The following is a 57671-nucleotide window of genomic DNA, read 5'->3' as shown; positions in this document are numbered from 1 at the left end:
AGGCCAGCAATCACTACAAAAAAGGCCTCTCCCTACTGGTTGTTATATGAGGATGTAAAAATGCTCAGTCAAATACAACGCTTTGGCGGCGCTATGTTTACCCCGGTACTGCTGTTCCCGTTCGCCGGTATCGTCGTGGGTATCGCCATCATGCTGCGCAACCCGCTTTTTGTTGGCGAAGCGCTGACCGATCCCAACAGTTTATTCGCGCAAATCGTTCATATTATTGAAGAGGGCGGCTGGACGGTTTTCCGTAATATGCCGCTGATTTTTGCCGTCGGCTTGCCGATTGGCCTGGCTAAACAGGCGCAAGGCCGAGCTTGTCTGGCGGTGCTGGTCAGCTTCCTGACATGGAACTATTTCATTAATGCCATGGGCATGACCTGGGGGCATTTCTTCGGCGTGGACTTCAGCGTAGACCCGACGGCAGGCAGCGGTCTGACGATGATGGCCGGAATAAAAACGCTCGATACCAGCATTATCGGCGCCATTATGATTTCGGGCATCGTCACCGCGCTGCACAACCGCTATTTCGATAAGCCGTTGCCCGTGTTCCTCGGTATTTTTCAGGGCACGTCGTTTGTGGTGATTATTGCGTTCCTGGTGATGATTCCCTGCGCCTGGCTGACGCTGCTCGGCTGGCCAAAAGTGCAGATGGGCATTGAATCCCTACAGGCTTTCCTGCGTTCAGCGGGCGCGCTGGGCGTGTGGGTCTACACCTTCCTCGAACGTATTCTGATCCCGACAGGGCTGCACCACTTCGTCTATGGCCCCTTCATTTTTGGCCCTGCGGCGGTAGAAGGTGGCATTCAGGTTTACTGGGCGCAACATATGCAGGCGTTCAGCCAGAGCACGGAATCGCTGAAGACGTTATTCCCGGAAGGCGGTTTTGCCCTGCACGGTAACTCAAAAATCTTTGGCTCCGTCGGGATTGCGCTGGCGCTCTATTACACCGCATCGCCAGAAAACCGGGTGAAGGTCGCTGGTTTACTGATCCCCGCCACGTTAACCGCTGTACTGGTGGGCATCACGGAACCGCTGGAATTCACTTTCCTGTTTATCTCTCCGCTGCTGTTTGCCGTACACGCGGTGCTGGCGGCCTCAATGGCGACGGTGATGTATATCTGCGGCGTGGTAGGAAATATGGGCGGCGGACTGCTGGATCAGTTCTTACCGCAAAACTGGATCCCGATGTTCCACAACCATGCCGGAATGATGTTTACCCAGATAGGCATTGGGCTGGCATTCACCGCCCTCTATTTTGTGGTTTTCCGCACCCTGATCCTGCGCTTCAATCTGAAAACGCCGGGTCGTGAAGAGAGTGAAATCAGACTCTACAGCAAAGCGGATTACAAGGCCGCGCGTGGACAGACAACGGCGCCCGCGCCGGACGCAAAACTTGGGCAGGCAGCCGGATTCCTCCAGGCGCTGGGCGGCGCGGGCAATATCGAAAGCATTAATAACTGCGCCACGCGCTTACGTATCGCGCTCCACGATATGGCGCAGACCCAGAGTGATGACGTCTTTAAAGCGCTGGGCGCGCACGGCGTGGTTCGCCGTGGCAATGGCATCCAGGTGATTGTCGGCCTGCATGTGCCCCAGGTGCGTGACCAGCTTGAAACGCTAATGAAATCCCCCTTATCGACCGAACAAATCCCCATGACGGAGGCAGTATCATGAAAAAATTCTCAGTGGTTATCGCAGGCGGCGGCAGCACATTTACGCCGGGCATCGTATTGATGTTGCTGGCAAACCAGGACCGTTTTCCGCTTCGCGCGCTGAAATTCTATGACAACGACGGCGCTCGCCAGGAAGTGATTGCCGAAGCGTGCAAAATCATCCTTAAAGAGCAGGCGCCGGAGATTGAGTTTAGTTACACCACCGATCCCGAAGCAGCGTTTACCGATGTTGATTTCGTGATGGCGCATATCCGCGTGGGCAAATACCCGATGCGGGAAAAAGACGAAAAAATCCCGCTGCGCCACGGCGTATTAGGCCAGGAAACCTGTGGTCCGGGCGGGATTGCGTATGGGATGCGTTCTATTGGCGGCGTGCTGGAGCTGGTGGATTACATGGAGAAATACTCCCCGAACGCGTGGATGCTGAACTACTCCAACCCGGCGGCGATAGTGGCTGAGGCGACGCGACGTCTGCGCCCGAACGCCAAAATCCTCAATATCTGTGATATGCCGATCGGCATTGAAGGGCGGATGGCGCAGATTGTCGGCCTGCAAGATCGTAAGCAAATGCGCGTGCGTTATTACGGGCTGAACCACTTTGGCTGGTGGACGTCGATTGAGGACTTGCAGGGTAACGACCTGATGCCGAAACTGCGGGAATATGTCGCGAAACACGGTTATGTTCCGCCATCTAACGATCCGCATACTGAAGCGAGCTGGAATGATACGTTCGCCAAAGCGAAGGATGTGCAGGCGCTGGACCCGGACACCATGCCGAATACCTATCTGAAATACTATCTGTTCCCGGACTATGTGGTGCAGCACTCGAACCCGGCGCGCACGCGTGCTAATGAGGTGATGGATCACCGTGAAAAACAGGTATTTGGCTCCTGCCGCGCCATTATTGAAGCGGGCCACTCCTCCGCTGGCGAGCTGGAAATTGATGAACACGCGTCTTATATCGTCGATCTGGCAACGGCAATCGCCTTTAATACGCAGGAACGGATGCTGCTGATTGTGCCAAACAACGGGGCGATTCATAACTTTGATGATGAAGCGATGGTGGAGATCCCTTGCCTGGTGGGGCATAACGGGCCGGAACCTCTGACGGTTGGCGATATTCCGCAGTTCCAGAAAGGGCTGATGAGCCAGCAGGTGGCCGTCGAGAAACTGGTGGTCGATGCCTGGGAGCATCGCTCCTATCAGCGTCTGTGGCAGGCGATTACGCTCTCCAAAACCGTGCCGAGCGCGTCTGTCGCCAAAGCGATTCTTGATGATCTGATTGAAGCCAACAAAGAATACTGGCCTGAACTGCACTAATCTTGTTGACCGGCATCCAGCGGGTGCCGGTCAGGATGTTTCAACACCGCCGACGGCGCGTAGCCAAATTTATGCTTAAATGCTTTGCTGAAATGAAATGAGTCAAAGAAGTTGAGCATATCCGCTACCTGACCCACCGAATTCCCTTCCTGTTTTAACAGCGATAATGCCAGTTCCAGTCGGGCGTCCAGATAATATTCTTTCGGTGTTTTCCCGGTATAGCGTAAAAACAGACGACGCAGCCAGGCTTCGCTACAGGGGATCGTGGCCGCCATATCCGCCACGCTCCAGCGGCGTTGCAGGCTGGCATGTAACGCTGCAATTAACTTTTCAACCTGTATGCGTTGTGGGTCTTTTTTCCCGTTTGAGTCAATAAGACAAATCCACTGATAAATAATTTTCGTGAGAAACGCGACGGCGAGATTATTTTTAATCGGTTCCGGGCTGGTAATTAATTGTGAAACTTCGGCCAGTTCCTGATTATAAACGTCACCATTATAAATAACGCTTTGTTGTCGGATAGGAATATCCATAATACTGGTTGGGGTAAACTCCATCCAGTATTGCTCCCACAATAAACCTTCGCAATGGTAAGACTGTATATCGGTGGGTTTTAAAAAGATAATGCAGTTGCCGTTTAATGTAATTTGCTCGCCGTCTTTCAGCAGGATTTTCCCGCACCCCTGTACGGTATAGACCGCGACCCACGAATTGGCAATTAGCGGCTTTTTCTTATCTCGCGGCCATATAACACGGTAATTTTCGTCAGCGTAGGTATGCCACAGCGAGATCAATGAAATTCCGCTGGAGATCACATTTTCATTAATCAGCAGGGGAATATTGTACGTAGTTTCGTTTTTTACATGCGAACTTAGCAAGTTTCCATTCATTTTATTTTCTCGCCGGAGAATGATGCCCACAACCTGAACATAACAGAAAGTGAATGCTTCAGGGAGGCGATGTTTGTAATTAAGAAATCTGACTGCCTGACCCGGCACGCTTTACCTCGTGTTGACCCTACCGCTGCCGGGACATAATGAAAAACAAGGGCTATGAGATGAATACGCTACAAATTTTGAGCTTTGTTGGTTTTACGCTACTGGTGGCGGTTATCACCTGGTGGAAGTTACGAAAAGCGGATACCGGTTCGCAGCAGGGATATTTTCTGGCGGGACGTTCGTTAAAAGCGCCGGTTATTGCCGCCTCACTGATGTTAACTAACCTCTCAACGGAACAACTGGTGGGATTAACCGGCCAGGCTTACCGCAGCGGTATGTCGGTAATGGCATGGGAAGTCATCTCCGCAATTCCGCTTATTTTTCTGGCGCTGATCTTTCTGCCACGCTATCTGCAACGCGGCATTGCAACGATCCCGGATTTTATTGAAGAACGCTATGACAAAACTACCCGCATCATTATTGATTGCTGTTTTTTGATTGCGACGGGAATCTGTTTTTTACCCATCATTCTGTATTCCGGCGCGCTTGCCTTTAACAGCATGTTTCATGTCACTGAAACCTTTGGTATTTCACAACATACGGCGATCTGGCTGATGGCTGTCGTGCTGGGGATTAGCGGCATCCTGTATGCTGTCGTCGGCGGGATGCGGGCGATTGCCATTGCCGATGTGATTAACGGTATCGGCCTGGTGATTGGCGGCCTGATGGTGCCGCTGTTTGGTCTGATGGCGATGGGGAAAGGCAGTCTGAGCGAAGGTATTACGCGCTTAACCCAGGATCACAGCCTGATGCTGAACTCGATTGGCGGCAGCAACGACCCGGTGCCGATTGGCGCGGCGTTGACCGGGCTTATCCTGGTCAATACGTTCTACTGGTGCACCAACCAGGGGATCGTTCAGCGTACGCTGGCATCAAAAAGTTTATCGGAAGGGCAAAAAGGGGCGCTGCTTACGGCGGTGTTGAAGATGCTGGATCCGCTGATTCTGGTGCTGCCGGGCGTTATCGCTTTTCATCTCTTTCAGGATCTACCAAAAGCAGACATGGCCTACCCGGCGCTGGTGAACAAAGTGATGCCGCTGCCGCTGATTGGCTTTTTTAGCGCGGTGCTGTTTGGCGCGATTATCAGCGCATTCTGCGGTTTTTTGAACAGTGCTTCGACCCTGTTTAGCCTCGGTATCTATCGCCGACTGATTAATGAACAGGCCAGCCCCGATAAACTGGTCACTGTTGGTCGTCGCTTTGGCTTTATTGTGGCCGTGATCTCCGTGCTGGTGGCGCCGTGGATCGCCTATGCGCCGCAAGGGCTCTACAGTTGGATGAAACAGCTCAACGGGATTTATAACGTGCCGTTGGTGACCATTGTTATTATGGGCTTCTTCTTCCCACGTATTCCGGCGCTGGCCGCGAAGGTCGCAATGGGACTCGGTATTGTCAGTTACATCACCATCAACTACCTGGTGAAATTTGATTTTCATTTCCTCTATGTGCTGGCCTGCACCTTCTGTATCAACGTCGTGGTGATGCTGCTCATTGGCGTGATTAAGCCGCGTGCAACGCCGTTTAAATTTCATGATGCGTTTGCGGTTGACATGAAACCGTGGAAAAACGTGAAGATCGCCGCTGTTGGCGTCCTGTTCGCGATGATTGGCGTCTATTCTGGTCTGGCGCAGTTCGGTGGCTATCAGACCCGGTGGCTGACCATTCTCAGCTACGCCATCACCGCTGCGGTGGTTGTTTACCTGATTTACAGCTCATGGCAGACGCGCCATTCCGCGCCTGTGGTTTATGTTTCTGACGCTAAGGATAAAGCATGACCCGTCCGAATTTTCTGTTCATTATGACCGATACACAGGCGACCAATATGGTGGGCTGCTATAGCGGTAAGCCGCTGAACACGCAGCATATTGACAGTCTGGCCGCTGAAGGGATTCGCTTTAACTCCGCGTATACCTGCTCGCCGGTGTGTACGCCAGCCCGCGCGGGGCTTTTTACCGGTATTTATGCCAATCAGTCCGGCCCGTGGACGAACAACGTCGCGCCGGGGAAGAACATCTCCACGATGGGGCGTTATTTTAAAGATGCAGGCTATCACACCTGTTATATCGGCAAATGGCACCTCGACGGGCACGATTACTTTGGCACCGGCGAGTGCCCGCCTGAGTGGGATGCCGACTACTGGTATGACGGCGCGAACTACCTTTCTGAACTGACGGAGAATGAAATCAGCCTGTGGCGTAACGGACTGAACAGTATTGAGGATTTGCAGACCAATAATATTGATGAGACCTTTACCTGGGCGTATCGCATCAGCAACCGGGCGGTTGATTTTCTCCATCAGCCAGCGAGAGATGACGAACCGTTCCTGATGGTGGTCTCTTATGATGAGCCGCATCATCCGTTTACCTGTCCGGTTGAGTATCTGGAGAAGTATCAGGATTTTTATTATGACCTGGGCGCGAAGGCGCAGGATTCGCTGAGCAATAAACCTGAGCACCATCGGCTATGGGCGCAGGCGATGCCGTCCCCGGTGGGCGATGATGGCTGTTATCATCATCCGCTCTACTTTGCCTGCAATGACTTTGTTGACGATCAGATTGGGCGGGTGATCAATGCGTTAACCCCGGAACAACGTGAGAATACCTGGGTGATTTATACCTCCGATCACGGTGAAATGATGGGGGCGCACAAACTCATCAGCAAAGGGGCGGCAATGTATGATGACATTACCCGCATCCCGCTGATTATGCGCCCGCCGCAGGGAGCGCCGCAGCAGATCGATACGCCGGTCAGCCATATTGACCTGCTGCCTACGATGATGGCGCTGGCGGGGATTGATAAGCCCGATATTCTTCCGGGTGAAAACATCCTGGCCGTTGAAGCGCCGCGCGGGGTGATGGTGGAGTTCAACCGCTATGAGATCGAGCATGACAGCTTTGGCGGCTTTATTCCGGTGCGCTGCTGGGTGACGGATAACTGGAAGCTGGTGCTGAACCTGTTTACCAGCGATGAGCTGTACGACAGGCGTAATGACCCGGATGAACTGCATAATCTGATTGCTGCGCCGGAATTTGCCGGTGTTCGCAGTCAGATGCACGACGCGCTGCTGGATTACATGGATAAAATCCGCGACCCGTTCCGTACGTATCAGTGGAGCCTGCGTCCGTGGCGTAAAGATGCCCGGCCGCGCTGGATGGGGGCATTCCGCCCACGCCCGCAAGACGGTTATTCTCCGGTGGTACGTGATTACGATACCGGTTTGCCCACGCAAGGCGTGAAAGTAGAAGAGAAAAAGCAGAAGTTTTGATGCGTTATGCCCGGTGGCGCTACAAAAACGCAACACCGTAGGCCGGATAAGGCGTTTACGCCTCCATCCGGCAATAATGATGCCCGGTGGCGCTGCGCTTACCGGGCCTACAAAAGCGTAATACCGTAGGCCGGATAAGGCATTTACGCCGCCATCCGGCAATAATAATGCCCGGTGGCGCTGCGCTTACCGGGCCTACAAAAGCGCAACACCGTAGGCCGGATAAGGCGTTTACGCCGCCATCCGGCAATAATAATGCCTGGTGGCGCTGCGCTTACCGGGCCTACAAAAGCGCAATACCGTGGGCCGGATAAGGCGTTTACGCCGCCATCCGGCAATAATTTAAAGGAGCCGTCATGAAGATTTCCCGCCTCGGAGAAGCGCCGGATTACCGCTTCTCGCTGGCAAATGAGCGTACCTTTCTGGCGTGGATTCGCACCGCGCTGGGGTTTCTGGCGTCGGGCGTCGGGCTTGATCAACTCGCACCGGACTTCGCCACGCCGGTGATTCGCGAACTGCTGGCGCTGCTGCTGTGTCTCTTTGCGGGCGGCCTGGCGATTTATGGCTATCTGCGCTGGCTACGCAACGAAAAAGCGATGCGTCTGAAAGAAGACCTGCCGTACACCCATAGCCTGATGATAATCAGCCTGATGCTGATGATTGTTGCGGTGATTGTCATGGCGCTGGTGCTGTATGCCGGATAGCCGCAAAGCCCGCCGTCAGGTTGATCCCGGTCTACAGCCGGAGCGCACGTCGCTGGCCTGGTTTCGTACCCTGTTAGGCTATGGCGCATTGATGGCGCTGGCGCTGAAACATAACTGGCATCAGGCGGGGTTTCTGTTCTGGGTTTCTATTGGCGTGCTGGCGATTGTCGCGCTCATCCTCTGGCGCTATACCCGCAGCCGTAACCTGATGGATGTGGCGCACAGTGATTTTTCCGAATCTCGCGCCGTGCGTGACAAATTTTTGATCTCTCTCGCGGTGTTGTCCCTCGCAATACTGTTTGCTGTAACGCATATTCGTCAACTTATCGTCTTTATTAGGGATGTTGCATGACAGGATGTCAGGTCATGGCTAAACCGGCCAGCTCACGTTGTAACCTTGATTGCCATTACTGTTTTTATATCGATAAACCCTCTCAACCCGTTATGGATAACGCGACCTTAGAGGCTTTTATTTGCCAGCATATTGCCGCGCAGCCGGTTGATGATGTGCTGTTTGCCTGGCAGGGCGGAGAGCCGACGCTGTGTGGACTCGATTTTTTTCACCGCGTGGTCGCGTTGCAAAAACGCTATGGAGAGGGGAAACGCATCCAGAATACCTTCCAGACCAACGGCATTTTACTCAGTGACGAGTGGTGCCGATTCTTACGCGATAACGGCTGGCTGGTCGGTATCTCACTGGATGGCCCCGCCGATTTACATGATGCTTATCGCGTTAGCCGTCGTGGAAAACCAACGCATCATAAGGTGGTGGAAGCGATAACAAGGCTGGTTGCCCATCGCGTGGACTTCAACCTGCTGGTGGTGGTGAATCGGCTGAACAGCCAGCAGCCTGCGCGTATGTATCGCTATCTTCGCCAGCTTGGCACGCCTTTTCTTCAGTTCATTCCGTTGGTTGAACGTGACGATAGCGGCAAACTGACCGCTGATTCCGTGACGTCGGAAGACTGGGGGCATTTTCTCAACGATGTGTTTGATCTCTGGGTTCGGGAAGATATTGGGCGTGTTTTTGTACAACTGTTTGATTCGATGCTGGGCGTGTGGAGCGGGCATCCGGCACAAATGTGCGCGCTTAGCGAAACCTGCGGTCACGCGTTCGCCCTGGAAGCAAACGGCGATCTCTATCAGTGCGATCACTATGTCTACCCGGCGTTCCGGCTGGGTAATATCCATCAAACGCCGCTACATATGCTAAACGCCAGCCCGCAGGCGAGTGAATTTGGACAGCAGAAAAAATCAACGCTGGGGGCGGATTGCCTGGACTGCGCCTTATTGCGATTCTGCAACGGTGATTGTCCAAAGCATCGGGATTTAAGCGGGAAAAGCGTGCTGTGCGGCGGGTATAAAGCGTTTATTAACCACACGTCTCCGCATATGCGCGTCATGCGGGATCTGATTAAACAGCATCGCTCACCGATGGAGCTGATGGCGATGCTGCGTTAAGGTCAGTGACGTTTAGCGCCCTTTCGCCAGGTACTGCGCCATCTCTTCTTCCGGCACCATACCGCCGCCGGTCGCCCACACCAGATGCGTGGCGTGATTAAGCTGCTCAGCGCTGAAGGCGTGCATCTGCTGGTAATCCGTCGAACGGCAAACACGCTGCGGCCCGGCCATTCCCGCCAGTGCGGACGGCTCCAGGCGAATACCTTCTTCCTGCGCCAGCCAACCCAGCATGTCGTACATCGTCCGATCGTCGAGGGTGTACAGCCCGTCCAGCAGACGTTCCATTGCCCGCCCTACAAACCCGGATGCGCGCCCCACCGCCAGGCCGTCTGCCGCCGTCAGGTTATCGACGCCAATCTCCTGGACGGAAATGGCATCATGCAGACCGGTATACACGCCCAGTAACATGCACGGAGAATGGGTTGGTTCGGCGAAGAAGCAGTGGACGTTGTCGCCAAATGCCAGTTTCAGACCAAAAGCCACGCCGCCAGGGCCGCCGCCAACGCCGCACGGCAGGTAGACAAACAGCGGATGGTCGGCATCCACCACGCGCCCCTGCTGCGCAAACTGAGCCTTCAGGCGTTGCCCGGCCACCGCATAGCCCAAAAACAGCGTGCGGGAGTTTTCATCGTCAATGAAGAAACAGTTTGGATCGGACTGTGCCGCTTTACGTCCTTGCTCAACCGCTACGCCGTAATCCTCTTCGTATTCCACTACCGTTACGCCGTGGCTGCGCAGTTTGGCTTTCTTCCAGGCGCGGGCGTCGGCGGACATATGCACCGTCACCTTAAAGCCGATACAGGCGCTCATAATGCCAATCGACAGCCCCAGGTTACCGGTTGAACCCACGGCAATGCTGTACTGGCTGAAGAACTGCCTGAACTCCGGTGAAAGCATTACGCTGTAGTCATCTTCGGTCGTCAGCAGACCCGCCTCCAGCGCCAGTTTTTCCGCGTGGGCCAGCACTTCATAAATCCCGCCACGGGCTTTTATCGAGCCGGAAATCGGTAAGTGACTGTCTTTTTTCAGCAGAAGTTCGCCGCTGATTTTCTGTCCGTACTCTTTTTCCAGCCGCTGCTGCATTGCGGGGATGATCGCCAGTTCAGACTCAATAATCCCGCCGGTTGCGGCGGTTTCCGGGAAGGCTTTTGCCAGATACGGCGCGAAACGGGCCAGGCGGGCATGCGCATCCTGTACATCCTGCGCTGTCAGACCAACATAGGGTAAACCTTCCGCAAGAGAGGTGGTGCCTGGGTTAAACCAGGTCGTTTCTTTGAGGGCGATCAGATCCTCTACCAGAGGATACTGAGCGATGAGTGAAGTCATTTTAGCGTTTTCCATAATACGTCTCTTTGCGCTTAGATGATAAAGGAAAGCAGGAATGTGCCCGCCAGAGCAACAACCGACGCGATAAATGTCGCGGTTGTATAGTACTTAAATGTTTCATTCAGGGTGGCGCCGCAGTATTGCTTCACCAGCCAGAAGAGGGAGTCGGTCACGATCGTGCAGCCAATCGCGCCGGAACCGATGGCAATGGCGATGATCTCCGGGCTGACGTTGGGGTAGAGCGGCAGCATCGGCGCGACAATCGCCGTCGCGCCCATCATCGCGACCGTTGCGGAACCCACTGCGGCGTGCAGAATCAGCGCCACCAGCCAGGCCAGCAGAATCGGGTGCATGTGCATATTGGAGAGGATCACCGCCAGCGTATCCGCCAGACCGCTGCTTTTGAGGATAGCGTTGAACGCGCCGCCTGCACCGATAATCAGCAGGATGTTAGCAATCGAGCCGAAGCCGTTTTCGGTATGGGTCAGCAACGTACCCATACCGATATGCTGACGCAGGCCGAGAATGTAATAGGCCACGAAAACGGCGATAAACATTGCGGTGATCGGGTTGCCGATAAACTCCAGCAGCGTATACAGCGTGCCGCCCTGCGTCATATTCAGTTCGGCAACGGTTTTTACCAGCATCAGGCCAATCGGCAGCAGGACGGTAAACAGCGTCGCGCGTAAAGAAGGCAGCGTATTTTCATCGCGCACTTCGAGATCCGCAAACTCCGTCGGCACCGGCTTAAACGGCAGGCGGTTGCCGAGGAACTTCAGGAATAGCGGCCCGCCGACCAGCGACGCCACCAGCCCAACCAGCAAACCGTAGACGATAACGGAACCGATATCCGCGCCCAGCTTATTCGCCACAAACAGCGCAGCCGGATGCGGCGGCACCACGCAATGCACCGCCATTAGCGCGGTACACAGCGGAATAGCCAGCTTCAGCAGCGACGTGTTGGTTTTCTTCGCTATCGAAAATGCCAGTGGGATGAGCAGCACCACACCCACTTCCACAAACAGCGTGATGCCGCAAATCAGCCCCACCAGCACCATGATCACGTCAGCGGAAAGCCAGCGGCAACGCTGGAGCGTCAGGCCGATCCGTTCTGCCGCGCCGGACACTTCCATCATTTTGCCGAGAATGGTTCCGAGACCGATGACGGCGGCGAGGAAGCCTAACGTGCCGCCAATACCGCTTTCAATCGCATTGACCATCTCCAGCGGTCCCATGCCCATCATCGCGCCCACAAAGAAACTGGCCAGCAGCAGTGCCAGAAACGGGTGGAATCTGAATTTCACGATGGTCAGCACGATTAGCACGATGCTTACCAGCAGCGTGCTCACAACCCAAATTTGAGAGTGCATATCTCACCTTACCCTGTGATTAACATAGGCGTATTGGACGAAAAAACGGCACTTGCTGACAAACGATATAAATTGCCCTTCGCATGAACCAGATTGAATCAAAAGGGTGATTTGCATCCAATAATGGTCTGTTTATGCGATATGGTTCACTTTGATTCATCTTTGCGCTGATTTTCCAGGCGCATTTTTTTACACTGCAAAGCCAAAAAGAGGTCACAGAGGCGGCGATGGAACCCTTACGCGACGGCAGAAACCGTTTACTCAACGGCTGGCAATTATCAAAGCTGTACACCTTTGAAGTGGCGGCCAGGCATCAGTCTTTTGCGCTGGCGGCGGATGAGCTGTCGCTAAGTCCCAGCGCGGTCAGCCATCGAATCAATCAACTGGAAGAGGAGCTGGGGATTCAGCTCTTTGTCCGTTCGCACCGCAAAGTGGAACTCACCCATGAGGGCAAGCGGGTATTCTGGGCGTTGAAATCGTCGCTGGATACGCTGAATCAGGAAATCCTCGATATTAAAAATCAGGAGTTGTCAGGGACGCTGACCGTCTATTCGCGGCCTTCGATTGCTCAGTGCTGGCTGGTGCCTGCGCTGGGAGATTTTACTCGCCGCTATCCGTCCATCTCGCTGACCATGTTGACCGGTAATGACAACGTGAATCTCCAGCGGGCAGGGATTGATTTAGCGATCTATTTTGATGATGCGCCTTCGGCGCAGCTGACGCATCACTTCCTGATGGATGAGGCCATTCTGCCGGTGTGCAGCCCCGAATATGCCCGTCATCATGACTTAACGAATGCGCGGGTTAACCTGCGCCACTGTACGCTCCTGCATGACCGACAGGCATGGAGCAACGATTCCGGCACCGATGAATGGCACAGTTGGGCGCAGCATTTTGGCGTGAATCTGCCGACATCGTCGGGTATTGGCTTCGATCGTTCCGATTTAGCCGTTATTGCGGCAATGAACCATATCGGCGTGGCGATGGGGCGTAAACGGCTGGTGCAAAAGCGTCTTGATAGCGGCGAACTGATTGCGCCTTTCGGCGAGATGACGTTGAAATGCCACCAGCACTATTATGTAACCACGCTGCCTGGCAGACAGTGGCCGAAAATCGAGGCGTTTATCGGCTGGTTGCAGGAGCAGGCGACGTAGCGTTTGCCACGCGAAGATTTATTGCATGTAAAGCCAGAAAGCGTGCTAAATACGTGATATGACTCCTGATGATTTGCTTAAGGACAATCGTGTTAAAGCCGCTTGCTTCTCTCTTCCTGCTCGTCAGCGCCACGGTGTGCGCGGCTCAGCCGCCGTTGACCGCTTCGCGCTATGCGCAGCAGCTTGGTGTGGGGATGGACGTTGACTGGGCGCGCACCGAACGGGGTATCCGGGAGTTTGATCCTCTGGTGGTGCGTGATTTTCAGGCTAAGGGATTTAAGCATGTGCGCATACGCGTCGCGGGAGAGCCGACGGAAGCGCGACTCATCCACCTGCGAAAACTGGTAGAGGCGTGTGAGCAGTATGGCGTGATTCCGATCATTGCTTATCAGGCCGATGAGTATAAAAACGACCCCAGTCCCGGCAATGAACAAGAGGTGATCAACTGGTGGGTAGCCGTCGCGCACTATTTTGCGCAACGTTCGCCGCTGCTGGGGTTTGACCTGATTTATGAACCGGCGGAGAAACTCAACCACAGCCAGGCTTCCCTGAACCGGGTATATGACAAAACCATCCGCACCCTTCACGCGATTGACCCCCAACGCATGATTTTTGTCGCGCCTCGTCTGCGCGCCGCGCCGGAAGCGTTGTCGGCCCTAAAACTGCCCCCGCAAAGCCAGAATTATGTGCTGGCGGAGTGGCATATCTTTCCGTGGGGGCCATTGAAAAATAACGGTAAATACCCGTGGACGTCGGGCACGGCGGCGGAGAAAGCGGCGATTCGCGCGCGAATTAACGCCGCCGCGCGCTGGCAGCAAAAAACCGGCCATGTCAGTTGGGTTGGCGGCTGGGCGCCGGGCGAATCAATCAAAAATAGCCCTTCCGCTTCGCAGCTCGCGTTTGCCCGATTTATGGCGTGCGAGTTGCAAAGGGTGAATATTCCGTATGCGATTAACGCGGATACGCAGTTTTATGACGGGGAAGAAGGGGCGTGGCGCCCGGCGCTGGAGCCGCTCCTGACCACGATGATCTCGCCGGTATGTGAAAAGCCCGGCGGGAAACCGGGCCATCATTCGATTAAATCGTCTGCCCCTGATGCGGCACACGCGACGCCAGCGGCAGCCAGCACAGTAAAATCAGCAGCCCCATAAGCGTCATCAAAAAGCCGAGGCTACCCTGCCCGGTTTGCGGCAGCATTGCGGAGAGCCACGCCAGCACGCCGGAGCCGATGTTTTGCAGGCCGCCCACCAGCGCGCCAGCCGTTCCGGCGAGGAACGGGAAAGGTTCCATCGCGCCGCTGGTCGCCAGTGGGAACAGCATTCCGGCGCCGAAGAAGAACAGCGCGGCGGGGATCAGCAGTGTCCAGACGTTCATCACGCCAAACAGACCTGGGACCCACATCATGACGCCCGCCAACAGGCAACTGAATACCGACTGCCACATCAGCGTTGCGAAGCGCTTATTCGGGCGACCCGCAAACCACGCGCCGAAAAACGCCGCCGGAATTGGCAAAATAAACAGGATGCTCACCACCATGCTGCTCAGACCCAGCACCGCTCCCATCAGCACGCCGGAGCAGGCTTCAAAGACGGCGATTCCCGCCAGTCCGCCAATCAGCATCAGCAGATAACAGGTAAATGCGCCGTTGCCGAATAATGTTTTATAGCTGGCGATCAGGCGGGTACGTGGTGCGCCTGTGGGGCGCGTCTCCGGCATCCAGCGTGCCATACTGAAGGTGACGCCTGCGCAGAGAACCAGCAGGAAAACGTAACAGGCGCGCCAGTTCCAGACGGTATCCAGCAGTCCGCCAATCAGCGGCGCCAGCAACGGACTCACCAGAATCCCCATATTCAGCAGGCTGTTAGCGTGGCGTAACTGCGTACCTTCATACAGATCGCGCGGTAGCGTACGCGCCATCACGCCGCCGACGCCGGTGCCCATGCCCTGCAACGCGCTGGCGGCAATCAATACCGTCAGGCTGTGGGTGGTAATCGCGACCAGCGTAGCCAGCATAAAAATGGACATCCCGACGAGGATCACCGGGCGGCGCCCTACCCGATCGGAAAGCGGGCCGTAAAACAGTTGTGATACGCCGTAGGTGAGCAGGTAAGCGGCCATGACGCTCTGTACTGCCCCTTCACGAACGTTCAGTTCACGCGCCATATCGGCAATGGCGGGGATATAAATGGTTTGCGCCATCTGCCCGACGGCCACCAGTAATACCAACATCAACAACAAATTGACGCTTCTCTGCCTTTTCATTTCGCTGATTACTTTTAAAAAAAGAAAAAAATAAGAATAAGGTGCTACGCATTCCCATAAATGCGAGTGGAATCTACCACACTAAAAAAAGAAGGCCATATTCACGGCGGGAATAGCGCGGGAGCCGAACGGCAGGATATGTAAACAAAAAGCGGCAACAATTGTTGCCGAGAGATTATTTTACCGCAGTTTGATGGTGCCCGGCGGCTCCCGTAGGCCGGATAAGGCGTAGCCGCCATCCGGCAATCAGGATAAACGCAGCAATATCGCCCCGGCGGCAATCCCGCCAGCCGCGACCAACCGTAGCCCGGCGACTTTCTCATTGAGCAGCAGCCAGGCAATCAGCGCGCCGAACAGAATGGATGTTTCACGCAGTGCGGCCACCACGGCCAGCGGCGCCTGAGTCATCGCCCACAGCGCCAGCCCATAGGAACCCATCGTGCCGATACCGCCAAAAATGCCTTTCTTCCAGTGCTGCGCCAGATAGCGCGAGGCTTCCCGCCGCCGGGCAATCATCGCCCAGCCAAGCAGACAGGTACCGTTCAACAAGAAGGTCCACAGCGTATAACCCAGCGCGGTTTCTGACACCCGCACGCCCGTACCGTCCACCAGCGTATAGCCAGCGATAAAACAGGCGTTGATCAGCGCCAGCGTGATACCCCGCCGGGAGCGGGCACGACCGTTACAGGCCATGCCGAGAATCGCCAGGCAAATTACCGCGATACCGAGCCAGGCCATTGTGGAAAGGCTATCGCCAAGAAACAGGACGCTAATTATCGCCACCAGCAGCGGTGCGGTGCCGCGCATCAGGGGATAGGTCTGGCTCATATCCGAAACCTGATAGGTTTTGGCGACCAGCACGGTATAAACCACCTGTAAGGCGGTGGAGGCGGCTAAAAAAGGGATGCTGGCGGCGGGAAGGGGCGGGGCGAAGGGCAGACACGCCAGCGCCATCAACGCTGCGGAACCACTGACGCTGATTGCGGAGTAAAGTTTGTCATTTCCCGCCTTCACGATGGCGTTCCAGCTGGCATGCAGCAGCGCGGCGAACAGTAAAATGCAGAAAATGGAAAGGGTCATGGTTCAGGTATCGTCAGTGGTTGTCATAAAAACGTAACATATCGACGATGGACAAGCACCAGGCAGATGATGAAAGGGGAGCGGTTGCCCGCTCCCCTTCGGTGCGGCTTGAATCTGAATTACCGGAGGTATTTCAGAACGGCATCAAGCAGTTGCAGTGCAGCAACAATGAGTTTCAGGATAAGAATAGCGATATCCACGAGGCTCATACGCTCTCCTTCTGGTAAAAGGAGCACGGTGCTGACGTACCTCTCCGCCGCCTGTTGTCAGCACCTTTTGTTGACATAACACAGTGTGCTCACACGGGGGTTAAGGCGCTGACGGCACCACCCGTTTCAGCCAGGACTTTGTTGCGCCGGTTACGATGCGGCCCCCTATAACACATTGCGTACAGTGATATTATAGATAAATACTGTATGAATGAACAGTATTTTGTGGACGGATCGCGACTTCTGATCCATACTCAAATGCGTCAAAATTCGTGCCGAAATTGCGTGTTCTTCGCGGAACGCGTATACTTCTGATGTTGATATAACACAGTGTGCTTTGCGGCAACCAACCGCATAACGCTGATAAAAACCTCGCTCCGGCGGGGTTTTTTGTTTTGCAGGCCAGCGTCGGCATCTGGCAAAGCGTGATCGTCGACGCATTTTTGTGCAGATGAAAAATTTTCCGTTGTCATGCCTGAAAAGCTGTGCTTGTATAAAACCTGTTAATCCATAAACAGACAAGGTCCCTAATGAACCCTTCCATGCTGACTGCGACCCTACTAAAAACTGCGCAACCTGCCGCAGTGGTCGTCGTGCGTGTGGTGGTGGTCGTCGGCAATGCGCCGTAGGGACTGGAACAACACACGATTCCAAAACCCCGCCGGCGCAAACCGGGCGGGGTTTTTCGTTTAAGGCACCTTCCCGGCAAGTCGGCCCAGAATAAAAGGACTGGAGCATGGCAAGTTCGGGCACAACATCAACATCCCCGCGTACGCGCTTTACGGGCGCAGAGTTTATCGTTCATTTTCTGGAACGTCAGGGCATTAACATCGTCACTGGCATTCCGGGCGGTTCGATTCTCCCCGTTTACGACGCCTTAAGCCAAAGTACGCAAATTCGCCACATCCTGGCGCGCCATGAACAGGGGGCGGGGTTTATCGCTCAGGGGATGGCGCGAACCGACGGTAAACCCGCGGTATGTATGGCCTGTAGCGGGCCGGGCGCGACTAACCTGGTCACCGCCATTGCCGACGCGCGTCTCGACTCCATTCCGTTGGTATGCATCACCGGTCAGGTTCCGGCCTCGATGATCGGCACCGATGCGTTTCAGGAAGTCGACACCTACGGCATCTCTATCCCCATCACAAAACATAACTATCTGGTCAGAGATATCAATGAGTTGCCACAGGTAATGTGCGATGCGTTTCGTCTTGCCCAGTCCGGGCGCCCTGGGCCGGTGTGGATAGACATTCCTAAGGATATACAGACGGCGGTGTTTGACATTGAAGCGTTGCCTGCTCCGGCTGAAAAAATGGCGACGCCGGAATTCAGCGCTGAGAGCATTCGTGATGCGGCGGCGATGATCAACGCCGCGAAGCGCCCGGTGCTGTATCTTGGCGGCGGCGTGATTAACGCGCCTGCGCGCGTGCGTGAACTGGCGGAAAAAGCCAGACTGCCCACCACTATGACCCTGATGGCGCTGGGCATACTGCCGAAGGCGCATCCGCTTTCTCTGGGGATGCTGGGCATGCATGGCGCGCGCAGCACAAACTATATTCTGCAAGAGGCGGATCTGCTGGTGGTTCTGGGGGCGCGTTTTGATGACCGGGCGATTGGCAAAACCGAACAGTTCTGCCCGAATGCCAAAATCATCCATGTGGATATCGATCGCGCGGAGCTGGGTAAAATTAAACAACCGCACGTTGCCATTCAGGCTGATGTTGATGACGTTCTGGCGCAGTTGATTCCGCACATTGAGGCTCAGCCACGCGAAGAGTGGCATCAACTGGTGGCGGATTTGCAGCGCGAGTTCCCGTGCGCGATCCCTGAAGCCAGCGATCCGCTCAGCCATTACGGGCTGATTAATGCCGTTGCTGCCTGCGTAGATGACAGCGCGATTATCACGACCGACGTAGGCCAGCACCAGATGTGGGCCGCACAGGCTTATCCGCTCAACCGTCCGCGTCAGTGGCTGACTTCCGGCGGGCTGGGGACGATGGGTTTTGGCTTGCCTGCGGCGATTGGCGCGGCGCTGGCGAACCCGGACAAGAAAGTGTTGTGCTTCTCCGGCGACGGCAGCCTGATGATGAATATTCAGGAGATGGCGACCGCCAGCGAAAACCAACTGGATGTAAAAATTATCCTGATGAATAACGAAGCGTTGGGGCTGGTGCATCAGCAACAAAGCCTGTTCTACAAGCAGGGCGTGTTTGCTGCCACCTATCCGGGGATGATCAACTTTATGCAGATTGCTGCGGGTTTTGGTCTGGAAACCTGTGATTTAAATAATGAAGCCGATCCGCAAGCGGCGCTGCGGGAAATCATCAGCCGCCCAGGACCGGCGCTGATCCATGTACGTATTGATGCAGACGAAAAAGTTTATCCGATGGTGCCGCCGGGTGCGGCCAATACTGAGATGGTGGGGGAATAAACCATGCAGAAACAATCACATGAGAACGTTATCCTGGAACTCACCGTCCGTAACCATCCTGGCGTCATGACGCACGTTTGTGGGCTGTTCGCCCGTCGCGCTTTCAACGTGGAAGGGATTCTTTGTCTACCCATCCAGAGCAGCGACCAGAGCCGCATCTGGCTACTGGTCAACGACGATCAGCGTCTGGAGCAGATGATTAGTCAGATCGATAAACTGGAAGATGTGGTGAAAGTGGCGCGCAATCAGTCCGATCCGTCAATGTTTAATAAAATCTCGGTTTTCTTTGAGTAATAATGGCTATCTGAACAAGGGGAAACCCTTGTTCAGGTTAATTATTTGAGAGTGTTATATAACTATAAGTAATATTTTCGGACGTGACGTGTCTTTATTATCCGGTTTATGAACTGTCTTATTTGCAGTATAGAAAGTATCTTTTCGGACAAAGTGACCAATACTCGCCTGAGCGTCCGGGACGCTTCTTTACGATGTCATATTGCAATGATATTATGCGCCGGGTTGCTGTGATTCAGAGCGAATAACTAATGGAAATCGTTGAGCATCTTTTTATTGTTTGCTCCCCGCTTCAGCTCAGAATTGTTTCTAAGATTAAAGCGAGGTATAAACACGCACGTTTTCATATCATCTACCTTAAAACAAAGGTAGAGTTAAAATCCTATATATATGAAACGGTTAATAATGAATTCTCTTCTGGCTTAGTCGCCAGTATGGATTATGGCTTTATTAACATGCTGAAAATCAATCGCTTTCTTTCTCATAAAACAATCCATTATGTCTATATGGCGAATATCAGCCATCTTTCAGTGCAATACATTCTAAAAATGTTGTCTGATGACGTTAAGATTAGAACGTTTGATGATGGCATTCTGAGTATCAACTCCGCAGGCTATCTTGATAAACAAATAAAACTACGAAAAGGCCCCGGTCGTAAGTTGACGCGGATGTGGCTTGGTCAGCATTATAATATCAGGGATATCGCGAAAAGAAGTGAACTGCATTTCTCTATCGTAAAGCATAAAAGCAAAAGTAGAAATGTAGACTGCGATATTGTTTATATTGATGTTCTCTCAGAGGAGAAACAGCGCTTGCATACTGAGCGCAGTGCGCCTGTCTATGCCGGGGAGATCAATGTTTTTGTGGGCTCGAAATTTAAAGATATCCTTGATGTGAAAAATGATTCCAACCTTATTGCGTTGATTCATAAGATAGAGACGCTCGCAGCGCACTATCCTTCACTCCAGTACCTCAGGCACCCAAGAGAGTACAGCCAGCAGGTGTTTGGCATGACGGAAATTACGCTGAACGCCATTTCTGAAGATTATATTTGCCAGTTATCCTCGGCTTACCAGCGAGTGAATGTCTTTGGTTTTGCAAGCACTTGCCAGCTTAATGTGATGAAATTAGAGAATGTCTACATCACACTGCTAAAAACCACCCTGATCCGGCCCGATATTCGGGATTCCTTTGCGCTTTTTTCTGATAGCGACAAAGTGCGTATCTGCGACCTGGACAGTATGGAACCGTAACGGAGTCGTACGCCCGCCAGACGCATTGAATGCTGCTCACGGCTTGAACAGCCATGCGCTTATCGTTAAGGTAAGCGCTTTGTTGGATGGCCGGCCTACAACGGCTCCCGCCCGTAGGCCTGATAAGCGCAGCGCCATCAGGCACTTTCAAGTACCAGGACAGAACCATGATCACCATCGCCCTTATTGACGATCACCTTATCGTCCGCTCCGGCTTTGCGCAGCTGCTGGGGCTGGAACCTGATTTACAGGTTGTGGCCGAGTTTGGCTCGGGGCAGGAGGCGCTGGCGGGATTACCGGGGCGCGGCGTGCAGGTCTGCATCTGCGATATTTCCATGCCGGATATCTCCGGGCTGGAGTTATTAAGTCAGCTTCCTAAAGGGATGGCGACGATAATGCTGTCGGTACATGACAGTCCGGCGCTGGTGGAACAGGCGCTGAACGCCGGTGCGCGCGGCTTCCTTTCCAAGCGCTGTAGCCCTGACGAGCTGATTGCCGCGGTACACACGGTGGCGACGGGCGGCTGTTACCTGACGCCGGATATCGCCGTTAAACTGGCGGCCGGACGGCAGGACCCGCTGACCAGACGTGAACGCCAGGTGGCGGAAAAGCTGGCGCAGGGAATGGCGGTGAAAGAGATCGCCGCCGAGCTGGGGCTGTCGCCAAAAACGGTACACGTACATCGCGCCAATCTTCTGGAAAAGCTGGGCGTCAGCAACGACGTTGAACTGGCGCGCCGCATGTTTGATGGCTGGTGATGAAAACCATCCTTTCCCGGTTAATTACCGTTATTGCCTGCTTTTTTATCTTCTCCGCCGCGTGGTTTTGCCTGTGGAGCATCAGCCTGCACCTGGTTGAGCGCCCGGAGCTGGCGGTACTGCTGTTCCCGTTCGGTTTACGCCTGGGGCTGATGTTGCAGTGTCCGCGCAGCTACTGGCCGGTATTGCTGGGCGCGGAATGGCTGCTGGTCTGGTGGCTGGCGCAGGAAGTGGCGCTGGCGCATCTACCGCTTTTGATGATCGGAAGCCTGTTGACGCTGCTGCCTGTGGCATTAATCTCCCGCTATCGCCATCAGCGCGACTGGCGCACCCTGCTGTTACAGGGCGCGGCCTTGACGGCGGCGGCATTGTTACAGTCTCTGCCCTGGTTAGGCCAGGGGGAAGAGACGTTAAACGCGCTGCTGCTGACGCTTACCGGCGGGTTGACGCTGGCGCCCATCTGCCTGGTGTTCTGGCATTACCTGACCAGCACCACCTGGTTACCGCTCGGCCCGGCGCTGGTCTCGCAGCCGGTGAACTGGCGCGGGCGGCATCTGGTCTGGTATCTGCTGCTGTTCACCGTCAGCCTGTGGCTACAGCTGGGTCTACCGGCTGAGCTGTCACGCTTTACGCCGTTCTGCCTTGCGCTGCCGATTATTGCGCTCGCCTGGCATTATGGCTGGCAAGGGGCGCTGATCGCGACGTTGATGAACGCCATCGCGCTGATTGCCAGCCAGACCTGGCACGATCATCCCGTTGATTTACTGCTTTCTCTGCTGGCGCAAAGCCTGACCGGGCTGCTGCTTGGCGCGGGGATTCAGCGCCTGCGCGAACTCAACCAGTCGCTGCAAAATGAGCTGGCGCGCAACCATCGTCTGGCGGAACGCCTGCTGGAAACTGAAGAGAGCGTGCGGCGCGATGTGGCGCGGGAACTGCACGACGACATCGGTCAGACCATCACCGCCATTCGCACTCAGGCGGGAATTGTACAGCGACTGGCGGCGGATAATGGCGGCGTAAAACAGAGCGGGGCGCACATTGAGCAACTGTCGCTGGGCGTGTATGACTCGGTGCGTCGCCTGCTGGGGCGCTTGCGTCCACGCCAGTTGGATGATCTGACGCTGGAACAGGCTATCCGTTCGCTGATGCGGGAAATGGAGCTGGAAAGTCGCGGCATTATCAGCCATCTCGACTGGCGAATAGATGAGTCTGCGCTCAGCGAAAGCCAGCGGGTAACGCTGTTTCGCGTTTGTCAGGAAGGGCTGAACAACATTGTGAAACACGCTAATGCTAGCGCGGTTACGCTACAGGGCTGGCAGCAGGATGAGCGGCTGATGCTGGTGATTGAAGACGATGGCAGCGGCCTGCCGCCGGATTCCGGCCAGCAAGGCTTTGGTCTGACCGGGATGCGCGAGCGCGTGACGGCGCTTGGCGGCGTGCTGGCCATCTCCTGTACGCACGGCACGCGCGTTAGCGTGTCGTTGCCTCTGCGTTACGTTTAAGGAGCGGCGATGCTGACGTTTCTGAAAGCTCCGGCAAATGCGCCGTTGATAACCGATAAACACGAAGTCGATGCGCGTTACCGCTACTGGCGGCGACAGATCTTACTTACCATCTGGCTTGGCTACGCGCTGTTCTATTTCACCCGTAAAAGTTTTAATGCCGCCGTGCCGGAGATCCTCATCAGCGGCGTGCTGACCCGCAGTGATATCGGCCTGCTGGCGACGCTGTTTTACATCACTTATGGCCTGTCGAAGTTTGTCTCCGGCATCGTCAGCGACCGTTCCAACGCCCGTTATTTTATGGGCATTGGGCTGATCGCCACCGGCGTGGTGAATATCCTGTTCGGTTTCTCCACGTCGCTGTGGGCCTTTGCATTACTGTGGGCGTTGAATGCCTTCTTCCAGGGCTGGGGAGCGCCGGTGTGCGCCCGTCTGCTGACGTCCTGGTACTCGCGTAATGAGCGTGGCGGGTGGTGGGCCATCTGGAATACCGCGCATAACGTCGGTGGGGCGCTGATTCCGATCGTCATGGCTGCTGCCGCTCTGCATTACGGCTGGCGCGCCGGGATGATGATTGCCGGAACGCTGGCGATTATCGTCGGCATTTTTCTCTGCTGGCGGCTGCGCGACAGGCCACAGGCTATCGGTTTGCCAGCGGTCGGGGACTGGCGGCATGATGAGCTGGAAATCGCTCAGCAGCAGGAGGGCGCGGGGTTGACCCGCAAAGAGATCCTGACCAAATACGTGCTGTTGAATCCCTATATCTGGCTGCTCTCGCTGTGCTATGTGTTGGTGTACGTGGTACGCGCGGCGATCAACGACTGGGGCAACCTGTATATGTCGGAGACGCTGGGTGTCGATCTGGTCACCGCCAACACGGCGGTCACGATGTTCGAGCTGGGCGGGTTTATCGGCGCGCTGGTGGCGGGCTGGGGCTCAGATAAACTGTTCAACGGCAACCGTGGGCCAATGAACCTGATTTTCGCTGCCGGAATACTGCTCTCTGTCGGTTCGTTATGGCTGATGCCGTTCGCCAGTTACGTGATGCAGGCGGCGTGCTTCTTCACCACCGGCTTTTTTGTCTTTGGCCCACAGATGCTGATCGGCATGGCGGCTGCGGAATGTTCGCACAAAGAGGCGGCGGGGGCGGCAACCGGTTTTGTCGGTCTGTTTGCCTATCTTGGCGCATCGCTCTCCGGCTGGCCGCTGGCGCAGGTGATGGAAACCTGGCACTGGACCGGGTTCTTTGTGGTGATTGCCATTGCGGCGGGCATTTCCGCCTTGCTGCTGCTGCCGTTTTTGAACGCGCAGGCGCCGCGCGAGGCCAGCATTACGTGACGGACTTCACCTTTTTACCCCGAGTGGGGCAAAACTAAGAAATTTTCCCGGTTTCGCCTGGACGCTGTCTCAGGCTGGTTGGGCGACTGATTTTTACAATGCCTGCAATAAAGCAGGCTTAAAAAATCAGGAGATACCCGTCCCATGCTGAACTTCTTAAACCAGGTGCGTAAGCCGACCCTGGATCTGCCGCTCGATGTACGGCGCAAAATGTGGTTCAAACCGTTCATGCAGTCCTATCTGGTGGTCTTTATCGGCTACCTGACCATGTACCTGATCCGCAAAAACTTCAACATCGCCCAGAACGACATGATCTCCACCTACGGGCTGAGCATGACGCAACTGGGGATGATTGGTCTGGGCTTCTCGATCACCTATGGCGTAGGCAAAACGCTGGTTTCCTACTATGCCGACGGCAAAAACACCAAGCAGTTCCTGCCGTTTATGCTGATTCTTTCCGCTATCTGTATGCTGGGCTTCAGCGCCAGCATGGGGAGTGGTTCCGTTAGCCTGTTCCTGATGATCGCCTTCTACGCGCTGAGCGGTTTCTTCCAGAGTACCGGCGGGTCGTGCAGTTACTCCACCATCACCAAATGGACGCCCCGTCGTAAGCGCGGCACCTTCCTCGGCTTCTGGAATATCTCCCACAACCTCGGCGGCGCTGGCGCGGCAGGCGTGGCGCTGTTCGGCGCGAACTACCTGTTCGACGGCCATGTGATCGGCATGTTTATCTTCCCGTCGATCATCGCGCTGATTGTGGGCTTCATCGGCCTGCGCTTTGGCAGCGACTCCCCGGAATCTTATGGTCTTGGTAAGGCGGAAGAGTTGTTCGGCGAAGAGATCAGCGAAGAGGACAAAGAGACCGAAGAAAATGAGATGACCAAGTGGCAGATCTTTGTGGAATACGTCCTGAAAAACAAAGTGATCTGGCTGCTGTGCTTCTCCAACATCTTCCTGTACGTGGTGCGTATTGGTATCGACCAGTGGTCTACCGTTTACGCATTCCAGGAACTGAAACTTTCTAAAGAAGTGGCGATTCAGGGCTTTACCCTGTTTGAAGTGGGCGCGCTGGTCGGCACGCTGCTGTGGGGCTGGCTGTCGGATCTGGCGAACGGTCGTCGTGCGCTGGTGGCCTGCGTTGCGCTGGCGCTGATTATCGCCACCCTCGGCGTTTACCAGCATGCCAGCAACCAGTACGTCTACCTGGCGTCCCTGTTCGCGCTCGGTTTCCTGGTGTTTGGCCCGCAGTTGCTGATCGGCGTAGCGGCAGTCGGCTTCGTCCCGAAAAAAGCGATCGGCGCGGCGGACGGCATTAAAGGCACCTTCGCTTACCTGATCGGCGACAGCTTCGCCAAGCTGGGGCTGGGGATGATTGCCGACGGTACGCCAGTCTTTGGTCTGACCGGCTGGGCGGGCACCTTCGCCGCGCTGGATGCCGCTGCCATTAGCTGCATCTGCCTGATGGCGATGGTCGCGGTGCTGGAAGAACGTAAAATTCGCCGTGAGAAAAAAATACAGCAACTGAAAGTCGCTTAAGTGTGTATTGGTAACGTTTTGCCCGGCCTGGCGCCGGGCTTTTTTATTGCTGCTTACAGGCGTTCCACGCCTCGATAAAGGCCTGGGCATTTTTTGCCGTCTGGTTTACGGTTTGTCCGGCGCGGTACAGATCGCTGCCTAATCCTGCGCCAATGCATCCTGCATTCAGATAGTCAGCCAGATTGTCGGGACGGATGCCACCGACGGCATAGAGTGGAATATGCGTCGGTAGAACGGCTTTTAATGCGCGGATGTATCCTGGCCCCAGTTCGCCTGCCGGGAAAATTTTTAATGCGCTGGCGCCGTGATGGATCGCGACAAACGCTTCGCTGGCGGTATGACAGCCGATACAGGTCGTCATTCCGGCATCTCGTGCCGCGTCAATAACTGACGGGTCGGTATTCGGCGTCAAAATAAACGAGCACTTGAATGCGGATAACAGGTTAACTTCGCTAACGGCGGTCACGGTTCCTGCGCCGATATGTATCGTCTGACCATAGTGTGCAACGGCTATGGCGATACTGGTTTGCCAGTCGGGGGAATTCAGCGGAATTTCTACGGTGGTAAAACCTGCTGTTGCGAGTACATCAATATGCGCCAGAACTTCATCGGGCGTTATACCTCGTAGTATTGCGACCAAAGGATTACGGATGTTCATGTAAAACACTCCTGATGCCGTTAATGAATGCTGTTTCACCGTTGAGGAGGCGACAGCGCTGGCCAAAAAGCTGGAATACGGTCTGGTAGCGGACGAGCAGCTCGTCGCTGCCGACCAGTACAATTTCTTCGTGTGCAGGGATTGCGTAATGTTGCAGCATTTGTGCGATTTCATGGCCGATCAGCAGACCGGATAAGGCATCAAAAAGCGCGTCCTGAGGAAGGATATGACTTAGTGTTCGTGCTCTGAGATCAAAGACGCCGCGAGAAAGGCAGTTTTCATGTTGACCACGTTTTGCGCCCGCTAAAAAAGCATCGACATTGTGCTGTTGTACCGTTGCGTGTTTTCCCACGATGGAGTGTCGGGTCAGCAGGTGGAAAAATTCGCCGGTCATGATGGTTTGAAAATCACGGACCGTATCGTTCTCCATGCGTACCCATTTACTGTGGGTGCCAGGGAAGGCATACCAGCTATTTTCTGATAACGCGCCAAGAAGCTGTGTTTCTTCACCGCGCATCACGTTACAGGTTTCAGATCCCGCTAACTGCAAACCAGGAATGATGAATACAGGGAGATGGCCCGCGTCATGAACTTGAGTGAGATGCTGCGACAGTGTTTGCAGGGAGACCGGACAGAGTAAATAGTGACTGTCTACCCAGCCAATATTGCTGCCAATCATGCCGCTCATGATAACCGTCGTATTATCTGCCAGAGTGTGTGGGCACTGTTCGAGCAATGTCAGCCAAATATCTTTGAACTGCCCTGCATGGTGATTGATCACCCCATCATGACTGGCGTGACGCCAGACACAGCTCCCCTTCTGGTAAACCCACAGGCGTAGGTTGCTGGAGCCCCAGTCGACGGCAATAAAGTTCTCTGAATTGAACATACTTCGTTCCTGATGCCATAAAAAATGGCCCGCGAGCGGGCCGGAGACGGGTAATTACTTTTCAGCAATATCCATTTTTTTATCGAAGTTAATGAGCAGCGAGCAGATGAGGTAACCCACTGCGGCCAGCGCAAAGAACATCATCGCGGCATAGTAATTACCGGTAGATTGCACCAGGAAGCCGATAAAAATAGGCAAAATGGCAGCGAACAGGTTACTGGTAAAGTTCATGGTGCCACAGATAGTCCCTGCTACCGATTGTGCTCCCAGCAGACCCGGTATTGACCAGTAGACACTGGCCCAACGTAACGGGAAGAGCGCGATTGTCAGCAACGTAATCGCAATGGCTGGTGTTGAACTTTGGGCGCACAGAAAAATCCCTACCCCTGCGGTAGTGGCGGAAATTGCCAACATGGTATGCATAACGCGGCTGGTTTTTGCGCCTTTACTGCGCCATTTATCCATGATGTAACCGCCTGTGAGCTGACCAATAAAGCACAGCAGGAAGATCAGCGCCATCGCGCCACCCATCGACTTAATATCAAAGCCATAAGTGGCCTGGAAATAGAGTGGCAGCCAGGTCATCAGGCCATAGAACACAAAGCTGTAGCATACCCATCCGCCGATCAACGCAAGCACATTGCGCTGCTTGAGGTAAGGTTTGATATCAGCGAGACGGTATTTTTTACTGTTGGTGGCTGGGCCGTTTGCCGCGGTGATATGGTCCAGTTCCGCCTGGTTAATACGTGGGTGTTCTGACGGATAAGTACGGATATACCACCATGCCAGTAAACCGACGAGCATCGTGCCAACCCCCGCGACAACAAATGCCATACGCCACGAGTCGAAAAAGGCAATCAACCCGGCGATGATGACCGCACCCAGCGCGGTTCCTAATGGCGCGCCGCCATCGAGCAACATTGAGCCGCGCCCACGCTCAGTTGGCGTTAACCATGTCCCCATTAATTTTGCGCCTGCGGGCATGATAGGGGATTCTGTGACGCCCAGACCAAGACGGGAAAGCGAAAGCGTGAAAATGGAGTGACATAAGGCGGCAACGGCCTGGAATGCTCCCCATAAGATGGTAGCCAGTGCGATAATATTTCTGGCTTTGAACTTATCTGCAATCACGCCGCTGGGAATTTGCATCAGTGCATAAGCCCAGAAGAAAGCGCTATGGATAACACCGACAACCCGGGTATCAGTAATGCCAAATTCATCGGTAATATAGGGCATGGCAATAGAAAGCGATGTGCGATCAATATAATTAATCGCACCCAACAAAAGCATAATAATAAATATTCGCCATCTTACTGTTGTAGCCTTTAATTTTTCTTCTTCAGTATTTACGTTAACAATAGACATAGGAACTCCTTGCCATGCTCATAGTGAGCATGGCGGTACGAGGTATTGTTATATTGTGGAGCGTTACATTATGGAGCCAATTGTCCAGGGGACAAATTCCTGACTACCATAGCCAAATTCTTCACTTTTTGTTTTTTTGCCGGATGCCATATCAAGGATCATTTGATAAATACGTTCACCGACTTCTGCGATCGTCTCTTCACCTTCGACAATGGTGCCGCAGTTAATGTCCATATCTTCCTGTTGGCGCAGCCAGAGCGCGTTGTTGGTAGCCAGTTTCAGGCTGGGCGTTGGTTTGGATCCAAATGCCGAACCCCGGCCAGTGGTGAAGCAAAGCAGATTCGCGCCGCCTGCGATTTGCCCGGTAACGGCAATAGGGTCATAGCCGGGGGTATCCATAAAGACGAACCCTTTTGCTGTAACTGGTTCTGCGTATTCATAAACCTCTGTCAGATTAGTGGTTCCGGCTTTGGCAATACCGCCGAGGGATTTCTCCAGAATCGTGGTAAGTCCGCCAACCTTATTACCTGCTGAAGGGTTGTTATTCATTTCGCTTCCGCTGCGACGACAGTAGTCTTCCCACCAGTGAATCCGCGCAATCAGTTTTTCGCCAACCTCGCGCGAGACAGCGCGGCGGGTCAATAAATGTTCTGCGCCATAAATTTCTGATGTTTCAGACAGAATGGCCGTGCCACCCTGCTGTACCAGCTTATCCACCGCATAGCCGAGCGCTGGATTGGCGGAAATACCGGAATAGCTGTCAGAGCCACCGCATTCCAGCGCCAGAATAATTTCCGAGGCGGGAATGGGTTCGCGGATGACCCGGTTCGCGAGGGGAAGCATTTGATTTACCAGATCAATCCCTTTCTGAATGGCATGCCGTGTTCCGCCAACGTCCTGGATAGTATAGCTGTGCATCATTGGACCATCTTCCAACCCATGGGCATTCATCATGTCTTTGATTTGGCTGGACTCACAACCCAGCCCAATAATAATGACGCCAGCAAAGTTGGCGTGTGTGGCGTAACCTGCCATCGTGCGCCGCATGACCGCCATGGACTCACTTTTAGAGCCAATCGCGCAACCAAAACTTTGTGGAAGCGACACCACGCCATCGACATTTGGGTAATCGGCCAGACCGTGTAGACGAAAATGATCCTCAATCGCTCTGACGACCGTCGCGCTACAGTTAACCGAACTTAAAATGCCAATATAGTTACGCGTGGCGGCACGCCCGTCAGCGCGACGAATTCCCTGAAATATATCCTGATGTTCGGCGGGTGTGGGGGAATGCCGATCCACGCCCCAGGCGTAATCACGCTCAAAATCGCCCATGCCCAGGTTGTGCATATGTATATGCTCGCCGGCTTGAATAGGTTGGGTAGCGAAACCGATAATCTGCCCATACCGTTTCACTGCCTCCCCGATGTTTAGTGAGCGTAGGGCAATTTTATGTCCTGCGGGAATGTCGCTGATAACTGTAATTTGTTCTTCTTCAAGCCAGGTGCCAGCGGGAACACACTGTCTTGCGATAACCACATCATCTTTTGGATTGAGTTTTAGTACAGGGTTGATGTTCATTATCATTGCTCTCATGCTGATTTACAGAGTAATACGGGCCAGAATATTTCGAACAAGGGCTGTTTTTTCCTCATTGAGTGGTAAGGCTGGTGGAACTACGGCAGTTGAAATATCCACTCCAGTTAATTTGATAGCTGTCTTGATAACGCCAAAAAAAGGCTGTTCTAATGCATACAGAGGAGAAAGCGTTGCCAGTTGCTGCTGTAGTGCTTTAGCCGTAGTGAGGTCTTCACGAATAAATGCCTGATATATGCCTCTGGTAATGTGTGGGGCAAAGTTAAATGTTGCAGGGATTCCACCGTGACCGCCCAACAATAGCGTATCAAGCAAATATTCGTCATAACCGCTAAAGACAATAAACTCCGGGCGGAATGGGTGGACGCGATTAATAATTTCCCGGGTGTGGCTGATGTTATCAATGGTGTCTTTAATTCCTACAATATTAGGCACTTCACGGGCGAGTCGGGTGATCACGTCCAGACCGATATCCTGGCCAGTTAACTCAGGGAAGTTATACAAAAAGACAGGTATACTGAGTGCTTCGGCAATGCGTTTGTAATGCGTAAAACGCGCGTCATCACTGAGTTTCGCATAGTAAGGATTCACCACCAGTACGCCCGTAGCGCCTGCGTTTTGTGCGTGTTCACCTAACTGGATGGTTTCTGCGGTGCTGGCGCAGGCAATACCAATTAACACCGGTACTCTTCCTGCAACATATTGCAGACTGAATTCGGCGATCTGTTTTCTCTGCTCAGTGGAAAAATGTGAAAACTCACCGCCGCTGCCCAGAATCAGCATTCCGTCAGCCCTGTTGTTAATGACATGGTCAATCATGGTGGCCATTCCGGCGCGATCTAATTCGCCATGATTGTCAACAATGGTTGGGACTGGCGGAAAGATACCTTTAAATACGTTCGACATTGCTACCTCTTGTTCAGTATATGGAACTAATGTTCTGTATATTGAAATTAGTACAGCAAATATCCAAATCATTCGTCAATGATTTTTGCAGAACAAATGAACAATTGTGATAGCGATCTGATTTAGGCGGTTAACATTTCAGGAATTGCCTGTGCTTCCTCTATGCGCAAAAAAGCCGCATTCCTGAGGAAAGTGATTGCGGTATACTGAGAGGAGTCTATGAATAGAAAAGATTAATTTCGTATGAGCCAGGATATTACGACCTCTGTTCCCGCACTGGATAAGACGGTAAAAATCTGTAATTACCTCTTCAATACACCAGGGGCGACGTTCAGCCAGATCCAACAAGATTTAGCATTACCTAAAAGCAGCACGTCATCATTGTTAAACGCATTGGTCGAACATCACCTTTTGCGTCTGGAAAAGGGGCGCTTTTTCCTGGGCCTGAAATTGTACGAATGGGGTAATCGTTCGCTGGAGCAATTTGATATCCGCAACGTTGCTCTGCCTGTTCTGGAGAAATTGCGTGAGCAAACTGATCTGACCTGCCATCTGGGTATCCTGGATGAAGTCGCGCCCATTTACCTGATGAAGCTTGAGAACACTCAGCCAATCGGTATTCGTACCTGGGTCGGTAAAAAGCTGCCGATGCACAGTTCCGGCGTGGGGAAAGCGCTTTGTGCCTGGTTACCGCAGGACAAAATGGACGAACTTTTGCCGGATGAGCAGTTACCGCAATACACTGAGACCACCATCACCAGTAAGAAAGCCTTGCTAAAGGAGTTTGCCAGAATCCGTGAGCAAGGATGGGTCTTTGATAACGCGGAAGATTCCCCAGGTATTTATTGTATCGCTGCGCCGGTGTTTAATCGTAATCATGAGGTGATTGCTGCGATCAGTATCAGCGGTGTTGAATTGCAAATGCCAAAAGAGTGCATTCCACAATATTCTCAGTGGGTTCGTGAAGCCTGTCAGGCGCTTTCTGCAAAGTTGGTTTAACAGGGCAGGTTATGATTTGGATTATGCTGGCCACGCTGGTCGTGGTGTTTATTGTTGGCTTCAGGGTGCTCACCTCGGGGGCCCGGCGTGCGATTCGTCGGTTAAGCGAGCGTCTGGGCATCAGCGTGGTGCCGGTGGAATCAATGATCGACCAGATGGGTAAAGCGCCTGGAGAGGCGTTTTTACAGTACCTGCATCGTCCTGATGAATCACATCTGCAAAATGCCGCCCAGATATTGCTGATCTGGCAGATCGTGATTGTGGATGGCAGCGATCAGAACCTGCAACAGTGGTATCGTCAGCTGCAAAAAACGCGTCTGGCCGCGCCAATTACTGACGCGCAGGTACGCCTGGCGCTGGGGTTTCTGCGCGAAATAGAACCGGATATGCAAGAGATTAACGCCTTCCAGATACGCTACAACGCCCTTTTTCAACCTGAAGATGGCGTGCACTGGTTGCATTGAGAACGGTATGTGCCATTTTGCATATAACGAATGGTGTTAATTGCTTATCAGCGAGACTCATCAGGCCAGCACTTTTAGTCCGTGCTTTTGCACAATGGTAAGAAGCTTCAATGCTATACCGCCGGGGCGCTTTGCGCCGCTCTCCCATTTTTGCACTGTAGAAACGCTGGTATTCAGATAGCGCGCGAAAACGGGCTGGCTGACGTTCAGCTTCTCGCGTAGTGCTTTGATTTCAAGCGGCTGAAGATCCTCCACGCTACTGAGGCATGCTTTGTCAAAGTTGCGCATCGTTTCCTGGGGAATGGCATCAACGCTGAATAATCCAGAAGCTGCGCTGTGAATAGCTTCAAAAGCAGGGCTTTTGAATTTATTTTTTGCAGTCATGGCAAATCTCCACCAATTCTTTACTTTTAATCAATGCCGTCATTTTATCTTCAGCGAGACCAGCATAATGCTTTGCTAACTCGCGGAACCCGGCTAATTCACCGTTGTCGATGTTTGCCATATCCTGTTTGGCATATAAAAATGTATAAAACCAATGTATACCGCCTTTTGCGAGGATGATCGCGCGATCGCGATTCTGATTGAGGCGTTTTTTGTAAACCCCACCACCGAGATCCTCCACTTTTCCCTGCATTGCTGCTGCAATAACCTTACATAACTCTTCGTCTTTGATTGCATGGGACTTTGCTTCCCTGACAAACCATTTGGTTTTAAATACACGCATCGGGTTGACATCCTGTAACCGTAAGTATAGCACTTAGTGCTATACTATGTCCTTTTCTTCCCACTGTGAATGCGAAGGCGCGCGAATATCATGGCGCATTTTTCATCATGCGATCGGGTAAGCATATTTCCCTGCAACAAAGGAAAGTTGCTAAAACGTTAAATACGTCACACTTTAGATGTTACACTGCACGGCTTTTCTGGCAGAGAAAGACGCAGGTAACGAAATGAGTGCAAGAATCGAAGAACAATCCCATGCTGAGACGATTATCCGGCCAAACTGGTCGGCTGTTTTCGCTGTGGCGTTCTGTGTTGCCTGCCTGATCACCGTTGAGTTTTTGCCCGTCAGCCTGCTGACGCCGATGGCGCAGGACCTCGGAATCTCTGAAGGCGTCGCCGGGCAGTCGGTAACGGTAACGGCGTTTGTCGCCATGTTTGCCAGCCTGTTTATCACCCAAATTATTCAGGCGACCGATCGTCGCTATGTGGTGATCCTGTTTGCCGTTTTATTAACGCTTTCCTGTCTGCTGGTCTCGTTTGCAACTTCCTTCACGCTGCTGTTGGCCGGGCGTGCCTGCCTGGGGCTGGCGTTGGGGGGATTCTGGGCGATGTCGGCTTCGTTGACGATGCGTCTGGTGCCGCCGCGTACCGTGCCTAAAGCGTTGTCGGTTATTTTTGGCGCGGTCTCCATCGCGCTGGTGATCGCCGCGCCGCTGGGCAGTTTTTTAGGTGGGATTATTGGCTGGCGTCATGTTTTTAACGCGGCGGCGGTGATGGGCGTACTGTGTGTTATTTGGGTAGTGAAATCGTTACCTTCGCTGCCTGGCGAACCGTCTCACCAAAAGCAAAATATCTTCAGTCTGTTGCAACGTCCCGGCGTAATGGCGGGGATGATCGCCATCTTTATGTCCTTTGCCGGACAGTTCGCGTTCTTTACCTACATCCGCCCGGTGTATATGAATCTGGCGGGCTTTGATGTCGATGGCCTGACGCTGGTGCTGCTGAGCTTTGGCATCGCCAGTTTTGTGGGAACGTCGCTCTCCTCTTTTATTCTTAAACGCTCGGTCAAACTGGCGCTGGCAGGCGCGCCGTTGGTTCTGGCCGTCAGCGCGCTGGTGCTGACGTTGTGGGGAAGCGAAAAAGTGGTGGCGGCAGGGATCGCGATTGTCTGGGGGCTGTCGTTTGCGCTGGTGCCGGTAGGGTGGTCAACGTGGATCACCCGTACGCTTGCCGATCAGGCGGAAAAAGCCGGGTCCGTTCAGGTTGCAGTGATCCAGCTTGCCAATACCTGCGGTGCGGCTGTTGGCGGCTATGCGCTTGATAACCTTGGTCTGCTGTCGCCGCTGGCGCTCTCCGGCAGCCTGATGTTGCTGACGGCGCTGCTGGTGACGGTAAAAGTTCGCATACAAACGACGCGATAATACATCAAAAGGGGTGACGATTCGGTCACCCATGATGTTTTACATATCCGGGCATTCGACTTTGCCGAGCGCTTCCCAGTAGTTATTCTGGTTGTTCCTTTCTATCGCCACAATGGCCTCGCGGATGTGCTGTTGATTACTCTCATTCGACATGATCATCTTTTCCCATGCCTCATCCGACAGCGATGCCTGCGGCGTACACATTTTGCGTAGCTCTTTCAGGACGGTGCTTTTTTCGTTAGCGGTCTGAAGCGAGCTATAAGGCGAGTTAGCCAACGCAATGCCTGGCAGCGCGAGAAGGGCGGTAAAGAGCAGCAGAGCGGTTTGTTTCATCGTCATCATCCAGTATTCAAAGTTTAAGCATAAGTATAGACAGAACACGACTCTCTCAGCGGTCCGCATTACTTCGAAAAACCGTCTCGTCTGTAAGTTGTAGGCGGATTCTCCCCGCTCTCTCACTTTCTTGCGCAGCAGAATAGTGTATGTTCTGAACAATCATTTATTTCTTAAGCGGTAAAGAGATGAGACGGATTGAGGTAATACTGGGGGAACTCGAACGGCTGACGCGCGGGCTGAATCTTGCCGATCTGGCGCAGGAGACGGCATTTACGGCGGAAGCCATTGGCTTTAACCTCGGGCTGGCGCGCAACTCGGTCAGTAAAGATCTCAATCAACTCTGCAATGATGGTCTGGCGATTAAAAGCCGGGGCCGCCCGGTGTTTTTCCTGCACCGTCAGGCGCTGGAAACGCTGCTGGGGCGTAAGCTGGATGACGCCGAACGTGAAGTACGTACGATTGCCGATCTGTTGCCGCGTCAGGAAGGGCACACAATCGACGATCCCTTTACCGGTCTGATTGGCTACGATCGCAGCCTGCGCGATGCAGTAGAAAAAGGCCGCGCCGCAGTGCTTTACCCCCACGGGTTGCATGTGTTGCTGACCGGACCTTCCGGCGTTGGTAAAACCTTCTTTGCTGAACTGATGCACCGTTTTGCCTGCGAGCACGCCGCAGGCTCCCTGCCGCCGCTGGTCTATTTTAACTGTGCGGAATATGCCCATAACCCGGAACTGCTCTCTTCGCACCTGTTTGGTCATCGACAGGGGGCGTTTACCGGAGCGAGCGAGAATAAACCTGGCCTGGTGGAGCAGGCGGACGGCGGCTATCTGTTGCTGGATGAGGTACACCGTCTGCCATATGAAGGGCAGGAAAAGCTGTTCTCTATTCTCGATAAAGGTGAATACCGTCCGCTGGGGGCAAGCAGCAAGGCGCGTTCGATATCGGTACGCCTGATTTGCGCGACGACAGAACCGGTAAGTTCGGCGTTGTTGCGTACTTTTCAGCGGCGTATTCAGGTCTGTATCGATCTGCCGGGCATTCGCCAGCGTTCAATCGAAGAACAGGTGGAGCTGATTGTCGGCTTTTTGCAACGTGAAAGTCGCAAAATTGAGCGCACGGTGAGTATCGACAAGACGCTGCTGCTCTGGCTGCTGAATAAGCCGCTGGAAGGCAACATCGGCCAGCTCAAGAGTGATATCCAGTTCCTCTGCGCTCAGGCGTGGGCGTCGGGGATGACGGAGCATAACGATACGCTGCAACTGGATAAACGGCTGGCGGAAATGCCGTTTAACGCCACGCCGGAGCAACGTCTGCTGGTGGACACGCTGTTTGATGGCAAAGAGCGCTTGAACGTTGACGCGCGCACGTTGCCCGCCTTGAAAACGTCGCTGGCGACGGGCGCCGAGATTGAAGAGAGCGATCTCTTTTACAGCTTCCTGACCCGCGAATACGTCAATCTGCGCAACAGTAACGTGCCTCCGGCGGAAACGCTGGCGATCCTGAAAAATAAGCTCAGCTCGATTTTTGAATATGGCCTCTACAGTCGCGACAATATTGCGCATCCGCCGCGTTATGGCGACCAGATTGAGGAACGCGTGACGCTGCTTATTGGCTGCGTGGAGCAGGTGCTTACGTTTACGCTGCCGGAGAACCTGGTAAATCCGCTGCGTAAACATTTTCTGGCGCTGATTGGCTACGTTCAGCGCGGCCTGATCCCGCAGCTTTATTCTTCCAGCCTGATCCTCGATCGTTGCAAAGATGAGTACGATAACGCCACATTATTGTGCCGAAAAATCAATGAATTGCTGCATATTCAGTGTCCGGCGACGGAAGTGGTCTGGCTGTGTCTGTTCCTCAAAGAGTGTCGTCATTATCGTCAGCGTATCGACGCCAGCCCGGACTGCGGGGTGATCCTGATTGCTCACGGCGCAACAACGGCCACAAGCATGGCACAGTATGTGAATCGGGTGCTGGAGCGCGAGTTGTTCAGTGCTATCGATATGCCGTTTGAGCAGTCGGTGCATGACACGCTGGAAACTCTGACCCAGATGATTCAGACCCGACGTTATCAGCGGCTGATCCTGATGGTGGACATCGGCTCGCTGGTACATTTTGGCAGTACGATCAGCAAATTATTCCAGATTGACGTTCTGCTGATGCCAAATATAACCCTGACCAGCCTGCTGGAGGTGGGGCTGGATTTAAGCTATGAAACCAGCGACCTGCCGCAGCTGGCGGCGTTAATGCAGGGTAAAAGCATCCCCTGCCAGCTTTGTACGCCACAGCAGGAAAACGGCGGCAAAGTGCTGGTTATCTCCTGTATTACCGGCATGGGCACGGCGGAAAAAATCAAAAAGGTGCTGGAGGAGAGTTTTGGCGAGCTGATGTCGCAGGACACGCGGATGGTGATCCTCGATTACAACGATGTTCGCAGCCTGGAGCGCGTCCAGCAGTCGCTGCATGCCAGTGAACGACTGGCGGGTATTGTTGGCACTTTCCAGCCGGGGCTGCCGGATATTCCATTCATTTCGCTGGAGGAATTGTTCTCTGAGCAGGGGCCGGAACTGGTGTTGAGCCTGTTAACGCCGGACCTCACCAGCGCTGAACGCCGTCTGGAAATGGAACGCAGCGCAATGCGCTTTATCAGCGCGCTGACGATGGAGAGCATCATCAACCATATTTCAGTGCTTAACCCGCAGCGCATTCTGAAAGAAATGGAAGGGGTGCTTAACCATCTGACCACCACGCTTTCGCTGAAACCAAGCCGCCAGGTGACACTGCGCTTCCTGATCCACTGCTGCTGCATGGTCGAGCGTATCGTGATTAACCGAAAACCGTTACAGATGGCGCTGGAAAACAAACCGGATCTGGATGCCCGCGCGTTTAGTGTCATCAAATCGGCTTTCCTGCCGATTGAAGAGGCTTATGCCATCCGTTTATCGGACGCGGAATATTTTTATATCTACGAATTACTCTATAGCTGATCCCTTATCTGGCGAGGCGCAGCGCCTCGCCAGACCTCTCTTCTCCCCCGTGTGACACAAATCCTGGCACAGCCTTTGCTCTTCCTCTGATGAGTTTTGCCGGATGGCGTTTGCTATTCGTAGGCCCGGTTCGTAGGCCCGGTAAGCATAGCGCCACCGGGCAATGTGTGCCGGATGGCGCTATCGGGCATTGTCAGTCTCATGTAATCGAGCCAGGAGGCCATTTTGACTACCACTGAATCCTTGCCCCAGATCCTGCTGCTGACGCATGGCGGCTGGGGACAACAGCTCTGCAACAGCCTTCGCATGGTGATGGGGGAAATTAAAGGCGTAACAGAAATTGCGCTCATGCCCGTGGATACGCTGGGCGAGTTTTATCAACGTGTCGAAGCCGTGGTGAAAACCATGCCGGAAGGCTCACTTATTCTGACCGATTTTGTTGGCGGCACGACCTCCAACGTGGCGGCACGACTGAGTGCGGATTATCCGGTGGCGGTGGTTTCCGGGCTGAACGCCTCGCTGCTGCTGGAGGCGCTGGATCGGCGCGAACACGGCCCGCTTACCGCCTGCGTGAGCGGTCTGGTGGAAGCCGGGCGCAGCAGTTGTCTGGATGTCGTCGCCCATGTTCGTCAATTACAACAATCACAATAAGGAAAATCATTATGGCAAACATCGTGTTATGTCGCATCGACAGCCGTCTGATTCATGGGCAGGTCGTGACGAAGTGGGTCGGACAATCCCAGGCGAACCGGATTGCCGTGGTCAGTGACGAACTGGACGCCGATCCGTTTATGAAAAATATCTACCTGATGGCCGCGCCGCCAAACATCAAAGTGGATTGCTACAGCAACCAGAGCTTTGCGGCATCGTGGAAAGAAAACCAACTCGGTGACGGCAATGTGCTGGTGTTGTTCCCGTCTCTGGCGGCCATTCAACAGGCCGTGCAGCAGGGATTTGATGTCACCACCATTCAGGTTGGGGGCTTAGGCGGCGGGCCAAACCGCAAAGCGGTTTTCCAGAACATTACGCTCGATGAAAAAGACGTTGGCATTCTTAACGACCTGAAAAGTCGTGGGATTCAGGTGTTCTTCCAGACTATCCCGGAAGATAAACCACAGTCGCTGGACGATATCCTGAAAAAATTCTAACCCTCTGATAATGGGATAACACTATGGATACTTTAGTCTTTGCAAGCCTGATGGGGTTGTATTACTGGTTTGCCCGATTACGCCTTGGCTACACCTTCTCCGCCATGCTGCTTCAGCCGGTGGTTGTCGCGGTCTTTGTGGGGCTGCTGCTCGGGAATATGCAGACGGCGATGATCATCGGGGCGGGTATGCAGCTCGTCTATCTGGGCGTGACCTCGACGCCGGGCGGCAACGTGCCGTCAGATCCGGCGCTGGCGGCCTGTATCTCGATCCCCATTGCGGTTAAAGCCGGAATGGACCCCAACCTGGCGATTGCGCTGGCGATTCCGTTTGGCGTGATCGGCGTATTCCTCGACCAGCTACGCCGTACGCTGAACGCCGCCTGGGTACATATGGCCGACAAACACGCGGAAACGGCAAACATGGCGGGCATTATGCGCTGCGCTTTCCTTTACCCGGCGTTACTCGGTCTGGCGCTGCGTTTCCCGGTGGTGTTCGCCGCCAACTATTTCGGCCAGAACGTAGTAGAAAGCTTCCTCAAGCTGATGCCGCACTGGCTGACCCACTCCTTTGAAATCATGGGCGGGATCCTCCCGGCGCTGGGCTTCGCCATCACCATTATGGTGATCGGCAAAAAGAGTCTGCTGCCGTGGTTTATCGGTGGATTCTTCGCGGTGCTGTACCTCAAGGTCGACATCATGGCGATGGCAATCTTCGGCACCTGTGTGGCCTTCCTGATTAAAGGCCTGGCGAAAAATGAAGGAGCAGCATGATGAGCAGCGACGTAATGCAACATGAACTGGTTGAGCGTGCGCGGGAAACCGGAGCGCTGACCAAAGCGGACATCACCAGGGCGTGGTTTATCTACTGGCTGGGCGCGGAGGTTTCTAACTCCTATGAACGTTTACAGAGCCTGATTTTCTGCGCCTCGATGACACCGATCATCAAAAAACTCTACCCGCAAAAAGAGGAACAGGTGGAAGCGCTGAAGCGCCATCTGAACTTCTTTAACTCAGAACAGACCTTTGGCGCGGTGATCCAGGGCATCTCCATCGCTATGGAAGAGCAGAAAACGCGTGGCGAACCGATCAGCGACGCCTCCATTACCGGGATTAAAACCGGCCTGATGGGGCCGCTGGCCGGGATGGGCGATTCCATCGTCTGGGCGGCGGTGATGCCGCTGTTGATTGCGATTTTTATTCCGTTCGCCGCCAATGGCAGCGCATTCGGGGGTATTGCGCCGCTGATTCTCTATCCGGCCATTACGCTGGCGATCAGCTACGGCCTGATTCACAAAGGCTATACGCTGGGGCGTGATTCCATCGTCGGGCTGTTGCAAGGGGGGCGAATCAAGGAACTGATCTACGGCGCTAACGTGCTGGGGCTGATCATGATGGGGGCGCTGTCGGCGAGCTACGTCAAGATCACCACCCCGCTGAAAATCAGCGCCCTGAAAGGTTCTGAAGTGGTGGTTCAGCAGATCCTCGATTCGATTGCGCCTGGCCTGCTGCCGCTGGCGGCAGTATTTGCCATCTATATCTTTCTGGTGAAGAAAGGGCCGCGTTATACCACCATTCTGCTGTCGATTGTGGCGCTTAGCGTGGTCTGCTCGCTGCTGGGAGTGTTGTAAGCCATGACACAGAATATCTATCAACAACTGGGGCTGAAGCAGGTGATTAACGCCTGCGGCAAGATGACGATTCTTGGCGTCTCCAGCGTCGCGCCGGAGGTGATGCACGCCACGGCGCGTGCGGCCTCCGCTTTTGTTGAGATCGACAAGCTGGTGGAAAAAACCGGTGAGCGCGTCTCCCGCTATACCGGCGCTGAAGACAGTTATGTCACCTCATGCGCCTCGGCGGGAATTGCGATTGCCGTTGCCGCCGCCATTACCCGTGGCGACCCGTTCAGGGTGACACTAATGCCGGACAGTACCGGTATGGCCAATGAAGTGGTGATGCTGCGTGGGCATAATGTGGATTACGGCGCGCCGATCACCAGCGCGATCCGTCTGGGAGGCGGACGCGTAGTGGAAGTAGGGTCGAGCAACCTGGCCGCGCGCTGGCAACTGGAGAGTGCGATTACCGATGACACCGCCGCCCTGCTGTATGTGAAATCACATCACTGCGTGCAGAAGGGGATGTTGGGCATTGAAGACTTCGTCCAGGTGGCGCAGATTCACAACCTGCCGTTAATTGTTGATGCCGCTGCCGAGGAGGATTTGCACGTCTGGGTGGCGAGCGGCGCGGATATGGTTGTCTACAGCGGCGCGAAAGCCTTCAATGCGCCAACCTCTGGATTTATCACCGGCAAGAGAACGTGGATCGCCGCCTGCAAAGCGCAGCATCACGGCATCGCCAGAGCGATGAAGATCGGTAAGGAGAATATGGTCGGGCTGGTGTATGCGCTGGAGAATTATCACCAGGGGCAGACGGTAGTCACCGCCGAACAGCTTCAGCCGGTAGCCGACGCCATTTCAGCGATTCGTGGGTTGAGTGCGGATATCGAGCAGGATGAGGCCGGGCGCGCGATCTGGCGTATTCGTATTCGGGTGAATGCCCGTGAACTGGGGCTGGATGCCCGCGAAGTCGAAGCTCAGCTGCGCGGCGGCGATATCGCCATTTATGCCCGCCGCTATAACCTCCACCAGGGCGTTTTCAGCCTCGACCCGCGAACGGTCGCAGAAGGGGAAATGGCGTTAATCGTGGCGCGACTGAAGGAGATTGCCGACCATGCAGCAGATTAATTTTTATCGTAATCGTGTGGCGATTAACGTACTGGCGAAAGATATCGCCAATGCCAGGGAAATCTATGATGCTGCCGAAGGCCATGCGGCGATCGGCGTCCTCTCCGCACAGTTTGCCTCAGTGGAGGACGGTGTTCAGGAGGTAAAACGCTGGATGGCGGAGGTGCCGTGCATCTCCGTAGGGCTGGGAGCGGGCGATCCGGCGCAATACTATAAGGCGGCGATGATTGCTGCAAAGGTACACCCGGCGCACGTCAACCAGACCTTTACCGGATGTGGTTTTGCCGCTGGCGCGCTGGCGGCAACGGGCGGCGAAAAAACGCATATCAACGCGCTGGTCAGCCCAACGGGCACGCCGGGCGAGGTGCTTATCTCTACTGGCGTTCGCAGCAGCCAGGGGACGCCGGCCCGCGTTTCCTGCGATGCAGCGGTACGCTTGATGCAGGATATGGGGGCGCAGGCGGCGAAGTTTTTTCCGATGGGCGGTGAGACGTCGTTACCGGAGCTGTATGTGCTGGCAACCAGCGCAGCCCGCAACGGGATGACGCTGATCGAACCGACCGGCGGCATTTCCCTGGAAAATTTCGGCGTTATTTTGCAAACCTGCCTGGAGGCGGGCGTGCCGCGCGTGATGCCGCATGTTTACAGCTCGATTATCGATCCGCAAACCGGAAACACCCGGCCTGAAGATATCGTCAGGTTAATGGAGATCGTGAAAGCGCTGGTTTGATGGCGTAGTTTACGTAGGCCCGGCAAGCGTTCGCGCCACCGGGCTTTTTGTATATGCCTTTTTCTTCTTGCTGATGCCTTTTCGTTTTTTAAACCGCAGCGGCCTTCCCGCTATAGTCATTTCATTACCCATCAGATGGTTATTTAATAAGGATAAAAACGTGAAATTGACGATACCTCATTTACGGGCAGGGGCGGCGGTACTGTTGGCGGGCATATTGCTGGCGGGGTGCGATCAGCAAAGCAGCGACGCGAAACACATCAAAGTCGGCGTGATTAACGGCGCCGAGCAGGATGTGGCGGAAGTCGCGAAGAAAGTCGCCAAAGAGAAGTACGGTCTTGATGTGGAACTGGTAGGATTCAGCGGTTCATTGCTGCCTAACGATGCGACCAATCACGGCGAACTGGACGCCAACGTGTTCCAGCATCGACCGTTCCTCGAACAAGATAACAAAGCCCATAACTACACGCTGGTAGCGGTAGGCAACACCTTTGTTTTCCCGATGGCGGGCTACTCGAAAAAAATTAAAACGGTTGATCAACTGAAAGACGGGGCGACGATCGCCATTCCTAACGATCCGACCAACCTCGGGCGTGCGCTCCTGCTGCTGCAAAAAGAGAAGTTGATTACCCTGAAAGAGGGGAAGGGTCTGTTACCAACGGCGCTGGATATCACCGACAACCCACGTCATCTGAATATTATGGAGCTGGAAGGCGCACAGCTGCCGCGCGTCCTGGACGATGCGAAAGTGGATGTGGCGATCATTAGCACCACCTACATCCAGCAAACCGGACTTTCGCCGGTGCATGACAGCGTCTTTATCGAAGATAAAAACTCGCCGTATGTGAACATACTGGTGGCGCGGGAAGACAACAAAGATGCTGAAAATGTGAAAGCGTTTTTGCAGTCTTATCAATCGCCGGAAGTTGCGAAAGCCGCAGAGACTATCTTTAACGGTGGCGCGGTGCCGGGGTGGTGATCGGTAACGCTTTAAGTTAAATGAACTTTATCGCCAGAGACTCTTTTCTGGCGATAACATGCAGCATGGTATTTCCCGCTTAACGACAATAGCGAAATTTCTCTTCTTTTTTCCCCGTTCGGAGTTTTCAACAAACTTTCCCCTTCCATTCTTTTTTGTGCTCAAAAAAGCCGATTCTAATAGTGGATTGTCCTTTTTTGTAAGGTTGTGGTAAGCAATCTTTAGATTTTTATACTGAGAAATAGTAGGTGATTAAAAGAAAAGATCGTTCCGGTAAAATTCCTGGAAATGGTATGTATTGTAACCTTAGCTTAACAATAGTTACGTTTAGAATCTAAATAGGATTATTCTTGCAAAAAATTAAAAAAATGATTTGTTTGTAATAACTCATTAATTATTAATAAATTATATAAAATACTTTAGTCGTATTGTCAGGATTATTCTCGTAATTCTAAAAGTGGTGTTTTCTGGCTAATAATGCAGCAATAAATGTGATCGTTTTGTTTTTGTTTGTTTGATATTTGGTTTTTATTGTGTTTTTTATATGTTTAAATTTCGACTGTTTTGGGTTGTGCAGTGATCTGGATCAATTTATTTGATTTATAAAATTTTATCTTTTTTTAACTGATACTGTCTTATAAAAACCTGGTTATCGATATATTTTGCATGGTGAATAGCGCAGATATTATGCGGTACTTTATTTTCCTGTAAGCATTTGGATTTGATTTCTTTTGGTTGAAAAATCCTAATATTGCGGATGAAAGTTTTGCGTATATTATGTCAATGGAACCGGAAGGTGTTATTCAGTACTCATTTTTGATAATGGGGTGAGGTTTGTTTTGCCTTAATAACACATTCAATACGTCGTTCATTTATATCAACAACACCAGGGGAATTTATTATGCGTAAATATAATTATGCGTTATCCGCGTTAGCAATGGTTATCACTTCAGCATTTACTGCTTCAGCATTTGCGGTGGATGGAACTATTACAATTAACGGACAAATTACTGATACAACTTGTACTATTTCTGTCGACGGTGGCAGTAATGATGCAACGGTAACGCTGCCAACCGTTTCGGCTACTACGCTCGGCGCAGCAGGCGCAACGGCAGGTGCTACGCCGTTCACTATCTCGCTGAGTAACTGCTCAGGAACATCTTTAAATACCGCCAGCACCTACTTCGAACCTGGCGCTTATGTTGATAGCACAACCGGTCGTCTGAACATTGATTCAGCAGCGGCAGATGCAGCGACTAACGTGCAGGTTCAATTATTAAACGCCGATCGTGACGCCATTGTTGCAGGGGCTTCAGTAGCGAATGGCCAGAATGATATCCCTGTCGATATCTCTTCTGGAAACGGTACGCTGAATTACTTTGCGCAATATTATGCTACTGGCGCATCTACTGCGGGTTCTGTAACGACTCAGGTCGATTACACCATGGTTTACGAGTAATAAAGACAGGAGTAAAGGCGGCGTCCTTTACTCCTGATTATGAGGTGATGAGATGTTAAAGATATTATCTTCCGGGCTGGTATTGTTATTTTCGGCGTTCTCACTGAATGCTATGGCTGACGTTGTGATTAACGGAACACGCATTGTATTTAATGCAAAAGACAAGGAATCAACGGTACAGTTAAAAAACCGGGGGAATAATCCTTATCTTTTACAAATATGGATGGATGATGGTAACCCAAATGCAAAGCCTGGGGAGATCACGGTTCCGTTCCTCATTGCTCCTCCCGTTGTTCGTATTGATCCGGCGAAGGGGCAAGCTGTGCGAATCATGGCGACGAACCCGTCATTGCCGCAGGACAGGGAGTCCTTGTTTTGGTTCAACATGCTGGAAATTCCGCCAAAAGCACAGGATTCAACGTCGGGCAAAACGCATATGCAACTGGCATTTCGTACCCGAATAAAATTATTCTACCGCCCGGATAATCTGCAACCAACACCATTACAGTCTTATAAAGAATTAAAAATATTCCAACAAGGGAACAACATAAAAGTAGTAAACGACTCTCCCTATTACATCACTTTCAGCAAGGTTGAGATTCGTCGAACAACAGGGTCAGCTGTATTAGCTGCTGTAGAAAACTTCCCCCAACGTATGGTGAAGCCGAAAAGCGAAATAGTATTCCCGCTCGCTAATAAAAAATCGACGCAATTGAGCGGTGCTTCAGTTTTTTACAGTGTAATAAATGATTATGGTGGAGAAACAACAAATGAGCAAAAATTACAAAGTAGCCCATAACGTTATTTCTTGTCCTCTGAGATTAACCCGCATTGCTCAATTCGTTGTTTTATCTTTTATTTCTGTTCAGGTTGCCTTCGCTGAAAATGATGAAGTGCAATTTAATAGCGATTTTTTACGCTCAGCGATTGATGTTAGCAACTATTCTCAGGGAAACCCGGTTCCGCAGGGACAATATAATGTCGATCTGTATGTGAACGACAAATGGCGAGGACGTGGTGAAGTTAAGTTCGAAAATGATAAAAGCAATGCCGTGGTAGCCAAACCGTGTTTTACGCTGAAGCTGATATCAACGCTGGGAATCGATATTGATAAAATTGATCCAATGCTGCGCCAGTCGTTAAAGAATAATGAAAGTTGTGTGCGTATTGGTGATATATCTTCTGATTTAACAGCTTATTACGATGTGACGACACAGCGCATCAATGTGCAGGCGCCTCAGATATGGCTGCTTCGCCAGGTTCGCGGCTATGTTAATCCTGAATTATGGGATAACGGTATTCCTGCTGCGACGTTGCAATATGATTACAACGCATGGCATGCAGAGATGTCTGGAACGGACTCTATGTCATCTCAGTATCTGAGCCTGATGGGAGGGCTTAATTGGGATGCCTGGCGCTTACGCTATCGCGGTGTTTTCAACTGGAACAACGATCAGGGTTGGCATTATGACTCAACCAGCACTTATCTTGAGCGCGGCATTATTCCGCTGCGCAGCAAACTGGTGATGGGTGATTCCACTACGGATGGCCAGGTCTTCGACAGCGTTGGTTTTCGGGGCGTAATGCTGACTTCTGACGATCGTATGTATGAGGATTCCCAGCGAGGCTATGCGCCAGTCATTACCGGTGTTGCAAACACCAACGCACTCGTCAGCGTGAGTCAGCGTGGCGCGCGTATCTATCAAACGACGGTTCCGCCTGGCGCGTTCCGTATTGATGACCTGTATCCCAATGGCACCGGCGGCGATCTGCTGGTAACGATTAAAGAGGCAGATGGGAGTGAGCACAGTTTTACCGTGACCTATGCTTCCATCGCTGAACTGCTCCGCCCGGGAACCAGTCGCTATTCGCTGATGGCGGGGCGCTATCGGAATACCTCCGTGAATGAGAAACCACAGATTGCGATGGGGACATTCCGTCATGGTTTTACTAACTTACTGACCACTTACACCGGTGCGATGGGCGGGGAGGATTATCAATCGGTCGCAGGTGGCATCGCGCTCAATACGCTCATTGGCGCGCTTTCTGCTGACATAACGCATGCGCGAACGACGCTTGCGGATAACAGTAAGCGTGAAGGCCAGAGCATCCGCTTTTCATTTGCCAGGATTCTGCCCGTCGTTGATACCAATATCACCCTGGCGAGCTATCGCTATTCCAGCTCCGGTTATTACGATATTGACGATGCGATGTTGATGCGTGATTTAGAGCGGACAAATAAAGGGGCTTATTCCAGCAGCATTAACCGCAAGAATCGTCTGCAACTCAGCGCAACGCAAACTATTTCCGAGACGCTTGGGAGCATTAATCTCAGTGCCAGCACTCAGGATTACTGGAACAAAAGCGGGCGTGATACCGAGTATCAGTTGGGTTACACCAATGCGTTCAAGTGGTTCAATTTTAACCTCAACGCCAGCCGTACTCGCGATTTAGTGAAAGACAAATGGGATAACAAAATCGCGATAGGGATTTCCCTGCCGTTAGGGAACAGCGCGCGCTCGGCTTATCTCAGTACCACCTATGTTCAGGAAAGCGGGCATCGGGGGCTGCAAAACTCAATCGCCGGCACCTCCGGGGAGAACCGTCAGTATAACTGGGGCGCGTTCGTCAATCAGGATGACTACGACCATAGCAGCAATAAAACTACGGGCGGCGTCAGTGGTAACTGGACTTCGCCGTGGACCAGCATGGGCGGCAGTTTCTCAGCAGGCCAGGGCTACCAGCAATACGGTATGAACCTCTCTGGCGGTGTTGTCGCCTGGCAAAATGGCGTTGTGCTGACGCCGATCATGGGGGACACCATGGCGGTCATTGAAGCGGAACATGCGGGAGGCGCAAAGGTGGCAAACAACAGCAGCCTTAGCCTTAACCGCAATGGTAATGCCGCAGTGCCTTACCTCTCACCCTATCGCCAGAACACGATTGAGCTCGACCCTCGGGGGCTATCGAATGACATCTCCCTGGACGTCACCAGCCAGAACAGCGCCCCTACCGCAGGCGCCGTGGTGTTGATGAAATACGCCACGGATACAGGGTATTCCGTGCTTTTCACTCTCCGCCATGCCGGTGATGTGCTGCCTTTTGGCGCCGATGTGGTCGATGAGAGCGGCAATACTGTCGGTTACATCGCCCAGGGTGGGCAAAGTTTTGCGCGCGTTAAGAATCTGGCGGGCAAATTGCGCGTGAAATGGGGAAGTGGATCGGGTCAGGAGTGCCAGTTCAGTTACCGCTTATCAGAGCAGAAAAGCGCAGATGTCGCCGACTTACGTCGGGCTGATGCGGTATGCCAGTAATTAAGGAGTGAAAGATGAAAACTATCGTAACGGGCATTGCCCTCTCTTTTCTGGCACTGGCGGCGATGTGCGGCGTGGCGCGAGCGGACGGGACGTGGGTGAACTGTGAGCGTACCAATGGCTACTACCAGTACTTTGACTCTACGACCGTACAGGTGGGTAAAGATGCTGCCGTCGGTGATTTGCTGGGGACCTGGGCGACCTCTTACAACCCGACGGCATGGACCTGCTCTCATCGTACCAATTATCAAAGCTACGCCATCCCGATGGCGGTACAGGGGTATCCCCCCTACACCGTTTGGGGAACTACCCAGGTCGATGGGCAAACGTATACTGTCTATAACACGACGGTAAAAACCGGGCTGGGGTATATCGCTCGCTGGCGCTATACGGTAAAAGGGCAAACCAGCGACTGGTATCCTCTTACCATTGCGACCGGAGGGCAGCAGACGCCTTCGCAGTTATTTACGGTGACAGGCGATGGAAGTTCATGGAATCTCGGCGTGGATGTCCAAATCCGTTTTGTAAAAACCTCGACATCGTTAACCGCAGGCAGCACTTCCGTCTTTGACCCGATGTATATGCGACACTACCAGACATACGGGGGCAGTACGTCTGTTGGCAGCGGCACCTATATGATCGCTGATTTTCTGGCGGGAGGGCTGATCATATCCACCACCGGGGGAACCTGTACGACGTCGGATGTCACGGTTAATTTACCGGCTGTTAGCCGAACTGATTTTAGTGGCATAGGTTATACCGCCGCGCGTACTGATTTTAATCTGAACTTTACAAAATGCCCGGCAGGGTTATCGAGCATCAGCTATTTGTTTACGCCGACCACGGCCATTATTGATAACGCCAACGGTGTTTTTGCGCTGGCGAGCACCTCAACGGCGAGTGGCGTGGGTATTCAGTTGTTGGACGATCAGAATATCCCTCTGTCGTTTAATACGGCATATCTCCTGACGGATTATGATCCGGCTCAGGACAATGCGAATTATACCGTGCCACTACGTGCCGGTTTATATCAGACTGCGGCAAATGTCTCTTCTGGCGATGTCAGAGGTGCAGTGACATTCACCCTTGTCTATAAATAGAGGAGGGGGCATGGCGAAACGGCTAAAATATGTTCTGAACCACTTCCTGATTTTACTTTTATTGCCGTCATCGGCTATGTCGGCAACGTATATTAATTACACGCGAGTGATAATTAATGAAAAGGCGCGCGAAACATCATTTACTATTTACAATGAAGGGCTGAAACCCGTTTTATTGCAGTTGTGGACTGAAAAAGACAATATTTTTGATCGTCCCGAGGAGATTAAAACACCGTTTATCATTTTACCTCCGATTTTTCGGCTTGAAGGAAAAACATCCCGGGCGGTGCGGGTGCAGTTTACTGGCGACCAGCATACATTACCTGCTGACAGAGAATCTTTATTCTGGCTGAACACGCTGGAAGTCCCTCCTGTGGCTGATAGTAAAGCGGAGAAGGGCGCGCTACAGGTCGCTTTTCGTACTCGGGTGAAGTTATTCTGGCGGCCCACTGCACTGGCAGCAATCACCCTTGAGGAAAGTATAAAAGAATTACACATCTCTTTATCTGATTGTGGAGGAAAACGCTGCCTGTTAGTAAAGAATAACTCACCTTTGTACGTAACATTAATGGATCTTACGTTGAATGACGGTACAGAAATAAAGCAATTACCTGATGATGGTCTTTGGGCGCCATTGTCAACTAAAACGGTTGTTTTACCCAAAAACACAAAAGGGGAGGGCACAGTCAAAACACTCTCATGGATTGATGATTATGGCGTGGTCAATACCTATAACTACTAATGCGAAGGATAACGTTATGCTTAATTTTAACCCTTCATCCTTACGTTTTAAATTTATTTACCTGACGAAAAATATTTATGATGGTATTGCCATTCATACACTTTTTGAAGATGCCCTGCATGAATCAGGATTGAAAATGGGGCTTAATGAAGATATACCCTTTCACCTGATCGATAAGTACAGTAATTTTATTCCGTTTTCATTGCGGTTTGATGCGACGTATAAACAACGCAGTCGCACGCTCGAACACGATATTACCCTCTCGGCAAAAGGGGAAGAGATAAAGCGAATGCGTTTTAATCATATACTCTTTTTTGTCGATATGTATAACCCTGACCATACCTCTTTTCTTTCGGTCGCCGGACTGCATGGCCTTACGGCGGTCAGGGAGCGCATGGATGCTTTCATGGTGCATTGTAATGCGGTGATTAATGGCAATAGAAAATGCCGTTCAAGTAGTTTCTTGTTCACGCTGCGTGAGCAGCAAATTGTGTTTCATCTCTTACAAGGCATGTCGGTTAAAGAAATCGCACTGGAATTAAATGTGAGCGATAAACTGGTTTATCGGGAGCGCTGGGCGCTGACGCGTAAGCTTATCGACCAGAAAAATTGCAGATTATACAAAAGGCTAATAAACATTAACGCGACATTATAAGCGATAAAAGAGTGGACCAGATTATTGGAGTCCACTCTTTTGCCTTATGCCGCCCGGGCGCGACGGCGGGAATCCATTGAAATCAGCACCACCGACGAGAGGATCAGCAATGTACCAAGCCAGTCCGGCAGGGTGAAGCTGATGCCCAGCAACAGCAGCGATAACAACGCGCTGCTTAGCGGTTCCGCGCAGCTCAGAATGCTCGCTTTCGGCCCGCCAATAATTTGCGCCCCTTTCAGATACAGGCTGAAAGTCAGCGATGTGCCGATGACCACCAGATAGAAAAACGCCAGAATCAGGCTGCCGCTGACCACAAAATCTGTTCCCTGCCCGGCATAGAAGGGCAGCAATATCACGCCGCCGATCAACATGCTCCAGCCAACGACAGGAAGCGTGCCGTAACGCGCGATCAGCGTAGAGGGCCAGGTCGTATAAAACGCTGCGGCAAACGCGGAGGCAATCCCCCAGAATAGCGCGGCAGGCGAGATAGACAGCGATGTCGGATTACCGTGTGTTACCAGCAAAAAGGTGCCAATAAGAGAGGTGAGAATGGCCGTCAGCACCAGAATGCCGGGGCGCGCTTTCCGTACCAGCGAGAACCACGCCACGATAATCGTCGGCGATAAAAATTGCAGCACCGTTGCGGTGGCGGCATTGGATTTCTCAATGGTGAGCAGGAAGGTGAGCTGTACGGTAAGCGCCCCCATGATGGAAAAGAACAGCAGGCTTAGGGCGTCCTGGCGGTTTTTGAAAATGGAGAATACTTTGTCGCCGTGAACAAACGAGAGCATCAGCAGAATCAACCCGGCGAATATCAGACGCGTCATGGTCAGAAACTGCGACGACATCTGGCTTTGTTCCATAATGTACTGCGCGCAAACTCCTGAACTTCCCCATAATACGGCGGCAATCAGGACGTTCAGCATCCCTCTTCTGGTGGACCCCATTTTTTCCTCAACATGGTGTTTTGTCTTTTTTATGTGCAGGCATCATAGCAGAGATGGCGGCACAAACGAGACGGGCGTTAGCATCGCCCACTTTTACGACAGTCGGGTAAGCTGTGTTTCACCGTCCTCCATCGCCAGTTGATACAGCGAAAACGCGGCATGTTTCTCGATCAGATTGGCCAGTTCAGGCGAATGACTGGTGAGCCAGATTTGCGAATGGCGGCTGGCTTCGGCGATCAGTTGGGCGAGGGCGGGCAACATCTGCGGATGCAGGCTGTTTTCCGGTTCGTTGAGCGCGATAAAAGCTGGCGGTCGCGGGCTTAACAGCGCTACGGCCAGGCACAGGAAACGTAGCGTGCCATCCGAGAACTCCGCAGGTTCCAGCGGACGGGTCAACCCTTCACGTTTCATCATCAGGCGAAAGCGGCCGCCGCTGTTATCGCTGTAGAATACGCAACCGGGAAATGCCCGATCGAGAATCCGCATCAGCAGCAGTTCATCGCCAATCTCGACGATTGTCTGGAACGCTGCCGCCAGGTTTGCTCCGTCGCTGGCCAGAACCGGTGAGCGGAATCCCACCTGCGGAACACGAATCGCAGAACCAGACGAGACTGAAAACTCATGATAAAAGCGCCAGTTGCGCAGCATTTCTCGCATCTGCGACACCTCCGGGTAGAGGTGTGGCTCTCCCAACTGGCCGAATACCGACTCGTTCTCATACAGCGTGCCGCTGTGGGTGACTTTCTCGTGATGGATATTATTGAGGAATACGACCTGGTTTTTACGTTTCATCAACTGTGAGGAGGGGCGGCGAGCGTGTCCGCTCAACCAGACAGACTCCTCTTTGATGACCGGGTCGAGATCGAACTGCGATGGGTAGGGGAGCTTCTCGACAAACCCTACCTGTAACTCGTATTCATAGGTTTCTGTTTCTACCGCCAGAGTCATGCGCCGCAACTGGTCGCTGCGCGTTTTCCCGGCCCAGAATACCTTCAGAATGCCGCCTTCGTTCGCCAGCGCCTGTGAGAACTGCCCCTGCGCCGCACTGTGCATCAGGTGAATCGCCTTATAGATATTCGACTTTCCGGTGCCGTTAGGGCCGAAGACGATATTGAGCTGTTCCAGTTCCAGAGACTGATGGCGAATCGAGCGGTAGTTTTCGATGTGCAGCGTTTTGATCATGGGCGTTAGCGGTAGAGGGGCGATGCGGCAAGCATAGCGATTTCGTCCCGGAAGAGACAACCCGTTCATATAGTTTTACGCGGCGTATAAAAAAGCAGGGGCGACTTTCTCGCCCCTGGGGGGCTTATCAGAAGCCTTCCAGCACAATCTTGCCGACGGAGCGGCCCGTTTCAAGCTGTGCGTGCGCTTTCTGAATATTCGCCGCGTTGATGGCTCCGTAATGCTCGCCCAGCGTGGTGTGAATCACCTTAGCATCAATAAGCTGCGCCACGCGGGTCAGTAGCTGATGCTGGGCGATCATGTCGTCGGTTTCAAACATTGAGCGGGTAAACATAAACTCCCAGTGCAGCGAAATACTCTTTGTTTTCAGCGGTCGTGCGTCGAGCGTTACCGGATCGTCTATCAGCGCCAGCTTACCCTGCGGCGCCAGGGCTTCGATGAGCTGCGGGTAATGCTTATCAGTGTGGGTCAGGCTGGCGACGTGCGTCACCGCGTTGATGCCGATTCGCGCCAGCTCTTCCGTCAGCGGTTTGCTATGGTCGATGACATGATGCGCACCGGCTTCGCGTACCCATTTCTGGCTTTCCGGGCGCGACGCGGTGCCGATCACCGTCAGTCGGGTGAGTTTGCGGGCCAGCTGCGTCAGGATGGAGCCCACGCCGCCTGCGGCGCCGACAATCAGCAACGTATCCCCTTCGTTGCCGCCTTCTTCAACGCCGAGGCGGTCAAACAACATTTCCCATGCGGTGATCGAGGTCAGCGGCAGCGCTGCGGCGGCGGCATTATCCAGCGTTTTGGGTTTCAACGCGACGATGCGTTCATCAACAAGCTGGAACTCGTTGTTGCTTCCCGGACGGCCCAACGCGCCGGCATACCAGACTTCATCCCCCGGTGCGAACAATGTCACCGCCTCGCCGACTGATTTCACTACGCCTGTGGCATCCCAGCCCAGCACGCGCGGGGTCTCTGCGTTAAAACCCGCGCGTACTTTGGTATCGACCGGGTTAACGGAGATGGCTTTCACCTCAACCAGCAGGTCATGTCCGGCGGCGACCGGAACAGGGAGGTCAATGTCCTGTAAAAACTCAATATTGCTGCCTTCTGGCGCGGTGCGGGTAATTGCGATGGCTTTCATAACGTCTCCGGTGTGGGAACAGGTTTATCGTTTGTATAATTCGATGGTAAACCGCCAGCAGAACGGGAAAAATAGCCTCACGACGACAGGACTTATATTCGGGGAGTGAAAATGTTCCGGCTTGAAGATCTCACGTTGTTTGTTCGCGCGGCGGCGCTAAACAGTTTTAGCGATGCGGCGCGGGAAGCCGGGGTACAGCCTGCCCAGGTCAGTTCCGCCATCAAACGGCTGGAATCTACGTTAAACATTCGCCTGTTCGCACGCTCGACCCGCAGCTTACGGCTGACGCCGGAAGGCGAGGTCTGGTTGCCTTACGCCAGGCAGATGCTTGAGGTGATGCACGCCGGGCTGCAAAAAATTCAGACGCCGGAAGATGAGATCTCCGGTACGCTGCAAATCGCCGTACCCTCCGATCTTGGGCGCAATTTACTGCTCCCGGTATTCCAGTCGTTTCGCCATCGCCACCCTGCGTTGCGCCTGCGGGTGTTTTTCTCCGATCAGGTCGCCGATGTATTTAAAGATCCGGTTGATGTCGCGTTCCGTTACGGTAATACGGAAGATGCTTCTTACATCGCGCTGCCCGTCTCCCCCGATAACCGGCGTGTGCTGGTGGCTTCGCCGGACTGGGTCGCGCAACACGGCGATCCGCGTCATCCCGATGAGTTAGCGAATCTGAATGCGTTAACGTTCGTGTTGCGCGGACGCCTGCATGACCGCTGGACGTTCATCCGCAACGGTGACGTCAGCAGCGTACAGGTCAACGGCACCATGATGAGCGACGATGCTGAAGTTATCCGGCGGCTGGCTATCGCCGGAGAGGGGATGGCGTATAAATCCTGGCTTGATGTCTCTGAAGATGTGCGTGACGGGCGATTGCAGCGCCTGATGCCAGATTATCAGGGAGAGAAAGTCCCGCTGAACATGATCTGCCCGCACCGCAAACAGCTTTCGACGGCAGTTCGCCTGCTGCACGAAGCGGTAAAAGCGCGCTGCGAAAGACTGGAACTCCCCCCGATGTGAGGCGATACGCGTTGCCGTTTGTAGGCCGGATAAGCGTAAGCGCCATCCGGCGCACAATATAACGAGGGGAATCAGCGCGTCTTTAATCTCTTTCAGTTTCTGTTGTGTTACGGGCTTATCTACAGACTATGCAGCGTTACTTTTTGGTCTCTTTTTTCCACTGTAGCAAACTGGCAATGTCCCTTTCTCCTTCAGTTTCTTTTAAGCGCCGTCGCTGTTCTGCAAACTGGATATATTCCGCCTGTGCTTTTTCCTCTGCCGTTTTCTTACTGATCTTTCCTGCGCCTTGCAGAACCTCCCGGTCATTAAATTGCAGGAACTGATCCAGCTTATCCTGCCAGTCACGCAGAAACACCTGTTGACGGCGCCGGGCCTGATCTTCGGCAAAATCCAGCCACATGTTGACCACACGGTTGAGTTCGCTGACTTCATCCTGGTTGAGGTAATTTTTTGCCACTGTTACATCGCATTTACGCACCTCTTCGCCTTTATAGCTGGTTAGCCCCATATGGGGTTTCCTGGCGTCAGCACGTTCACAAATAAGTTCAGCTGCCGTATGGCCGGTACAGGCGAAATGCAATTTGTTCTGGATGGTTTGGAAAAACTGCGTTGTCTCTTTAAGCGAGGGCTGATAGTCGGCGGCCAACGCAAAGATCTCTCTAACTCGCAAATAAACCCGACGTTCGCTGGCGCGAATATCGCGGATGCGTTCGAGCATCTCATCGAAATAATCAGGAACGGCCGATGTTCCTACGGGCGGGTTTTTCAGCCGCTCATCGTCCATCACAAAACCTTTGATCAGGTATTCCTGAAGCGTCTGGGTTGCCCACTGGCGAAATTGCGTACCTCGGGGGGAGCGGACACGAAAGCCGATGGCAAGAATGACGGGTAGGCTGTAATGAAGCATATTGCGGCTTACCTGACGATTCCCTTCCTGTTTAACTTGTAAGTAAGACTTACAGGTTGCGTTTTGTTCAAGTTCGCCTTCTTCGTAGATTGCTTTGATGTGCTGCGTTATAGCCTGGGGAGTGATTTGATAAAGGTTTGCAATGGTTGCCTGAGGTAGCCACAGTGTCTCTTGCTCAAAGCGGCATTCAACACGCACTTCACCGTCATCACTGGCAAACATAATAAATTCGCCTGCCGGGGATTGGGTCAAGTGTTTATCCGTCATGCCGCCTCCGCTTTAATCTGACTCACCGTGCCGTAATCCGCTTAGTATGCCAGAGATCCATATTGAAGCTCATTACATCCAGGTCGTTTATTTTGCGAGTCATATTCCGGGATAACGATTTTCTCCCTTCGGGAAAGTGTGTAGGCCGGATAAGCGTAATATAACGAGGGGAATCAGTGAGCCGCTGCCAGCGCGCCCTTAATCCTTTTTAACTGCGGTTGTGCTTCTTTTAGTTCACCTGGTAATGTTTTCTCCCGTTCGCTCCAGGCCGTCAGGACGATACAGCCATAATCGATTTCTTGATAGTGGGTGAGGGCGTTTAAAGATCAGGTCGCAATGAAGGAATGAATTTGGGGAATTGGCTTAAGACCCAGGGGAAGAGTGAGGAACTTTGGCGGAAGATCACAGGAGTCGAACCTGCCCGGGACCGCTGGCGGCCCCAACTGGATTTGAAGTCCAGCCGCCTCACCGGAGACGACGATCTTCCGCGCCCACATTGCTACATGGAGGCGGGGCGCATTATAGCTACTTTCTCAAGGTTTCCACATCCCCCCACTCACTTTTTTCATCAGCCTTTCGCCTTACCATGATCGGTTTCATATAAATCTTCACAAAATCCATGAGTTACCTGTTTTCATATCTTTTGGGAATTATGAGTACACATAGCGTCCATGCGACGTTTCGTGAGAAAACCTGTCACAGGCCCGGTACGCGTAGCGCCACCGGGCAAAACACATTATTGCGCAGGCTGTGGTTGCGTGACTTCCGCTCCTGACACAACGCCTGCCCGCATTGTTTGCGTCACCTGCTGTTTATCGGCGTTTACCGCGTGCAACTGGCCGTTTACCGTTGGCTTCAGTGGGGCGTCCGCCTGGATATTACCGCTGGCGGTAAGCTGGATGTTGCCGTCGCCGGAAATGGGCAGCGCAGGCCATCCCCATTGCTGCAAGACGTTCATTGGCACGCCGCGTCCGTTCAGGCTGACTTTTGTCTGGCGCTGGGGGAGTTGTGAAACGCTGGCAGTGGCTTCTAACAGCCCCTTCTCCGTAAATGCGCTCA

At 53.2% G+C, this 57671-nt stretch carries 54 protein-coding genes and 1 tRNA gene (1 of these 55 only partly in view); 35 read left to right on the top strand and 20 right to left on the bottom strand.

Features of this window, described 5'->3' with window-relative positions; translation table 11 throughout:
* The first annotated feature begins 60 nt into the window (after window positions 1–60).
* Together OGV83_RS09710 and OGV83_RS09705 are read left to right on the top strand one after the other, a co-directional pair.
* The gene (locus tag OGV83_RS09710) at window positions 61–1680 is read left to right on the top strand and encodes an alpha-glucoside-specific PTS transporter subunit IIBC (protein WP_024130076.1); all 1620 of its coding nucleotides are present in this window, start codon (window positions 61–63) and stop codon (window positions 1678–1680) included.
* Complete coding sequence (locus OGV83_RS09705; protein WP_047460135.1) at window positions 1677–2999, top strand: 6-phospho-alpha-glucosidase; 1323 nt, start codon at window positions 1677–1679, stop codon at window positions 2997–2999. The genes OGV83_RS09710 and OGV83_RS09705 overlap by 4 nt, the downstream gene beginning before the upstream one ends.
* On the opposite strand, the gene OGV83_RS09700 is transcribed toward OGV83_RS09705, so the two are convergent.
* Window positions 2996–3889, bottom strand: a complete 894-nt coding sequence (locus OGV83_RS09700; RefSeq protein WP_115614289.1) for a helix-turn-helix transcriptional regulator — start codon at window positions 3887–3889, stop codon at window positions 2996–2998. The two genes, OGV83_RS09705 and OGV83_RS09700, sit on opposite strands and share 4 nt — an antisense overlap.
* 167 nt (window positions 3890–4056) lie before the next feature.
* On the opposite strand from OGV83_RS09700, the gene OGV83_RS09695 reads away from it, so the two are divergent.
* From OGV83_RS09695 to OGV83_RS09675, 5 genes are all read left to right on the top strand, one after another.
* Window positions 4057–5772 (top strand): solute:sodium symporter family transporter, encoded by a 1716-nt coding sequence (locus OGV83_RS09695; protein WP_198448085.1) that lies wholly within the window; start codon window positions 4057–4059, stop codon window positions 5770–5772.
* Window positions 5769–7262, top strand: a complete 1494-nt coding sequence (locus OGV83_RS09690; RefSeq protein WP_058668309.1) for a sulfatase-like hydrolase/transferase — start codon at window positions 5769–5771, stop codon at window positions 7260–7262. The genes OGV83_RS09695 and OGV83_RS09690 overlap by 4 nt, the downstream gene beginning before the upstream one ends.
* 356 nt (window positions 7263–7618) lie before the next feature.
* Window positions 7619–7966 (top strand): YidH family protein, encoded by a 348-nt coding sequence (locus OGV83_RS09685; RefSeq protein ID WP_104867983.1) that lies wholly within the window; start codon window positions 7619–7621, stop codon window positions 7964–7966.
* A complete protein-coding gene (locus tag OGV83_RS09680; protein ID WP_012000783.1) occupies window positions 7956–8318 on the top strand; it encodes a DUF202 domain-containing protein in 363 nt (120 codons plus the stop codon). Before OGV83_RS09685 ends, OGV83_RS09680 begins: the two co-directional genes overlap by 11 nt.
* Complete coding sequence (locus tag OGV83_RS09675) at window positions 8315–9427, top strand: anaerobic sulfatase maturase (RefSeq protein WP_286463503.1); 1113 nt, start codon at window positions 8315–8317, stop codon at window positions 9425–9427. The genes OGV83_RS09680 and OGV83_RS09675 overlap by 4 nt, the downstream gene beginning before the upstream one ends.
* A 12-nt stretch (window positions 9428–9439) precedes the next feature.
* On the opposite strand, the gene dsdA is transcribed toward OGV83_RS09675, so the two are convergent.
* Window positions 9440–10768, bottom strand: coding sequence for a D-serine ammonia-lyase (gene dsdA / locus OGV83_RS09670; RefSeq protein WP_012000781.1), 1329 nt, complete (start codon window positions 10766–10768; stop codon window positions 9440–9442).
* A gap of 17 nt (window positions 10769–10785) precedes the next feature.
* Window positions 10786–12123: a D-serine transporter DsdX gene (gene dsdX, locus OGV83_RS09665; protein ID WP_047460149.1), complete on the bottom strand. Its 1338-nt coding sequence runs from the start codon at window positions 12121–12123 to the stop codon at window positions 10786–10788.
* Window positions 12124–12350: 227 nt separating this feature from the next.
* Between dsdX and dsdC the strand changes: the two genes are divergently transcribed.
* Together dsdC and OGV83_RS09655 are read left to right on the top strand one after the other, a co-directional pair.
* Window positions 12351–13277, top strand: a complete 927-nt coding sequence (gene dsdC / locus OGV83_RS09660) for a DNA-binding transcriptional regulator DsdC (RefSeq protein ID WP_024130072.1) — start codon at window positions 12351–12353, stop codon at window positions 13275–13277.
* Window positions 13278–13366: 89 nt separating this feature from the next.
* Window positions 13367–14428: a cellulase family glycosylhydrolase gene (locus OGV83_RS09655; protein WP_200024279.1), complete on the top strand. Its 1062-nt coding sequence runs from the start codon at window positions 13367–13369 to the stop codon at window positions 14426–14428.
* Here the strand turns inward: OGV83_RS09655 and emrD are convergent.
* The 3 genes from emrD to tisB form a co-directional block, all read right to left on the bottom strand.
* On the bottom strand, window positions 14355–15539 hold the full coding sequence (emrD, locus tag OGV83_RS09650; RefSeq protein ID WP_058668305.1) for a multidrug efflux MFS transporter EmrD: 1185 nt from the start codon (window positions 15537–15539) through the stop codon (window positions 14355–14357). The genes OGV83_RS09655 and emrD overlap by 74 nt on opposite strands.
* Window positions 15540–15785: 246 nt before the next feature.
* Window positions 15786–16619 carry an EamA family transporter gene (locus OGV83_RS09645; protein ID WP_012000775.1) on the bottom strand — a complete coding sequence of 278 codons (834 nt, stop codon included), beginning with the start codon at window positions 16617–16619 and terminating at the stop codon, window positions 15786–15788.
* Window positions 16620–16738: 119 nt separating this feature from the next.
* Window positions 16739–16828, bottom strand: coding sequence for a type I toxin-antitoxin system toxin TisB (gene tisB, locus OGV83_RS09640; protein ID WP_047460159.1), 90 nt, complete (start codon window positions 16826–16828; stop codon window positions 16739–16741).
* 530 nt (window positions 16829–17358) lie between these two features.
* Between tisB and ivbL the strand changes: the two genes are divergently transcribed.
* The 8 genes from ivbL (at window position 17359) to uhpT (ending at window position 25940) form a co-directional block, all read left to right on the top strand.
* Window positions 17359–17457 carry an ilvB operon leader peptide IvbL gene (gene ivbL / locus OGV83_RS09635; protein WP_047460165.1) on the top strand — a complete coding sequence of 33 codons (99 nt, stop codon included), beginning with the start codon at window positions 17359–17361 and terminating at the stop codon, window positions 17455–17457.
* Window positions 17458–17564: 107 nt separating this feature from the next.
* On the top strand, window positions 17565–19259 hold the full coding sequence (ilvB, locus tag OGV83_RS09630) for an acetolactate synthase large subunit (protein WP_115626111.1): 1695 nt from the start codon (window positions 17565–17567) through the stop codon (window positions 19257–19259).
* A gap of 3 nt (window positions 19260–19262) precedes the next feature.
* Window positions 19263–19553, top strand: a complete 291-nt coding sequence (ilvN, locus tag OGV83_RS09625; RefSeq protein ID WP_012000771.1) for an acetolactate synthase small subunit — start codon at window positions 19263–19265, stop codon at window positions 19551–19553.
* Window positions 19554–19804: 251 nt separating this feature from the next.
* Window positions 19805–20806: a glycosyltransferase family 52 protein gene (locus tag OGV83_RS09620; RefSeq protein ID WP_012000769.1), complete on the top strand. Its 1002-nt coding sequence runs from the start codon at window positions 19805–19807 to the stop codon at window positions 20804–20806.
* A 167-nt stretch (window positions 20807–20973) separates the two neighbouring features.
* Window positions 20974–21564, top strand: a complete 591-nt coding sequence (uhpA, locus tag OGV83_RS09615) for a response regulator transcription factor UhpA (RefSeq protein ID WP_024130070.1) — start codon at window positions 20974–20976, stop codon at window positions 21562–21564.
* On the top strand, window positions 21564–23066 hold the full coding sequence (gene uhpB / locus OGV83_RS09610) for a signal transduction histidine-protein kinase/phosphatase UhpB (protein ID WP_248623112.1): 1503 nt from the start codon (window positions 21564–21566) through the stop codon (window positions 23064–23066). Before uhpA ends, uhpB begins: the two co-directional genes overlap by 1 nt.
* A 9-nt stretch (window positions 23067–23075) precedes the next feature.
* Window positions 23076–24404 carry an MFS transporter gene (locus tag OGV83_RS09605; RefSeq protein WP_230009549.1) on the top strand — a complete coding sequence of 443 codons (1329 nt, stop codon included), beginning with the start codon at window positions 23076–23078 and terminating at the stop codon, window positions 24402–24404.
* A 144-nt stretch (window positions 24405–24548) separates the two neighbouring features.
* Window positions 24549–25940, top strand: coding sequence for a hexose-6-phosphate:phosphate antiporter UhpT (gene uhpT, locus OGV83_RS09600; RefSeq protein ID WP_012000765.1), 1392 nt, complete (start codon window positions 24549–24551; stop codon window positions 25938–25940).
* 43 nt (window positions 25941–25983) lie between these two features.
* Here uhpT and OGV83_RS09595 read toward each other — a convergent pair whose 3' ends face one another.
* The 5 genes from OGV83_RS09595 to OGV83_RS09575 form a co-directional block, all read right to left on the bottom strand.
* Window positions 25984–26598, bottom strand: coding sequence for a 2-dehydro-3-deoxy-6-phosphogalactonate aldolase (locus tag OGV83_RS09595; RefSeq protein ID WP_012000764.1), 615 nt, complete (start codon window positions 26596–26598; stop codon window positions 25984–25986).
* Window positions 26585–27487 (bottom strand): 2-dehydro-3-deoxygalactonokinase, encoded by a 903-nt coding sequence (locus OGV83_RS09590; RefSeq protein ID WP_049008034.1) that lies wholly within the window; start codon window positions 27485–27487, stop codon window positions 26585–26587. Before OGV83_RS09590 ends, OGV83_RS09595 begins: the two co-directional genes overlap by 14 nt.
* A gap of 54 nt (window positions 27488–27541) precedes the next feature.
* A complete protein-coding gene (locus OGV83_RS09585) occupies window positions 27542–28852 on the bottom strand; it encodes an MFS transporter (protein WP_012000761.1) in 1311 nt (436 codons plus the stop codon).
* A gap of 63 nt (window positions 28853–28915) precedes the next feature.
* On the bottom strand, window positions 28916–30433 hold the full coding sequence (locus tag OGV83_RS09580; RefSeq protein WP_024130069.1) for a UxaA family hydrolase: 1518 nt from the start codon (window positions 30431–30433) through the stop codon (window positions 28916–28918).
* A gap of 21 nt (window positions 30434–30454) precedes the next feature.
* Window positions 30455–31354 carry a dihydrodipicolinate synthase family protein gene (locus OGV83_RS09575; protein ID WP_024131072.1) on the bottom strand — a complete coding sequence of 300 codons (900 nt, stop codon included), beginning with the start codon at window positions 31352–31354 and terminating at the stop codon, window positions 30455–30457.
* 243 nt (window positions 31355–31597) lie between these two features.
* Between OGV83_RS09575 and OGV83_RS09570 the strand changes: the two genes are divergently transcribed.
* Window positions 31598–32353, top strand: a complete 756-nt coding sequence (locus OGV83_RS09570; RefSeq protein WP_012135815.1) for an IclR family transcriptional regulator — start codon at window positions 31598–31600, stop codon at window positions 32351–32353.
* A gap of 11 nt (window positions 32354–32364) precedes the next feature.
* Complete coding sequence (locus tag OGV83_RS09565; protein WP_012135814.1) at window positions 32365–32817, top strand: DUF1198 domain-containing protein; 453 nt, start codon at window positions 32365–32367, stop codon at window positions 32815–32817.
* A gap of 60 nt (window positions 32818–32877) precedes the next feature.
* Here OGV83_RS09565 and OGV83_RS09560 read toward each other — a convergent pair whose 3' ends face one another.
* Together OGV83_RS09560 and OGV83_RS09555 are read right to left on the bottom strand one after the other, a co-directional pair.
* A complete protein-coding gene (locus tag OGV83_RS09560) occupies window positions 32878–33201 on the bottom strand; it encodes a helix-turn-helix domain-containing protein (RefSeq protein WP_047460187.1) in 324 nt (107 codons plus the stop codon).
* A complete protein-coding gene (locus tag OGV83_RS09555) occupies window positions 33185–33544 on the bottom strand; it encodes a type II toxin-antitoxin system RelE/ParE family toxin (RefSeq protein WP_058668302.1) in 360 nt (119 codons plus the stop codon). Before OGV83_RS09555 ends, OGV83_RS09560 begins: the two co-directional genes overlap by 17 nt.
* Window positions 33545–33770: 226 nt before the next feature.
* Here OGV83_RS09555 and nepI point away from each other — a divergent pair, with 226 nt between their 5' ends.
* Window positions 33771–34964: a purine ribonucleoside efflux pump NepI gene (nepI, locus tag OGV83_RS09550; protein ID WP_024131071.1), complete on the top strand. Its 1194-nt coding sequence runs from the start codon at window positions 33771–33773 to the stop codon at window positions 34962–34964.
* Window positions 34965–35003: 39 nt separating this feature from the next.
* Here nepI and OGV83_RS09545 read toward each other — a convergent pair whose 3' ends face one another.
* The gene (locus OGV83_RS09545) at window positions 35004–35297 is read right to left on the bottom strand and encodes a YicS family protein (protein WP_024131070.1); all 294 of its coding nucleotides are present in this window, start codon (window positions 35295–35297) and stop codon (window positions 35004–35006) included.
* Between the two features lie 188 nt (window positions 35298–35485).
* Here OGV83_RS09545 and dagR point away from each other — a divergent pair, with 188 nt between their 5' ends.
* The 14 genes from dagR (at window position 35486) to OGV83_RS09475 (ending at window position 51154) form a co-directional block, all read left to right on the top strand.
* Window positions 35486–38284: a transcriptional regulator DagR gene (gene dagR / locus OGV83_RS09540; protein ID WP_012135811.1), complete on the top strand. Its 2799-nt coding sequence runs from the start codon at window positions 35486–35488 to the stop codon at window positions 38282–38284.
* A 225-nt stretch (window positions 38285–38509) separates the two neighbouring features.
* Window positions 38510–38935 (top strand): PTS sugar transporter subunit IIA, encoded by a 426-nt coding sequence (locus OGV83_RS09535; RefSeq protein ID WP_024131069.1) that lies wholly within the window; start codon window positions 38510–38512, stop codon window positions 38933–38935.
* An 11-nt stretch (window positions 38936–38946) separates the two neighbouring features.
* Complete coding sequence (locus tag OGV83_RS09530; protein ID WP_042323421.1) at window positions 38947–39432, top strand: PTS sugar transporter subunit IIB; 486 nt, start codon at window positions 38947–38949, stop codon at window positions 39430–39432.
* Between the two features lie 23 nt (window positions 39433–39455).
* Window positions 39456–40205, top strand: a complete 750-nt coding sequence (locus tag OGV83_RS09525) for a PTS mannose/fructose/sorbose/N-acetylgalactosamine transporter subunit IIC (protein ID WP_012135807.1) — start codon at window positions 39456–39458, stop codon at window positions 40203–40205.
* Window positions 40202–41062: a PTS system mannose/fructose/sorbose family transporter subunit IID gene (locus OGV83_RS09520; RefSeq protein WP_012135806.1), complete on the top strand. Its 861-nt coding sequence runs from the start codon at window positions 40202–40204 to the stop codon at window positions 41060–41062. Before OGV83_RS09525 ends, OGV83_RS09520 begins: the two co-directional genes overlap by 4 nt.
* Window positions 41063–41065: 3 nt before the next feature.
* Window positions 41066–42175: a D-glucosaminate-6-phosphate ammonia lyase gene (gene dgaE, locus OGV83_RS09515; RefSeq protein WP_200096897.1), complete on the top strand. Its 1110-nt coding sequence runs from the start codon at window positions 41066–41068 to the stop codon at window positions 42173–42175.
* Window positions 42162–42905 carry a 2-dehydro-3-deoxy-phosphogluconate aldolase gene (gene dagF / locus OGV83_RS09510; protein ID WP_286463499.1) on the top strand — a complete coding sequence of 248 codons (744 nt, stop codon included), beginning with the start codon at window positions 42162–42164 and terminating at the stop codon, window positions 42903–42905. The genes dgaE and dagF overlap by 14 nt, the downstream gene beginning before the upstream one ends.
* Window positions 42906–43065: 160 nt before the next feature.
* Window positions 43066–43884 (top strand): lipoprotein NlpA, encoded by an 819-nt coding sequence (gene nlpA / locus OGV83_RS09505; protein WP_024131067.1) that lies wholly within the window; start codon window positions 43066–43068, stop codon window positions 43882–43884.
* 901 nt (window positions 43885–44785) lie between these two features.
* Window positions 44786–45343, top strand: coding sequence for a fimbrial protein (locus OGV83_RS09500; RefSeq protein ID WP_114848127.1), 558 nt, complete (start codon window positions 44786–44788; stop codon window positions 45341–45343).
* A gap of 52 nt (window positions 45344–45395) precedes the next feature.
* Window positions 45396–46142, top strand: a complete 747-nt coding sequence (locus OGV83_RS09495; RefSeq protein WP_012135800.1) for a fimbria/pilus periplasmic chaperone — start codon at window positions 45396–45398, stop codon at window positions 46140–46142.
* Between the two features lie 94 nt (window positions 46143–46236).
* Window positions 46237–48657: a fimbria/pilus outer membrane usher protein gene (locus tag OGV83_RS09490; protein ID WP_286463498.1), complete on the top strand. Its 2421-nt coding sequence runs from the start codon at window positions 46237–46239 to the stop codon at window positions 48655–48657.
* Window positions 48658–48671: 14 nt separating this feature from the next.
* The gene (locus tag OGV83_RS09485) at window positions 48672–49757 is read left to right on the top strand and encodes a fimbrial protein (protein WP_049008083.1); all 1086 of its coding nucleotides are present in this window, start codon (window positions 48672–48674) and stop codon (window positions 49755–49757) included.
* A gap of 10 nt (window positions 49758–49767) precedes the next feature.
* The gene (locus tag OGV83_RS09480) at window positions 49768–50499 is read left to right on the top strand and encodes a fimbrial biogenesis chaperone (RefSeq protein ID WP_012135797.1); all 732 of its coding nucleotides are present in this window, start codon (window positions 49768–49770) and stop codon (window positions 50497–50499) included.
* A 16-nt stretch (window positions 50500–50515) separates the two neighbouring features.
* Window positions 50516–51154: a helix-turn-helix domain-containing protein gene (locus OGV83_RS09475; RefSeq protein ID WP_012135796.1), complete on the top strand. Its 639-nt coding sequence runs from the start codon at window positions 50516–50518 to the stop codon at window positions 51152–51154.
* Window positions 51155–51198: 44 nt separating this feature from the next.
* Here OGV83_RS09475 and OGV83_RS09470 read toward each other — a convergent pair whose 3' ends face one another.
* From OGV83_RS09470 to OGV83_RS09460, 3 genes are all read right to left on the bottom strand, one after another.
* On the bottom strand, window positions 51199–52101 hold the full coding sequence (locus OGV83_RS09470; RefSeq protein ID WP_286463496.1) for a carboxylate/amino acid/amine transporter: 903 nt from the start codon (window positions 52099–52101) through the stop codon (window positions 51199–51201).
* 93 nt (window positions 52102–52194) lie between these two features.
* Window positions 52195–53283: an AAA family ATPase gene (locus OGV83_RS09465; RefSeq protein ID WP_012135794.1), complete on the bottom strand. Its 1089-nt coding sequence runs from the start codon at window positions 53281–53283 to the stop codon at window positions 52195–52197.
* Window positions 53284–53410: 127 nt separating this feature from the next.
* A complete protein-coding gene (locus tag OGV83_RS09460; protein ID WP_286463494.1) occupies window positions 53411–54418 on the bottom strand; it encodes a zinc-binding alcohol dehydrogenase family protein in 1008 nt (335 codons plus the stop codon).
* 111 nt (window positions 54419–54529) lie between these two features.
* Here OGV83_RS09460 and OGV83_RS09455 point away from each other — a divergent pair, with 111 nt between their 5' ends.
* Window positions 54530–55438: a LysR family transcriptional regulator gene (locus tag OGV83_RS09455; protein ID WP_275155116.1), complete on the top strand. Its 909-nt coding sequence runs from the start codon at window positions 54530–54532 to the stop codon at window positions 55436–55438.
* A gap of 136 nt (window positions 55439–55574) precedes the next feature.
* Here the strand turns inward: OGV83_RS09455 and OGV83_RS09450 are convergent, their stop codons facing one another.
* The 3 genes from OGV83_RS09450 to OGV83_RS09440 all read right to left on the bottom strand — a co-directional run.
* Window positions 55575–56612 carry a virulence RhuM family protein gene (locus tag OGV83_RS09450; protein WP_058668295.1) on the bottom strand — a complete coding sequence of 346 codons (1038 nt, stop codon included), beginning with the start codon at window positions 56610–56612 and terminating at the stop codon, window positions 55575–55577.
* 392 nt (window positions 56613–57004) lie between these two features.
* Window positions 57005–57099: transfer RNA gene (locus OGV83_RS09445), tRNA-Sec, on the bottom strand.
* Between the two features lie 249 nt (window positions 57100–57348).
* On the bottom strand, window positions 57349–57671 hold the 3' portion of the coding sequence (locus OGV83_RS09440) for an AsmA family protein (RefSeq protein ID WP_199977389.1). It continues 1387 nt past the right edge of the window; the window shows 323 of its 1710 coding nt (coding positions 1388–1710); its start codon lies beyond the right edge, outside the window — the gene reads right to left on this strand; the stop codon is at window positions 57349–57351.

The organism is Citrobacter sp. CK189, from assembly GCF_030333505.1.
Lineage (GTDB): Bacteria > Pseudomonadota > Gammaproteobacteria > Enterobacterales > Enterobacteriaceae > Citrobacter_B > Citrobacter_B koseri.
Note: the sequence above shows the minus strand (reverse complement) of the source record. Positions and strands in the feature narration are given on the sequence as shown.

Coding starts and splice junctions, on each gene's coding strand:
- emrD (WP_058668305.1), bottom strand. CDS start 15,539: ATGAAAAGGCAGAGAAGCGTCAATTTGTTGTTGATGTTGGTATTACTG.
- ivbL (WP_047460165.1), top strand. CDS start 17,359: ATGAACCCTTCCATGCTGACTGCGACCCTACTAAAAACTGCGCAACCT.
- ilvN (WP_012000771.1), top strand. CDS start 19,263: ATGCAGAAACAATCACATGAGAACGTTATCCTGGAACTCACCGTCCGT.
- OGV83_RS09695 (WP_198448085.1), top strand. CDS start 4,057: ATGAATACGCTACAAATTTTGAGCTTTGTTGGTTTTACGCTACTGGTG.
- OGV83_RS09545 (WP_024131070.1), bottom strand. CDS start 35,297: ATGAAACAAACCGCTCTGCTGCTCTTTACCGCCCTTCTCGCGCTGCCA.
- nepI (WP_024131071.1), top strand. CDS start 33,771: ATGAGTGCAAGAATCGAAGAACAATCCCATGCTGAGACGATTATCCGG.
- OGV83_RS09675 (WP_286463503.1), top strand. CDS start 8,315: ATGACAGGATGTCAGGTCATGGCTAAACCGGCCAGCTCACGTTGTAAC.
- OGV83_RS09690 (WP_058668309.1), top strand. CDS start 5,769: ATGACCCGTCCGAATTTTCTGTTCATTATGACCGATACACAGGCGACC.
- dsdX (WP_047460149.1), bottom strand. CDS start 12,123: ATGCACTCTCAAATTTGGGTTGTGAGCACGCTGCTGGTAAGCATCGTG.
- ilvB (WP_115626111.1), top strand. CDS start 17,565: ATGGCAAGTTCGGGCACAACATCAACATCCCCGCGTACGCGCTTTACG.
- uhpA (WP_024130070.1), top strand. CDS start 20,974: ATGATCACCATCGCCCTTATTGACGATCACCTTATCGTCCGCTCCGGC.
- OGV83_RS09470 (WP_286463496.1), bottom strand. CDS start 52,101: ATGGGGTCCACCAGAAGAGGGATGCTGAACGTCCTGATTGCCGCCGTA.
- OGV83_RS09575 (WP_024131072.1), bottom strand. CDS start 31,354: ATGTCGAACGTATTTAAAGGTATCTTTCCGCCAGTCCCAACCATTGTT.
- dagR (WP_012135811.1), top strand. CDS start 35,486: ATGAGACGGATTGAGGTAATACTGGGGGAACTCGAACGGCTGACGCGC.
- OGV83_RS09500 (WP_114848127.1), top strand. CDS start 44,786: ATGCGTAAATATAATTATGCGTTATCCGCGTTAGCAATGGTTATCACT.
- OGV83_RS09520 (WP_012135806.1), top strand. CDS start 40,202: ATGATGAGCAGCGACGTAATGCAACATGAACTGGTTGAGCGTGCGCGG.
- OGV83_RS09570 (WP_012135815.1), top strand. CDS start 31,598: ATGAGCCAGGATATTACGACCTCTGTTCCCGCACTGGATAAGACGGTA.
- OGV83_RS09530 (WP_042323421.1), top strand. CDS start 38,947: ATGGCAAACATCGTGTTATGTCGCATCGACAGCCGTCTGATTCATGGG.
- OGV83_RS09465 (WP_012135794.1), bottom strand. CDS start 53,283: ATGATCAAAACGCTGCACATCGAAAACTACCGCTCGATTCGCCATCAG.
- OGV83_RS09680 (WP_012000783.1), top strand. CDS start 7,956: ATGCCGGATAGCCGCAAAGCCCGCCGTCAGGTTGATCCCGGTCTACAG.
- OGV83_RS09585 (WP_012000761.1), bottom strand. CDS start 28,852: ATGTCTATTGTTAACGTAAATACTGAAGAAGAAAAATTAAAGGCTACA.
- dsdA (WP_012000781.1), bottom strand. CDS start 10,768: ATGGAAAACGCTAAAATGACTTCACTCATCGCTCAGTATCCTCTGGTA.
- OGV83_RS09460 (WP_286463494.1), bottom strand. CDS start 54,418: ATGAAAGCCATCGCAATTACCCGCACCGCGCCAGAAGGCAGCAATATT.
- dgaE (WP_200096897.1), top strand. CDS start 41,066: ATGACACAGAATATCTATCAACAACTGGGGCTGAAGCAGGTGATTAAC.
- OGV83_RS09580 (WP_024130069.1), bottom strand. CDS start 30,433: ATGAACATCAACCCTGTACTAAAACTCAATCCAAAAGATGATGTGGTT.
- OGV83_RS09480 (WP_012135797.1), top strand. CDS start 49,768: ATGGCGAAACGGCTAAAATATGTTCTGAACCACTTCCTGATTTTACTT.
- OGV83_RS09555 (WP_058668302.1), bottom strand. CDS start 33,544: ATGCGTGTATTTAAAACCAAATGGTTTGTCAGGGAAGCAAAGTCCCAT.
- OGV83_RS09710 (WP_024130076.1), top strand. CDS start 61: ATGCTCAGTCAAATACAACGCTTTGGCGGCGCTATGTTTACCCCGGTA.
- OGV83_RS09485 (WP_049008083.1), top strand. CDS start 48,672: ATGAAAACTATCGTAACGGGCATTGCCCTCTCTTTTCTGGCACTGGCG.
- OGV83_RS09605 (WP_230009549.1), top strand. CDS start 23,076: ATGCTGACGTTTCTGAAAGCTCCGGCAAATGCGCCGTTGATAACCGAT.
- OGV83_RS09620 (WP_012000769.1), top strand. CDS start 19,805: ATGGAAATCGTTGAGCATCTTTTTATTGTTTGCTCCCCGCTTCAGCTC.
- OGV83_RS09685 (WP_104867983.1), top strand. CDS start 7,619: ATGAAGATTTCCCGCCTCGGAGAAGCGCCGGATTACCGCTTCTCGCTG.
- OGV83_RS09700 (WP_115614289.1), bottom strand. CDS start 3,889: ATGAATGGAAACTTGCTAAGTTCGCATGTAAAAAACGAAACTACGTAC.
- OGV83_RS09560 (WP_047460187.1), bottom strand. CDS start 33,201: ATGACTGCAAAAAATAAATTCAAAAGCCCTGCTTTTGAAGCTATTCAC.
- OGV83_RS09565 (WP_012135814.1), top strand. CDS start 32,365: ATGATTTGGATTATGCTGGCCACGCTGGTCGTGGTGTTTATTGTTGGC.
- OGV83_RS09525 (WP_012135807.1), top strand. CDS start 39,456: ATGGATACTTTAGTCTTTGCAAGCCTGATGGGGTTGTATTACTGGTTT.
- OGV83_RS09450 (WP_058668295.1), bottom strand. CDS start 56,612: ATGACGGATAAACACTTGACCCAATCCCCGGCAGGCGAATTTATTATG.
- dsdC (WP_024130072.1), top strand. CDS start 12,351: ATGGAACCCTTACGCGACGGCAGAAACCGTTTACTCAACGGCTGGCAA.
- dagF (WP_286463499.1), top strand. CDS start 42,162: ATGCAGCAGATTAATTTTTATCGTAATCGTGTGGCGATTAACGTACTG.
- OGV83_RS09475 (WP_012135796.1), top strand. CDS start 50,516: ATGCTTAATTTTAACCCTTCATCCTTACGTTTTAAATTTATTTACCTG.
- OGV83_RS09705 (WP_047460135.1), top strand. CDS start 1,677: ATGAAAAAATTCTCAGTGGTTATCGCAGGCGGCGGCAGCACATTTACG.
- OGV83_RS09495 (WP_012135800.1), top strand. CDS start 45,396: ATGTTAAAGATATTATCTTCCGGGCTGGTATTGTTATTTTCGGCGTTC.
- OGV83_RS09595 (WP_012000764.1), bottom strand. CDS start 26,598: ATGAACATCCGTAATCCTTTGGTCGCAATACTACGAGGTATAACGCCC.
- OGV83_RS09645 (WP_012000775.1), bottom strand. CDS start 16,619: ATGACCCTTTCCATTTTCTGCATTTTACTGTTCGCCGCGCTGCTGCAT.
- uhpT (WP_012000765.1), top strand. CDS start 24,549: ATGCTGAACTTCTTAAACCAGGTGCGTAAGCCGACCCTGGATCTGCCG.
- tisB (WP_047460159.1), bottom strand. CDS start 16,828: ATGAGCCTCGTGGATATCGCTATTCTTATCCTGAAACTCATTGTTGCT.
- uhpB (WP_248623112.1), top strand. CDS start 21,564: ATGAAAACCATCCTTTCCCGGTTAATTACCGTTATTGCCTGCTTTTTT.
- OGV83_RS09455 (WP_275155116.1), top strand. CDS start 54,530: ATGTTCCGGCTTGAAGATCTCACGTTGTTTGTTCGCGCGGCGGCGCTA.
- OGV83_RS09590 (WP_049008034.1), bottom strand. CDS start 27,487: ATGTTCAATTCAGAGAACTTTATTGCCGTCGACTGGGGCTCCAGCAAC.